Consider the following 57,671-nt stretch of genomic DNA (forward strand, 5'->3'; position numbering starts at 1 on the left):
CATCGTCGGCATCGACCGCTTCATGAGCGAAGCCCGCGCCCTCACCAGCACCGTCTGTAACATCGTCTCCTGCGTCGCCATCGCCAAGTGGCAGCGTGCGCTCGACACCGAGAAACTCCAATCCGAGCTCAAGACGGGCTACGTGCCCACCGAAGCCGAAAAGCTCCAGCTCACTGAACCGGCACTGGCACACTGACGGTGCCCTTCACGAGTCAGGCTCCAGCCCTCGGCAATAACCTGACCCGCCCACCCGGCGACCTCCGCCGGGTCCACACAAGGCTGCATCGGACACCCGGCCCTGCATATCCATCGCAACAGGTAACCCGACAGTCGGGCGCAGGAACCGGGTCCGGTGCCAACGTGGCGGGAAGCAGACACGCTGCTCCCCGCCACGTCCCCACCCGGACCGGATCAAACGGAACCAAAAACAAACCAGGGAACCCATGACACCCCCCTTGCAACAGACCACTCCGGACGAACTCACACAGGCACCGAGCGGCGCTCCGACGACAGAAATGGAGCGCATACCGGACTGGAACAAACTCACCCGCGCAGACGAAGTCGCAATCCGCCGCCACGATGGATCACTTTCCTCGGGACGGATCGACATGCTCTCCATGGACCGAAAGGTCTTCTGGATCATCCAGAATAACGGCAAAGGGCGCACGATGATCGAGAAGGACGAAGACACCACCGTATTCCGTCGCACATCGGGCCGCCGTAACGAAGGGCACACAGGGTCTTACCGGATATGAAGATTCATCAGTTCAGCTTGGCACGATGCAGCAGCAGTATCTCGTGCGGCATAACCCAAGCTGCCCGGTGCGGCAGCACCTAGCTCCTGGAGATGACTTTCAGACCGTCCGGGCGCGTCTTCCTCGTGGGTGAGACATGCCGATACAAGGTCTGGCGTGTGATGCCGAGTTCTTTGCAGAGCTCGCTGATTTTGGTGCCTGGCTACCCATGGACGCTGCGGCAACCCGCCCTCGGCCTTGAGCCGAACCCACGCGCGCCAGGGGACTCTCTATTTCAGGCGCGTCCCCTGGCAGGCAAGCTGGGTCGCAGTCGTCCACCCGTTGCGTTGATTGGGTGGGTCTGAAACCATCCGGCGGTTGGGTAGCCATGGTCAGGCGAGGGTGGTGAGCCTGAGCGAAGCGATCTTTGCGGTTCCTCCGGTGGTGTACAGCGACACGCCGGTGCTGGAGGGGTCTGGGAAGACCAGTTCGGTGAGGGTGACTTCTCCGTCTTGGGCGAAGATCTCCACAGAGCAGTGATCAACGAAAATGCGCAGGTTATACGCTCCATCCACGGCACGCAGGGGCGCGGTGTCGATCGATGCAAAGGCGCTGTGGAACGCCGTGTTGCCCGAGACCGTTCGATCCACGAGCAGTCTGCCGTCACCCGGACAGATGCCGATCCTTATACCTTCGTTGCCGTTGCCGCGGATCACGAGGCCAAATTCATCTGCGGAACCGGGCACAAACGTTACCTCGATGAGTTGCACGGCGCCCCCGCCTGCCACGGAACGGATGCCATCGACGTCGAGCTCCGTGTAGGCAACTGTGCGGGTAAGCGCTGCGGGGTCAATCAGTGCCTGCTGGGTGAGGTGCGGTGCCCCTTCAGAGGTGACCAGCGAGACCTCGCGTACAAGCGACATGGGGCTTCGCCACGGGGAGGTTGGAATGTCGTTGCCGTACTGCCAGTTGTTCATCCAGGCCATCATGAGCCGGCGACCGTCCGGAACGTTGCTGAAGGAAACGGCAGCGTAGTAGTCCCGGCCCCAGTCGAGCCAAAGATACTCGGCCATGTGCGCCGGATCCTGGTCGCCTTCAGTGACCGTGGTTTCGGACCTGAACGTCACGCCGTCGAAGTCTCCCACGAAGTACTGTCCCGCAGATCCTCCGTTCGGCCCGCCGGGATTGAGGTTAACCGTCAGCACCCATCTGATCAGGTCCTCGTTCCCGTCAAGTGGCAGAGGAAACAGGTCAGGACATTCCCAGACTCCGCCAGTAGCGTTGGCGGGCCCGAAACTGCTGAGGTAGTCCCAGCTCTTCAGGTCATCGGAACGGTACATCACGACCGTGAAATCCAGTGCCTCGACAGCGACCATTACCCAATAGGCGCCGGCCGGGCCGTTGTAGGGGAACACCTTCGGGTCGCGGAAGTTCGCGGAATTGCGGTTCAGGACCGGGTTTCCGTGGTACTTGGACCAGGTGTAGCCGCCGTCCGTGCTCCATGCGAGTGACTGGGCCTGGATCCCAGCGTGCTGTGAGTTCTCCTTGTAGGCACTTGTGTAGATGGCGACCAGGGGTGCAGCAGTTCCGTCGCCGAGTCCGCTGGTGTTGTGCTGGTCGTAAACGACGCTGCCGGAGAAGATGTCCTCGTATTCGTCGCAGGCAATAGCGACGGGTTGCTCTGTCCACGTGATGAGGTTCGTGGAGGTGGCGTGCCCCCACGACATGTTTCCCCAGACATTCCCAAAGGGGTTGTTCTGGTAGTAGAGGTGGTAATTACCCTCGTAGTAGATGAGGCCGTTGGGGTCATTGAGCCAGGTGTCCTTGCTGGCGTAATGCATCGCCGGCCGGAAAGCCTCACGTGTGGGCGCGGTTACCGCGGTCATGAATCAAAGTCTCATTTCATTTCGTCTTCCTGAGGAAGGCTGGGTGCGGCCATCCAGCCGGCGAACGGCGCGGGGCGCTGTTCGGCGGCTGGACGGATGCTGGTGTTATCAGTTGCTCTTGTATAGGTCGTACGTCCGCTTCGCGGCGGGATGCACCGGCCATGAGCTGGATGTCTTAGGTGGTAGAGCGATGGGGAAATGACTCCAAAGGCGGGAGAGCTCGGATCCTGAGTTAGGGGAAGAGGTTCCGAGCTCCTCCAAAGATCTCAGCCATGGTCCAGGCATCGAAGGAGAGCAGACTCACGGTACCCTCGGCGGCCAGGCTCACGTGCTCGCCGGCCAGGGTCGGGTAAACGCGGGCGGTGAGCGGCTTACCGTTGGCGAAAATTTCGACGGCGGATCGGTCCACCAGGACGCGCAGGTGCACCCGGCCGTCGGGCATCGGGAGCGGTCCGGACTTGTCGTCGACATCAACGGTTGGATCGAGGCTGCTCTGAGTCCGGTCGAGGCGGAGTGTGCCTTGGCCGTCGCCTTCAGTGGTCCGGCACAGCTCGATCACTGTTTCCTCCTTGGATTTACCGGAGACGCCACCGTCAGCCGATCCCAGCAAGCCCAGTCGCAGCACAGCACCAGGCTCGAGCTGCACATCCAGTTCGAGGTCCAGTTGGTTGCCGGACACGCCGGTAGCCACAGGTGCCCCGGTACCCACCAGCTCCTGTCCGGGCAGGCCCACATGGTCCCGGCGCAACTTTTCGATTTCAGGCACGGGCGCGAACACCAGGGTTCCGTCGTCGGCCACGGTTGTGACGCGCGGCAAACTCATGACGCCCGACCACCCGGCCTCGATCATCGCGGCGTCGCTGCGGCCCTCCTGAAGCCAACCAAACATGATGCGTCGGCCGGACTGATCCTGGAATGACTGCGGCGCATAGAAGAACCGTCCACCGTAGTCGAGCCGATGCAGCCCGGTGGGCTCGAAGGAGTTTTCCGAATAGCGGCCGGTCCAGTACAGCGGGTGGCGGGTGTCGCCGTTGTCCCATGCGGAAAAGACCAGCACGTCGGGCGCGTCGCCAGAAGTAGGAACCGTACCCAACGAGGCCCCGCTTGCCCGAAACAGGTCCACGCATTCCCACATGGTCCCGGTCCAGTCGGTATCGGCAGGATCGCCCTGGGAGGCGTCACCGATGAACAGCGGCCCCACGTATTCCCAGGAGCGCAGATCCTCCGACTCGTACAGGAACGCCGTGCCGCCGCGCCCACGAATGCCCGAACCTACCAGTTGCCGCCACTTTTTGCCCTCGCGCCAGACGCAGTGATCGCGATACGCCGTGATCTCCACCCCGGCCGGCGGGGCTGCGATGACCGGGTTCTGAGGAATTTTGCTCCAGCTCAGGAGGTCTGCGGATCCGACGGCAACGCAGGGCAACTCGTGCTCGCCCAGCCGTCCCGAGTACACCAAGGTGGGTGTTCCGCCGTCGTTCACCAACACCCCCGACCAGCAGCCGTCGGCGTCCGGACCTGCCGAAGGTTCCAGCGCCACCGGCTGGTCCGTCCAGTGGACGAGGTCGGTGCTGGTCGCATGGCCCCACTGGATGCGGTGGTGGAAGGCGCCTTCGGGGTTGTACTGGTAGAAGAGGTGATAGGTGCCGTTCCATTGGCTCACGCCGTTGGGGTCGTTCAGCCAACCGGCCGGGGACACGAAATGGAAGCGCGGCCGAAGGGGGTCCGCATCGGCGCGGGCAATCAGTTCGTCCTGGGGGACGGTGCCGAGCGGGTGCGTCGATTCTGTCATGCGGAAGCCTTGTTGTCGGTAGCTTCAGTTGCCAGCGCGTGACCGCCGGCTCCAGCCTGCGGGCGGTAGAGGTGGCAGCGCACCCAGTGGCGGTTTTCGGGGTCGCCCACACTGTGGCGAACGGGTTCCTCGGCCGAGCAGGCCTGGTTTGGGTCGCTGTCGAAAGCGCAGCTGGTCGAAGCCATCACAGCCTGCCGCAGCTCGGCCCGGCGGACGGGATCGTAGGAGCCCGCCCTGGCGGGATCCGGGACGGCTGAGACCAGCAGTTGCGTATACGGGTGGGCCGGGCTGGCCAGGAGGTCCAAGGACTCGCCCTCTTCAACGAGCTCACCGGCGAACATGACCGCCGTCCGGTCCGCGAGGTATCGGGCCGAAGCGAGGTCGTGTGTGATGTAGAGCATGGAGATTCCCTGCTCATCGCGGAGTTTGCGCATCAGGTTCAGCACGCCGATCCGGACCGAAACATCCAGCATGGAGGTGGGTTCGTCGGCGAGGATGACCCGTGGTTCCACGGCAAGGGCCCGGGCGATCGCGACTCGCTGGCGCTGCCCGCCGGAGAGCTCGTGCGGGTAGGAGTTCAACATGTCGGCCTGCAGGCCCACGGTGGTCATAAGCTCCTCGAGTCGCTGCTGTGTCTCTGTCTCGGAGCTGCCGCCCTTCCGGTGGATCACTAGCGACCTCCGCAGGAAATGCTCCACTCTGTGGGCAGGATTCAGCGAGCCGAAGGGATCCTGGAAGACCATCTGCAGTTGGGAGCGGAAGGCGCGCGATGCCTGGAAGCGGTCACGCTTGAGGACGTCGACGCCGCCAAGCAGGATCTCGCCGGAGCTCGGACGTTCCAGCCGGGCAACGCAGCGGGCCAGGGTGCTCTTACCCGACCCAGACTCTCCCACGAGGGCCACGATTTCTCCGCGGCCAATGGTCAGGTCTACGCCGTGCAGGGCCCGGACGGACTCCCGGGAGAACAAACCACCTATTGGGAAAGACTTTCCTAGTCCGCGGACCTCGAGGGCCGTAGCTTCTGTGTCGGCGGAGGGGCGCTGGGATGACAGCACAGCGTGGCTCATCGTGCGGCTCCTTCCATGATGGCGGTGTCATCAGCCGCTGAAGCGTCGGCACCAAACGGAGCCACGAAATGGCCGGGTGCTGCTTCGGTGAGGTCGGGGATGTTCCGGAACTTCACGCCGTCGGGCAGTCCGGTCAGCGGAACCCGCGGACCGGTCAGCGGCGGGAACGCACCCATCAGCGCCTGCGTGTAGGGGTGGCGAGGGTTGGCGTAGACGTCCTGGGCTTTCGCGGTCTCCACGATCCGGCCTCCGTACATCACGGCCATGCGGTGCGACAGTTCCACCATGAGGGACATGTCGTGGGTGATGAAGAGGACGGAGAATCCCAGTTCGCGTTGGAGTTCCTTGATTTGGGCCATGATTTCCTGCTGCACCACCACGTCCAGGGCGGTGGTGGGTTCGTCGAGGATCAAGAGGGACGGCTTGAGCGCCACGGCCATCGCGATCACCGCACGCTGGCGCATGCCGCCCGAAAGCTGGTGCGGGTAGGACTTGAGGCGAGCGGGGTCGATCCTGACAAGTTCCAGCAGCTGGCCCGCGCGTCGGAGGGATTCCTTGCGGGAGTAGCCGGCGTGTGTGGTGAAGATGTCCACGATCTGCTCGCCGATGGTGAGCACCGGATTCAGCGAGTTCATGGCCGATTGGAAGACCATAGCCACATCCTGCCAGCGGAAACGCCGCAGTTCCTCAGGGCTCATGGCCAGGACGTCCTTGCCGCCGAAGGAGACGCTGCCGGCGGCGATTTTTGCGGGGTCCTTGAGCAGCCGCATGATCGAGTTGGCGATGGTCGACTTGCCGCAGCCGGACTCGCCCGCCAGCCCGAAGACCTCACCGGTGCCGATGCTGAAGGAAACACGGTCGACGGCGGTGGTGGAGCGGGTGTCGCCGATGTACTTGACGCTGAGGTTCTTGACGTCGAGAACGGGCTCGTGGGAGCCGAAGGAAACTTGGGAGACTGTCACTTGGCGGCGCTCCTTTCGGTATTCTTTGGGGTTTTGATCTTCCGCAGCCGCGGATTAGTGACCTCGTCCACGGCGTAGTTGATGAGCGCCAGTGCGAACGCGACCAGCGCGATGCAGACACCCGAGGGAACAAAGACCCACCAGCTGCCGGTCAGTAGGGCGCCCTCGTTGCCGGCCCAGAAGAGGTTGTTGCCCCAGGAAACGGTGCTCACGTCACCCAGGCCAAGGAACTCCAGGCCTGCCTGGGCGCCGATGCCGTAAATCACGCAGGCAAGTAGCGTGCTCATCACGTTCGATGCCATGTTGGGCAGGATTTCGCGGAACATGATCCGGCCGGCCCGTTCGCCGGACACCACGGCCGCGGCCACAAAATCTTTTGAACGGATGGACAACGCCTGGGATCGCAATACACGTGCCGACCCAGCCCAGCCGGTGACCACGAGCACCAGGATCACGGTTCCCAAACCCGGCGGCAGGAAAGCTGCCAGGATGACAAGGAGCGGGAGTCCGGGCAGGAGCAGGAAGACGTTGGTCACCAGGGACAGTGCTTCGTCAATGAACTTGCCAAAGTACGCCGATGCCAGGCCCACCAAAATGCCGATGAAGGTGGATGCGAAGCCCACAGTCAGCCCGACGAACAGGGAACTGCGGGAACCATGGACAGTCAGGGCAAGCACGTCCTGACCTTTGGCTGTGGTGCCGAGCCAGTGCTCGGGAGACGGTTCCAGCGAGGCCATCGCGGTGATCCGCGACGGCTCTCCGGGGAACAGAACGGGGGCCAGTAACGCAAGCGCGATGAACACGAGCATCACGATCATGCCCACCAGGGCCTTCTTGTTGGTGATAAGTCCGTGGACGAAACTGCGGTTGGGCTTGCGGGCAGCTGTGGGCTCAGTGGGCTGCTTGAGAATTGTGGTTGTCATGATGGGTCCCTCAGTTGCTGCGCACACGCGGGTCGAGGCGGACGTAGAGGATGTCCACCAGGAAGTTCGCCAGCAGCACGGCGGCGGTGATGGTCAGGAACAGGCCCTGCATAAGCGGGTAGTCGAGGCCTTGGACGGCGTTGAGGAGTTGGTAGCCGACGCCGGGATACGCGAACACCACCTCGGTGAGCATTGCACCACCCACCACGAAGCCCAGGCTCATGCCGAAGCTCGTGACCGAAGGGAGCATGGCGTTCCTTGCCGCGTAGCGGAGCATGATGCGGCCCGGCCGGAGACCCTTGGCCTGGGCCATGGTGATGTAGTCCTCCGAGTTCGTGGCGATCATGGTGTTCCGCATGCCCAGCATCCAGCCACCGATGGACACCAGGACGATCGTCAACGCCGGGAGCAAAAGGTGAGCACCGACGTCGCCGATGAACTCCCAGGTGAACGCGGGCTCCAGTCCATCCGTGAAAGCGTGGCGGATCGGGAACCAGCCCAACACCACGCCGAACAGGTACAGGGCTCCCATGGCCAGCCAGAAGTACGGGAAGGATCCAATGAAGATCAGGAGCGGCGGCAGGGCGGAGTCGATCGCGCCGCCGCGTCGCCAGGCGGCCAGGATGCCGAGGAGATTGCCGATGATGGCGGCGAACACCAGGGCGGTTCCGCCCAGCAAAAGGGTCCAGCCGATCTGGCTGGCGATGACTTCGGTGACCGGGGTGGGGAAACGCGAGATGGAGACACCCATCTGGCCGGTCAGGATGTTGTGCATGTAGTCGACGTACTGTTCCCAGAGCGGCCGCGTATCCACGCCGAGCATCTTGCGCAGGGCTTCGATCTGTTCGGGCTGCATCTTGCCCTGGGTACGGGCGAACATGCGTGAGACGGGGTCTCCCGGCATGAAACGCGGGAGCAGGAAGTTCAGGGTGATGGAGGCCCAGAAGGCGATCAGGTAAAAACCCAGGCGGCGCAGGATGAAGCGCACGATTGCTCCGTTCGGGAAAGGCGGGGTCCGGGACGACAGTGGTCCCGGGCGGGAAAGATGAAAAGGTTCTCGGCCGGTGGGAACCGGAATATGGCAACTGCAGCCACCGGCCGAGAAGTGGCGCCGGCTACTTGCGCGGTTCCAGAGTGGTCAGGACAAGGACCGTGGTGGGGGAGCGGTCAGAGAGCGTTGCGTAGGGGTTGTCCTGAGTGGGCCATCCCGTGAAGTGAACGTCCGTGTAGTCGCCCCATTCGGGGCCAGAGAACAGCGGAACCGTCGGGGCCACCGCGTTGTATTCCGCCTGAAGCTGGTTCGCGATCTGCTTCTGTGCGGCTTCGTCGCCAGCAGCAGCGAACTGCTGCAGGAGATCATCGGCCTTTGGATCGCCGAAACGGTGGTAGTTCTCGGTGGCCTTGGCGCCCACCGGCTTGACGGTGGATGTGCCCATGGTGGAGCTGAAGTACTTGAACGGGCTGGGGTCGTTCGCGCTCCAGACGATGCCGGTGTCGAACGTTCCCTGCTCGTAGCCGGAGACGACGGAGGCCCAGTCAGGGGAGTCCACCTTGGCGGTCACGCCGATGGCCTGGAGGTTCTGGGAGATCACGTTGGCCACGGAGAGCCAGTCGGAGGAGCTGGCGCCCACGGAGATCTTGAACTCGAAAGGCTTGCCGTCCTTGAGGGTGCGCTTGCCGTCCGCGCCCTTGGCGTAACCGGCGCCGTCGAGCATCTTGTTCGCTTCGTCGACATTCAGCTTGGTCCAAGTGCAGTTGTTCGCCACATCGGCGTTCTTCCAGCTCGCGTAGTTGCCGGAGAGGCCTGTGCAGTCGGCCGGAGTGGCGTACCCGCTCATGCCGATCTTGGTGACCTGGTCACGGTCAACCGCCATGCTCAGGGCCTTGCGCACCGTCGCGTCATTGAACGGCGCCTTGCTGGTGTTCAACTGCCAGTTGATCATGGCGCCGGTCGGCGGGAACCAGAAGTGGCGGTGGTCCTTGTCCTTGGCGATGAAGGTCTTCTCGATGTTCGGGATGAACTGGGTGGACCAGTCCACATCGCCGTTGACGCTGGCCAGGTTGGCGGCATCGTTTCCGGACATCGCCAGCATCTTGATGCCGGCGATCTTCTGCTTGTCAGGCTGCCAGTAGTTCGGGTTCTTCTTCAGCACGAAGGACTGGGACTGGAAGCTGTCCACCTGGGTGTAAGGGCCGGTTCCCACGGGGTTGGCGTTGGTGTCCTTCGCCGGATCGGCGATGGATGACCAGATGTGCTTGGGGAGGATGGGGAGCTGCCCGATCTCATAGAGCGCGGGGGACCAGGGCTTGTTGAAGGTGAATGTCACCTTGTCGGTGCCCGCCGGAGTGACGGAATCCAGGTACTCGAAGCCGCCCTTGAGCTTCTTCTGCAGCTGGAAGGTGTAGGCCACGTCATCGGCGACGAAAGGCTGCCCGTCGGACCACTTCACGCCGTCACGCAGGGTGAAGGTGACGGACTTGCCGTCCTTGGCAGCGTCCCAGGAGGCGCCCAGCCAGGGGGCGGTGTTGCCTTTGGCCGGGTTGAAGACCAGTAGGGGTTCGTAGATGGCCTGCTGGACCATGGGGTTCACAGTGGGGGCGAAGGGGTTGAAGTTACGGTCGAAGGTGCTCATGTCCTCACGCGGGATGGTCAGGAAGGCGCTCGCGTTGGCTCCGGCGTCGGTGCCGGCGGACTTGTTGACGGTGGCAGCGCAGCCGGTCAGCAGCATTGCACCCACAGCCAGTCCGGCCGCTGCAATGCGGGCAGACCTCAAGAGTCGGGGTTGTGTCATGATGGGTATCTCTTTCCTATCTTCATCAGCAAGGTGAAGGGGTGGGTAAGGGTTTGCTCTTCGAAACTTGATTTCGCGGTCAGACCGAAGAGCGTTCTAGCAGCGGACAGTCGACCAATTGCTGGTCGGCAGTGATCGGCTGTCCTGCTGTGAGAGCTGCGAGCGTCTGGACTCCCAGTGCGCCCATTTTTTCGAAGGGCAACGCAACCGTGGTCAGTTTTGGCCTGAGGTAGGCCGCAATCAGTTCCTGGTTGTCGAAGCCGATCACGGCGATGTCCCCGGGGATGGTCAGTCCCCGTTCCTTGATGGCGTCATAAGCGCCCATCGCCATGCGGTCATTGAGGCAGAACAGTGCGGTCGGCCTGTCCTGCTGGGGGTAACGATCCAGGATTTGGCACGCCGCCTCGTAGCCTCCATCCGCCGTCGCATGCCCGGACACCACCAGCTCCGGATCCAGTTCGAGCCCGGCGCCGGCGAGTGCTTCGCGGGCACCCTCCAAACGCCCGACGGCCGCGGGAATGTGCGGGTCCAGGTTGATGACTCCGATCCTGCTGTGGCCGGCCCGGAGCAAACGATCGACGGCAACCCTGCCGCCCCCGCGCTCGTCCGGGACGATCGAGGGCAGCTTCCCGTCCGCGTCGAAACAATTGATCAGGACAGTGGGAACCTCGTGGGCGCTTTCCGGAACATGTACCCCGCGGTGGTATGTTGCCGCGTACAAAAGTCCTTCCACTCGTTGTTCCAGCAGCTTTTCCGTTGCTGCATCTTCCAGGCCTTGGTTGGGTCCTACGGCATCGGCCTGGTCGGAAGGCGCGATGAGCAGGAACCGGTGGTCAAGCCAGGCTTGATCCTGGGCGCCCTTGATGATGTCCACCGCAAACGGGGCCGTCACGATCTCGGTGACGAGTCCGTACCAATCACTGCGTTGGGAAGCCAGTGCGCGCGCTCCGGCATTCGGGCGGTAACCCAATGCCTGGACGGCGTCGTTGATGCGGATGCGCGTTTCCTCAGAAATGCTGGCGTTTTCGCGGTTGTTCAGCACGAACGAGACCGCCGTCCGGGAGACACCGGCGTGCTGGGCGACATCACTCATGGTGACACCCCGCTGCCGCACAGCCGCGGCTTTCTGGGGGGTGGTGGTTTTCGCCATTGAATGCTCCGTGTCTTCGTTGATCCTGCGCGCAGCACCAAGGGTTCGGTCTGAGGTCGTATCGCAATCGTTGGCAAGTAACGCGAGTTACCTTCAGCGGTGTGATTGAGGTTACACGCGTTACCTCGTAGCTGTCAACGGCTTCCACCGGCATGCGGGCAGTTGGTTCACGATCACTTGAGCCAGGCCGGGCGTCGGAGGATTTGACTGTTGACTTGTCCGATGGACAAGCCGTAGGTTCCCTTTTTGACAACGTTGTCTTCGTTCGGTGGATCTGACGCAAGTGCAGCATTTGAGTCGATCAATGCCCCCACACAACTAGCCGAGCGACAACCGGCATTACCTGCCTGTCACTGTCGACACGAAAGGTGAATACGTGCGCCGCACACATTCCGGTCCCGGTCTGACACCCGGACCAAAATCAAAAAAACGTCTCAACGCCCTGATCCTCGCCGCCGCTATGACCGCTGGCAGCGCCCTTCCGCTGTCCGCCCCGGCCCTGGCCGCGGACACCTCCGGGGCGGCCGCTACGGCTTCCGGCGCGGTCGGAACTTCCGCGCCCTACTCCGAGACATACCGACCCCAGTTCCACTTCAGCCCGGCGACGAACTGGATGAACGACCCGAACGGCCTGGTCTACTACCAAGGCGAATACCACATGTTCTTCCAGTACAACCCCTCGGGGGACACCTGGGGCAACATGTCCTGGGGCCACGCCGTCAGCACGGACTTGGTGCACTGGACGCAGCTCCCGCTCGCCATTCCGCAGGACGACAAAAACATGATCTTCTCGGGCAGTGCTGTCATCGATAAAGACAACACGACGGGCTTTGGCCAGCCGGGCAACCCCGCCATGGTGGCAATCTATACTGCCGCCGACAAGGCTACCGGGAAGCAGTCCCAAGCACTCGCCTACAGCACGGACAAAGGCCGGACGTTCACCAAATACAATTCCGGGAACCCGGTGCTGGACATCGGGTCAAACAATTTCAGGGACCCGAAAGTTTTCTGGTACGAGGCCGGACACGAGTGGCTGATGTCAGCCGTGTTGTCCGACCAGCACAAGGTGACTTTTTACAGTTCTCCAGACCTGAAAACCTGGAAGCATCTGAGCGATTTCGGGCCTGCAGGCGCCACAGGCGGCGCCTGGGAATGTCCTGACCTGTTCCCCCTGCCGGATCCCGCCAACCCCGGCAAACAGAAGTGGGTACTGACGGTCAACCTCAACCCGGGCGGGATCGCCGGAGGTTCGGGCGTCCAATATTTCACGGGAAGTTTCGACGGCACCAAGTTCACCTCGGATGACAAACCCTATGTCCCCCCGGCCGGGACATCTTTGGGAAACTTCGATAACGGTACTTACGATGGCTGGCAAACCACCGGGACAGCCTTCGGCACTGTCCCGGCCACAGGAAGCCTGCCGGGCCAGTCCAGCGTTACAGGCTTTGAAGGAACCGGCTTCGTCAACGGCTTCAACGGCGGTGACGGCCCCACCGGAACACTCAGTTCCCAGACCTTCACCGTCAACAAATCCCACCTGAACTTCCTCGTCGGCGGCGGCAACCACCCTTACGCCGCCGACACCGTCCCGTTCGGCACCCTGCCGGCCGGGACCGTGTTCAACGACTTCTCCGGGGCCACCTACGGGGCCGGCTGGACCGCCACCGGTTCCTTCGCCAGCTCCGGGCCCTCGACCGAGAGCCTGCCCAACCAGCTCGGCCCGAAGGTGCTGGACACCTACGCGCCCCAAGGCGAGATCGGCACCGGCACCATCATCTCCCCGACGTTCACGGTCAACAGCCCGTATATCGACCTGCAGGTCGCTGGCGGCAACCACCCCTGGGGCCAGTCGAACCCGACCGCGGTCAACCTGATCGTCGGCGGCAAGGTCGTCGCCACCACCACGGGCCCCAACAGCGCTGACCTGACGTGGACGAATTGGGACATGAGCAAGTACCAGGGCCAGCAGGCCCAGATCCAGGTCGTGGACCAGAACGACGGATCCACCGGCTGGGGCCATCTCATGGTGGGCGACATAGTCTTCGCCAGCGCCCCGGCCAAGCCCTGGGACACGCAGACCTCCGTCAATCTCGTCGTCGACGGCAAGGTGGTGCGCTCCGCCACGGGCGCAGACAGCGAGAACCTGGACTGGACGTCGTGGGACCTGAGCGACCTCATCGGCAAGCAGGCGCAGATCCAGGTCGTCGACCACAACACCGGCGGCTGGGGACACATCCTGGCCGACGACTTCACCCTCTCAGACACGGTGGCACAATCCGCAGTCCAACGCGCTCACTGGGTCGACTACGGCAAGGACAACTACGCGGGTGTCACCTTCAATGACGCCCCTGGCGGCAAGCGGATCATGATCGGCTGGATGAACAACTGGGACTACGGCCAATCCATTCCCACCTCATCGTGGCGCAGCGCCATGACCGTCCCGCGGGAGCTGTCCCTCCAAACCGTCGACGGCGCACCCCGCCTGGTGCAGACACCGGTCAACCAACTCAACCAGCTCACTACTGGGCCGTCCGTCCACAAGGAGAACATGTCCGTCCCTGCCGGAAGCACCGTCCTGCCGGCCACAGGGAAGGCGCTCGACATTACGGCGTCCTTCACTGCCGGTACTGCAAGCTCCTACGGACTGAAAGTCCGCACCGGGTCCGGCCAGGAAACACTCATCGGCTATGACAACAAATCCGGACAGGTCTACATCGATCGGACCAAGTCCGGCGCCGTGGGATTCAACCCCAGCTTCCCCGGAGTCCAGACCGCGCCGCTGACGACAAGCGGAGGAACGGTCAAACTCCGGATCCTGGTTGACTGGTCCTCGGTCGAAGTCTTCGCGGACGACGGGAAAATCGTCCTGACAGACCAGATCTTCCCGGACCCGTCCAGCCAAGGCATCGAAGCTTTCGCCAACGGAGGAAATGCTGTTCTCACTTCTCTGGACGTCAAGCAGATGAAGTCGGCCTGGCAATAACCGGACGCCCCATCGCATTGATCAGACCGCGGTGCCCGCAACTTTCACCGTTGCGGGCGCCGTACCCATCCGACCTTGAATCATGCACGTACCGGGGCAAGCATGCTGGGCCAGGAGAGCAGCCAGCTGACCGTCATCCTGAGGAGCCAGGCTCTGTTCGTTCCGGCCTGTGCGCGCTTTTCGGCCTTGGCCAGGCCCTAAGCCATTGGATGGAGCCAGGTCAGGACCGAGCCGTCGCCTTCGATGTGCCCGGCAAGTTCAGCGTTGAATTTCCGGCCGTATTCCGCCCCGATGTGTTCCTCGAATGCCGCTTCGTCGCGGTAGACCTCGAACACGAAGTATTCCCGCGGGTTGGTTTCGCGGGTGTAGGGCAGGAACATGACGTTCCCTGGTTCCCGGCGGACGTGGCCGGTGAGCTCTGCCATCATTTCGGCCACCCTGGCTTCGCTGCCTTCCCTGACGGTGAATTCCGCGTACAGTGTTTTGGTCATGTCCGGTCCTTTGCTTGGTGGGTTCGGCTGTCTTGCAGAGTTGGTTGTTAGTTCAGCGGCCGGATCTCACCGGAGCCTCTGGGGATCAGTTCCGACGGGACGATGTAGGTTTTCGGGGCGCCGTCGTAACCATCGATTCTGGCAAGGATCCGCTCCGCCGCGGTCTTGCCGATGCGCTCGGGGTGCTGGGCAACGACGGTGATCCCGGGCTCCATCATGTCGGCCAGGGCGAAGTCGTCAAATCCGATCAGTGCAACGCTGTGGTGCAACCCGAGGGACTTCAGCGCGCGCATGGCACCGAAGGTGACCAGGTTCTGGCTGGAGAAGATCGCCGTGGGAGGATTCTCCGAGGTGAGCAACTCGATCGCCGCCCGAAGGGCGGTCTCCTCGTCGTGAAGTCCGTTGCGCACCGGGATGGTCGAGGTCGCAATCCCGGACCTGCCGATTTCCTCCAGGAACCCCGTGCGGCGTCTCGTTGCCGTCTGGATGTCCGTCCGGTCGCCGAGGTAGGCCAGTCTGGTGTGGCCGTGCCGGATGAGGTGCGCGGCCGCCTTCGCGGCGCCCACCTCGTTGTCCGTGACTACCGCGTCAGCGTCGATGCCCACCGGCTCGCGGTCGATGAACACCATGGGCAGGGACCGTGAGTGCTCCGGGATGACGTAGGCCTGGCTTCTGGCGATCGGGGTCAGGACAAGTCCGTCCACCCGGCGGCCCAGGAAAGCGGAAATCAGCTTTTTCTCCCGCTCCGGATCGTCATCCAAGCTTGAGGCGAAAACGGCGATTCCCCGTTCAGCCAGTGCGTCTTCCAGCGCCCGGTGGATCTCTCCGCTGAAGGGGTTGGACACACTGGGCAGCAACAACCCGATGGACTGGGTCTTGCGACCGGACCGTTTCAGGCTGCCCGCGGTCATATCGAGGTGATACTGCAGCTGTTCCGTGGCCCTGAGCACCCGCTGACGGGTCTCCTCCGAAACCCCGGGTTCGTTGTTCACGACTCTCGAGACCGTCTTGATCCCCACTCCTGCGAGATCCGCGACGTTTTTCATCGTCGGAGGCCTCCGACCGGAATCGGATTGGTAACGATTAGACACCGTTGTCAACGAACTGCTCCTCATCATCGATTAACACTTGACTCCACAGTGTGAGCTTGGTTACATGATACATGACATCGTTGTCTAGCGCCGGAAGGGCGCCACAAACACAGGAGTTTCAATGTTGAGTTCCAAAGCCCCGAGGTCGGCCGCGACCCGCCTTCTTGCCGCCGGCGCAGTCCTGACCCTCGGCGCACTTAGCTTGACCGCCTGCGGAGGCAGTTCCTCCAGCTCGTCGTCCAGCGGAGGCGCCGCAGGAAAGATCGGCGTCTCGCTGATCGTCAAGACCACCTCCAACCCGTACTTCGTCGCCATGGAAGACGGTGCGAAGAAAGCCGCCGAGGGCGGAAACATTGACCTGAAGCTTGCGGCCGGCAAGTCCGACGGCGACGAGGACACCCAGATCCAGGCCATCGAAAACGCCATCTCCAAGGGCGACAAGGGCATCCTGATTACCCCGAACGGTCCGGCCGTCGTCGATGCGATCAAGAAGGCCCGCGACGCGGGGTTGTATGTGATCGCCCTGGACACCCCGCCGGACCCGGCCAGTGCCGTAGACATCACCTTCGCGACTGACAACTTCGCCGCGGGCAAGCAGATCGGTCAGTGGACCGCGGCGCAGCTCGATGGCAAGAAGGCCACCATCGCTCTGGTCGACCTGTTCAGCGACAAGGTCGTCTCGGTCGACTACAACCGCGACCAGGGGTTCCTGACCGGCCTGGGCATCGACACCGCGGACAAGACCAAGAACGGCGATGAGGCCAAGACCGGCAAGTACACCGGCGGCAAGGGCGGGGACTACGAGATCGTCGGCAACCAGGCATCCCAGGGCGCCGAAGACGGCGGCCGCACGGCGATGGAAACCCTGTTGTCGAAGAACCCGAACATCAACGTCGTCTACACGATCAATGAGCCGGCCGCAGCCGGAGCCTATGAGGCGCTGAAGGCCGCAGGCAAGGAAAAGGGCGTGCTGGTCGTCTCCATCGACGGCGGCTGCACCGGCGTGAACAACGTCAAGGCCGGCATCATCGGCGCCACCGCGCAGCAGTACCCCGTGAAGATGGCCCAGCTGGGCGTTCAGGCCATCCAGGACTTGGCCACCTCAGGCAAGAAGCCCACGGTCTCCGCGGGCCTGGACTTCTTCAACACCGGTTCCGCACTCGTCACGGACAAGGCAGTTTCGGGACTGCAGAGCATCGATACCACGGCTGCGTCCCAGATCTGCTGGGGCAAGTAAAGCCTCCCCTCTGCGGGGAGCCGTGCCAGAAGCGTCTCCCCGCAGCACACCCAGCACGACAACAGTTATAGAACATTGAAGTTCAGGAGCTATCAAGTGACCCAGCAACAGACCGCCGGCCCGCCGAGCGCAGGGCATGCTGACCTGGCCGAGGAATTCCTCGACCGCCAGACCCCTCTCAGCAGAATCCGCAACATTCTCCACCGCTACCCGGCCCTCAGCCCCGCCATTGTCCTGCTGATCGCGGTGGTAGTCTTCGGGATCCTCAATGAGCGCTTCCTGCGGGTGGAGAACCTGTCTCTCATCACGCAGCAGGTCGCTGTGGTGGGCACCCTCGCGATCGCCCAGACCCTGATCATCCTGACCGCCGGCATTGACCTCTCGGTCGGGGCGGTCATGATCCTGTCCTCGATGGTGATCGCCCAGCTTGCTGTCAGCAACGGCATCCCCGGGCCGCTCGCCCTCATTGCAGGTCTCGCCGTCGGTCTGGCTGCCGGGGCTCTCAACGGCTTCCTGGTGACCAGGTTCCGGCTCCCGCCGTTCATCGTCACCCTCGGAACGCTGAACATTTTCGTCGCCCTGACGCTCCTTTACTCCGGCGGCAGCACGGTGCGCGGATCCGCAATGCCGCCGGTGCTCACCTGGCTGGGAAGCACCTTCCCGATCGGACCCGTCCGCATCTCCACCGGAGTCGTGATGATGATCCTGCTCTACGTCGTCGTCGCCTTCATCCTGGGCAAGACAGCCTGGGGGCGGCACGTCTACGCCGTCGGCGATGACAAGGAAGCGGCACGCCTTGCCGGCATCCCTGTCAGCCGCGTCCTCATGAGCGTCTACCTTGCCGCGGGCGCAGTTCTCGCCGTGGGCGCCTGGATCCAGATCGGCCGCACCAACGCCGCCAGCCCGAACGCCGGGGTCGATCTGAACCTTGACTCCATCACCGCCGTCGTGATCGGCGGAACCAGCCTCTTCGGCGGACGCGGCTCCATCTGGGGTTCACTGCTTGGCGCATTGATCGTCGGCATCTTCCGCAACGGCCTCTCACTCGCAGGCCTGGACGTCCTCTACCAGACCCTCGCCGTAGGCATCCTGATCATCGTTGCCGTGTCTATCGACCAGTGGATCCGAAAGGTCAAGTCATGACCATGACAGAATTTGCAGCCCCGCACACCAACACCCGCGAACCCATCCTCAAAGCCAGGAACCTCGTCAAGACCTTCGGCCGCGTCGTCGGCCTGGACGGTGTCAGCCTGGACCTGTACCCGGGCGAAGTGCTGGCCGTTATCGGCGACAACGGCGCCGGCAAGTCCACGCTCATCAAATGCCTGACGGGCGCCGAAATCCCCGACACCGGGGAACTCTACGTCTCGGGCCAGCAGGTGCACTTCAAACGGCCGCAGGACGCCCGGGTCCACGGCATCGAAACCGTGTACCAGAACCTCGCAGTTTCACCGGCCCTCGATGTCGCCTCGAACCTGTTCCTCGGCCGTGAAGAGCGCCTCCCCGGCCTACTGGGAAGCGTGTTCCGGATGCTCGACACCAAAGGCATGCGCAGGAAGGCCAAGGAAGAGCTGACCCGCCTGGGCATCTCCACCCTGCAAGACGTCACAGTGCCGGTCGAGAACCTTTCCGGTGGCCAGCGCCAGGCCGTCGCCGTTGCCCGCGCAGCGGCCTTTGGGTCAAAGGTGGTGGTTCTTGACGAGCCCACCGCGGCCCTGGGCGTGCGCGAATCGAACCAAGTCCTCCAGCTGGTACGCGACCTGCGCGACCGCGGCCTGCCGGTCATCCTGATCAGCCACAATATGCCACACGTGTTCGATGTGGCAGACCGGATCCACATCCAGCGCCTGGGCAAGTGCGCGGCCACCATCACCCCGCAGTCCCACAGCATGACCGACGCCGTCGCGATCATGACAGGCGCCGCCAAGGCCTGACAGGGCCGATCGGCGCTTCCCGCTCCCTCGGAGCCCCTTCTCCGTCCGCGGACCTGCCAACAGGTCCGCGGACGGATCCATCCCGGGGCTCCCCACCAACGGCAATCCGAAGAAAGAACCACGATGCACAAGCTCCAACCGGCCGCCCCCGCCCACGACCAGATGGACGTCATCGTCATCGGCGAAGCCCTGATCGACATCGTCAACGGCCCCGAAGGATCCATCAGCTATCCAGGCGGGTCCCCGGCAAATGTCGCCTACGGCCTTGGCCGGCTCGGCATCCCGACCGGGCTGCTCACGGCGATCGGCGACGACGAACACGGCACCGCCATCACCAACCACCTCCACAGCGCAGGCGTCCGGCTTCTTCCCGGATCCACTTCCCTTGAACGGACCGCCACCGCCACTGCCACCTTGGCCGCGGATGGCTCAGCCAGCTACGAGTTCGACATCGCCTGGCGGTTGGCACCTGTGGCGCCGGCCATGATCCCGAAGGTTCTCCACACGGGCTCGATCGCCACGTTCCTGGCGCCGGGAGCCGGCACCGTCCGCACCCTCCTCGAGCAATGCCACCACTCATGCCTGGTCACCTACGACCCCAACATCCGACCGGATCTCCTCGGCAGCCACTCCGAGGCACAGTCAGTCTTCGAGGACCTGCTCCCGCTCACGGACGTCGTCAAACTCAGCGACGAAGATGCACACTGGCTGTACCCCGCATCCTCCCCGGACGACGTCCTCTCCCATCTGCTGCAACATGGCGCGCGCCTGGCCGTCATCACCAAGGGCGCCGACGGTGCCCTGCTCGCCACACCCGGCGCCCGGTTCAGCATCCCATCCGTGAAAACCGAGGTCGCCGACACCATCGGGGCAGGCGACGCCTACATGGCCGCACTCATCTTCGGACTACTGACCCGGGGCGACGAAGCATTCGGGCCGGCCGCACTCCAAAACGTCGGACAAACAGCGTCAATGGCCGCAGCAATCACAGTCAGCCGCCCGGGCGCCAACCCGCCGACCTCCAAAGAGCTTCTTACAAGGCTGGCCGAGCCTCTACGACCCTATGCCACCATCTAGTCCGGGTAACCGTCCCCGCCAAACCACGCCCGCCCCGCGAACTTAGGAAGAGTGGAAAGGATCCTCTTCCTGCTGGAAGGCTCCAAGACCCCGATCTGAGGCCGCTCCACGGGACGACGAGGCATACGCAGTCCACCGGCTCGATGTCCAATATTGAGGCGGCCGGTGACGCTGGTTCGGATGGTGGTCAGTAGCCGCAGGGAGCGCTTGTGGCTGCCGATTCCGAACGGGCTTTGGCCGTGCCAGTTTTAAGCGACCCGCGGCATGGCCAACAGGAACGGCCAATCGGACGGCGAAAAATCATCGGTTCCGCTACAAAGCAGCGGCCCGGTCCAGAAGACGGGCCCCGCTGCACGGTCACGGGGCTCCGGAGTCACCGGACTCACGTGTCCTTGTGCAGGAAACGATCTACGACGAGGTCGTACAGAAGTTGGCCGACAAGGTAAACCAGATCCGTCTTGGGGATCCTCTGGACCAACCCCAGTACCCGCGTTCCTGGATTTCACCGCTGTATCCTCCGGTGGCCACCCACGCGGCCCCCTCTGGGAAGGTGTTGGAGGAGTACAGCGCCTCAAACCCGCGTGCTTCCGGGTTGACTGCTTCGGCGTCGTCCCAATTGGCAATGATGACCTGGTTATGAAGCCCTGTTTGTCCGTGTGGACGGAGTGCTCACGGGATATCGGTCCGTCTTCTTGTGCACATAGCTCCCACATTCCAGCGGAAGCTACTTTCGCCTCACTGAGGAGGACTAAAGAAGACGGTCGTTTTATAACACGGGGCTGGGCTGTCCGCTAATGTCGCATAGGTCGAAAGGAACCTCCCGCGTACCACCCGTATAGAGATGCCTTGGAGATAAGGGAAGTCGGCCTTTCACCGCCGCCCGGCCGGAGTGAACCTTGCTTGGTACCAAATCTCAGCAGCGTTGAGTCAGTAGCGTTAAGACGGTTGTTTAGCCATAGTGTGGGCGAGGCGGTAGGAGTCGGTGCCGGTTTCGATAATGGTGACGTTGAAAGTCCGCCCGTCCACATCCTGAACCACCAGAACGGCAGCTGAACCGGGCATCGCGGACCGGCCCTCGTCGTCAGGCATGCAGGACTCGATGGATATGACGCGCTTTGCAAGCGCTTGCGTTAATTGTTGAAATCGCCCTAGTATGGACGCATGACAGTAAGCGTGGAATCGGTCGCGGAAATGGCTGGAGTTTCTGTATCGACGGTCTCTCGTGCCCTGCGCTCCGTCCCTGGCGTGTCCGCCGCGACTCGCAAGCGCGTGCAAGAGGCTGCCGACGAACTAGGCTATTCGGCGTCTCCGGCTGCTTCGCGGCTGGCGACGGGCCGGACCATGACAGTAGGCATCGTGGTACCCATCCTGGCGAAGTGGTTCTTCGGAAAGGTCATCGGTGAAGCCACACATACGCTCAGGGAAGGCGGATTCGATGTGCTCCTTTTCGAACTGGCCACACCTGGGCAGCGGGAGCGGTTCTTTGGTGGCGCGCATCTGCATGGTCGGACTGACGGTGTCATCATCATGGCGCTGCAGCCCACGAAGGACGAGTTGGAATCGCTCACTTCGCAGGGTCAGGCAGTGGCGCTGCTGGGTGCGGAAGCGCAGGGCATCGGTTCGGTATCCGTGGACAACGTCGGCGCCGGGCGGGCTGCCGTGAGGCATCTGCTCAATCTCGGCCACGAACGGATCGCGTTCATCGGCATCCGTGATGAGGAAGGCAGCAACCTCGGCGGTGTACCTCCCTTGCAACGGCTGATGGGCTATCGGGAGGCCCTCTCCGAAGTCGGACTGCCCCGGGACAGCAAGCTTGAACAGTTGGATGAGAACAGCGTCGCGGGGGGTGCCGCTGCCATGTCGCGGCTGCTTGTCGCGGAACAGGTCCCGACAGCGGCTTTTGTCGCCTCCGATGAGATGGCCTTCGGTGTTCTCAAGGTCCTCCGCAAGGCCGGCTTGGACGTTCCACGGGATTTCTCCGTGCTGGGGTTCGACAATCATGAGCTCTGTGACGTCGTGGACCTGACAACCATGGACCACGAAGTAGCCGAACAAGGACAGGACGCCGCCCGGATCCTCCTGGACATCCTGAATGGACGGCCCCCTGCCACCCTCGTGTTTCCGGCACGCCTGGTTGTGCGGGAGACCACCGCACCTCCCCGTGCCCTGCGCTCAACTGCCAGGATCCCGGATTCTCCTCATTCCGCCGGACGCTCCGGCACCCCCTGAAAGGAAACTTCATGCAATACCGCAAACTCGGCACAAGCGGCATGTACGTCAGCGCCATAGCACTGGGCAACTGGGCTACGCATGGCGAAACCGTGGACCAGGACCTCGCCACCGAATGCGTCCGCAAGGCGCTGGATCTGGGCATCACCACTTTCGACACCGCGGACGCCTATGCAGGCACCAAGGCCGAATCCATGCTCGGCGAAGCCCTGAAGGGAGTCCGGCGCGAAGGCGTGGAGCTCATGACCAAGGCGTTCTTCCCCACGGGACCGGGCAAGAACGACCGCGGCCTGTCCCGCAAGCACGTAATGGAATCCATCAACGGTTCGCTGAGGCGTCTGCAGACGGACTACGTGGACGTTTACCAGGCTCACCGCTATGACTACGAAACCCCGCTGGAAGAAACCATGGGGGCCTTCGCGGACATCGTCCGCGCCGGTAAAGCCCACTACATCGGCGTGTCCGAATGGACCGTTGAAGAGATCCGGGCCGGCGCAGCGCTGGCGGCCCAACTGGGCATCGGGCTCGTGTCGAACCAACCGCAGTACAACATGCTGTGGCGCGTGATCGAGCCTGAGGTAGTGCCGGTCTGCGAAGAGCTCGGGATCACCCAGGTGTGCTGGTCACCGCTGGGCCAAGGGGTGTTGAGCGGCAAATACGGCGCTTCCACGGTTCCAGCCGGCAGCCGTTTCAGCGACGATGACGGCGGACTGAAGACCGAGCACAAGTTCATGCAGCCGGAGGTGCTGGAACGCGTGGAGAAGCTCAAGCCGATAGCCCAAGATCTAGGCGTGCCGTTAGCCACCCTGGCCGTGGCCTGGGTGTTGGCCAACCCGAACGTTTCCGCAGCGATTGTCGGCGCCAGCCGCCCCGAACAGCTCGACGACACAGTCAAAGCTGCCGAGCTGGTTCTAGGGCGCGAAACGCTTGAACTGATCGACGATACTCTTGGCGACGTCGTGGAGCGCGACCCTGCGAAGGTTGAGTCTTTCCCGGAGCGGGTTTAGGCCGGAACTGCCACAGCAACGGCGACTGCTGGTCAGGGTGCCTCGTGGTTGACGAGCGAAACACTGCGGGATACGGAGCGGGGGCGGTAATAGCCCTTGTCACCCAAGCGCCGGAAGGCCGCCAGGCCCAGTACCTTTGGTATTCCACAGACCGCGGGCGGTCGTTTCAGGCCGGCGGCCCGGCCCCTGTGCTGCCCAACCCGGGAGTGAATGATTTCCGCGATCCCAAAGTGATCTGGGACGCTGACTGTGACCGGTGGTTCATGGTCAACGCCGAAGGGCAAAAGCTCGGTTTCTACGCCTCACCGGACCTGCGGTCCTGGCAGCGCGTCGGCGAGTTCCAGCGTAACTACTTGGGGGTGCTCGAGTGCCCCGACATCTCTCGTATTACAGCCGACGACGGTACCTCGCACTGGGTCCTCGGTACAAGTGCGAACGGCAAGGGTCGCGGACTGCCCGCGACGTACGCCTACTGGACTGGAGCCTTCGACGGCAGTTCCTTCACGCCCTACCGTCCCGAGCCGGAATGGCTCGATTATGGCTTTGACTTCTACGGAGCAGTGACCTACCCGATCTTCTTCACCACGGCTCGGCTGGCTTTGTCCGTCGATGGCCGCCATCCACCAGTGCCTGAGCGAATCTTGTTATCGTCAACCGAAATTGGAGGGTTCAGGCGGCTTCTTCAAACGACGCCTTTCTGGAGCATGAAGCACGCATAGGGCTGATCTTCCGCGGTCTGCACCACGACGAACGAATCCCGTACCCGCCTGTAAAAGTCGTGTCGCTCCACGGCCCCGTAGACCAGTTCTAGGCCGGTGGACTCGGAAGCCATGCGAAGAAATCGGGTCTGGATTTCAGTCACCGTCGCCGGGTCTCCGTCCGGATGCATGCGCTCAAGCGGATGCTCGACAAAGCTGTCCAACGGAAGAACACTGAGGATCGCCTGTGCTGCCTGCAGCAGACGAGTTCCTCGAATTTGTATCACGGGGCAGCCGCTCGAATAGGCAGGATAGTTTCTGTCGACCAGGGCAAGCCGATCGCCGTGCCCCATTTCATCGAGCATCTTCAAGAGCTCTCCGCTGAGCAGCGGGTTGATGTTTCTTAGCATGGATCTTCTTTCGATCTACGAGAACACGTTGACGACGGCGCTGAACCCTTTTATGCCCGAAAAGCAACTGCGTCATGGGCGGGTCCCCAGGAAATCCGGCCGATATTGGCCCGGGGGCCTGACTCACTGCCGAGCGAAGCGAACGTAACCCGGCAGACCAGCGGGCCTTCTCAGGTAGCGCCTCCCTCCCTCCTCGGCGAACAACATCCCGAAGCTGCCTGAAGTTGCGCCCCGACTTCGGAACGGCGGAGGTTTGGAAAATTGCTGACTATAGACAACAGCGCCGGAAGGCCTCTACGCTATCGATATTGTAAATATTCACTCTATCTAACATTCATTTTGAGTGGAACACAAGGAGGATGTGCGTGAATAAACTCGTCAGGTCACGGAATATTACTCGGGTGCTGGCGCGCGTTGCCGTCGACGCCGCAGTCGGAAAGTCCACGGAGATGGGTGTGTGCGTCAGCATCGCAGTGGTCGACAGCGCCGGACACCTTGTGTGTTTCGAACGAATGGACAGTGCGCCCTTTCAGACGGCGAAAATCGCAGTTGACAAGGCGTACTCTGTCGCCGGTAACGGCATGGCCACGCACGAGTTCTGGGAAGTTGTCCGTCAGGAGGAAGCCCTGCTGCATGGCGTGGCCACGATCGAAGGGGCAACCATTATCGGCGGAGGACTACCTGTCCTGCACGACGGCGAACTGATCGGTGCCGTTGGAATCTCCGGAAAGAGCTCCATGAACCAGGACCGTGAGATCGCCGAAGCTGCCATCAAGGCTGCTGCAGCTTGCCTGGCGCCCTGAAGCTTCGATTTCGCGTAGCTCGAGCACACCTTTCCTCGCAGAACCCCTGCCTCAACGTCCCAATGTAGATGTCCAGCCCCAAGGAGCACTTTATGTCAATTCAGCCAATTCCCGACTTTGCCCTCAACGACGGATCTGCAATTCCCCAGATCGGCCTGGGCATCTTCGGCCCAAACGACGCCTCTGCCGCCGACACCGTGGCTGCGGCACTCAAGCTTGGATACAGGTCATTGGATACGGCCGAGCAGTACCAAAATGAAACCGGCGTGGGCGAAGGAATCCGCCGCTCCGGTGTCCCTCGGGGCGAAATATACGTCACCACCAAGTTGGGCAATGAAAGCCACGGCTATGACGCGGCGCGCCGCGGATTCGAAGGCAGCCTTAAGCGGCTCGGCCTCGACTATGTCGATCTCTTCCTGATCCATTGGCCGATGACGAAGATTGGCAAATACGTCGAGAGCTGGCGGGCACTTGAGCGTCTGCAAGAGGAAGGCCTGGCAAAATCCATCGGCGTCGCAAATTTTCAGATCCACCACCTTGACCGCCTGATGGCTGAATCAAACGTGGTTCCCGCCGTCAACCAAATCGAGCTCCATCCCGGCCTGCACCAAGCGGAGTTGAAGGCATTCAACACCTCGCATTCCATTGCGACGATGGCCTGGTCCCCCTTGGCCGGGAACCCGTTTGCTAACCGCAAGCTGACTGACAGTCCCGTCCTCCGGAAGATCGGCGCGAAATACGGGAAGACCGCGGCCCAAGTGATTATCAGATGGCACCTCGACCAAGGAAATGTGGTCATCCCGAAGACCGTGAGTCCCGACCGAATGATCGAGAACACGCAAGTCTTCGACTTCCAGCTCGAGGAAACCGATCTTGCGGAGATCGCCGCACTTGAGGTGGGGATCCGGAACCCCTACGACCCCGACCTTATGGACTGAGTGCGCCATAACCACTTTGCGTTGGCTCCTGTAGTTTGCAACATCAAATAACAGATTTGATCCGAAGGCTTCCGCTTTTAACAATGTGGCGATAGTGTTACTAACCACATCATGTAACACTCAAAGATGAGGATACAAAAATGATTCAGCGTTCATTGACTGCCAAGCAGTCGAACCGCAAGTGGACCTCCGTTCGAGCAGCGGCCGTCCTGAGTGCAGGTGTGCTTGCACTCTCCGCGTGCGCCGGAGCCCCAGGAAACGCCGGAGGCTCGAAAGAAAATTATTACCTTCCCGAGAACGTCGCCCTTTATGCGCCCGACAATGCGACAGTACTCAAACAGGCTCCGGGGAACCCTGTCCCAGGACCCGTGACCAAGCAGACGCTGACCCTCCCCTATGCAGGAGCGTTGCCCGTCGCCGACGGACCCATTGGAGACCCGGCCAAAACTTACACCTTCTGCTTCTCTCAAGGGCTGGCCAACAACCCCTGGTCTACTGCACAAAAGGAAAGCCTCATGATCGAGGCCGCCAAGCATCCCAATGTCCAGATCAAGTACACAGAAACGAATGATCCGAGCGAACAAGTCGCTGACCTTCAGTCCTGCGTGAGCCAGAAGGTCAGCGGCATCCTGGTATTTCCCCAGTCGGTGGGTCCGTTGACTCCCGCCATCGATGCAGTCTGCAAAGCCGGCATTTTCGTCATCGGCATGGAACGGACGGTCGACACCGACTGCCCTGATTCTTGGGTCTACCTTGACTACAAGCAAGGTGCTATCCAGATTGCCAATACCATCGGCGAGTCGCTGAAGGGTAAAGGCACCGTGGTGGAGACGCAAGGAACGATGGGGTCCTCGCCCCAGATTCTGCGCCACGAAGGTTTCATAGCCACCCTGAAGTCCAAGTATCCGGACATCACGGTGAATGAAACTTCTCCCGGCGACTTCGATCGCACGAAGGCCTATCAGGCTGCACTCAGCTTCCTCCAGTCACCTCAGGGGAAGAAGATCGACGCCTGGTACACCCAATACAGCGAAATGGCGCTGGGTGTTTACGCCGCGATGCAACAGACGGGCCGGACAGACATTCCTCTCTATACGTGGGGGGACGACAAGTCCACCACTGCGGCCATCCAGCGCGGAGAAGTCTCGGCCGCTGTTCCCGCGACGCCCCTGCACGCGGATCTGGCCCTTCGAGTAGCCATTCAGGCCATTGAGAAAAAGGATTACCCCAAGCGCATCATGCTTGAGCAGCCGCTTCTCCTGACCAAAGACAACGCCCCAGCGTACGACAAGACCACCTGGGGATCCGCGGGCTAAGCGCGGTCTGACCGACCTTTCGCCGTCCAGCAACCGCCGATGCAGGAAAGACAACTCTCATGAAGAAATCATGGCTTCCAATTCACGGATCAGCTCCGCTCGGAAAGCATCCCGATTCCGAGGCACGCAACGGCACCTTCGACGGGACAGTCGTGGCCTTGCGCGGAATATCGAAGACCTACCCGGGGGTGCAAGCCCTCACCTCCGTGGACCTGGACATCTTTCCTGGAACCGTCCATGCGATAAGCGGTGAAAACGGGGCCGGTAAGTCAACTCTGTCGAAGGTCATCTGCGGTCTCGAGCAGCCGGACGCGGGGGAGGTATACATCGATAACAAGAGGGTGCATCTCACCTCCCCCCAAGACGCCCGGCTGCTCGGAGTCAGCGCCGTCCCGCAGGAGCTCTCCCTTGTCCCCCACATGTCTGTAGCGGAGAACCTATGCGTTGCTGCCTTCCCGGCGCGCTCCGGGATGGTCTCACGCAACGCTCTGAGGGCCAAGGCGCAGCCTGTGCTGGATTCCCTCGGCCTCTCCATCGATCCGTTCTCAGAGCTGAGCGAGCATTCCCCCGGCATCCAGCAACTAGTCATGATCGGCAGGAGTTTTGTTGGCAAAGCCAGGATCATCATCCTGGACGAGCCAACCGCCGCTCTGACGGAGCCGGAAGTCGCCCACCTTTTCGAGGTTGTGGAAAAGGCCAAGGACGCCGGCACAGCCTTCATCCTGGTCAGCCACCGTCTCCAGGATCTGTCCCGGATTGCCGACACTGTCACGGTGCTTCGGGACGGAGTCAAGATCGTCACCAAGCCGATGAGCGAGATGAGCCACGACGACATTGTCAAGGCCATGGTAGGACGCCCGGTTGAACGGTTCACGCACGAGATTCAAAACCGGGCAGGCATTGATTTCGAGGTCAAATCCGGGCAGATCAAGTTGCCCCCGAGACTTTCGGTGAAGAACCTGTCGAGTCCCGGCAAATTCGAGGACATCAGCTTTGAGTTGAACCCCGGTGAAATCGTGGGCATGGGAGGGCTGCTGGGTGCGGGCCGCAGCGAAGTTGCACGGGCGATCTTCGGCGTTGACAACTACGATTCCGGCACCGTCGAGGTGAATGGGGTGCCGCATCGGATACGTAATCCCCGGGAAGCCTTCCGCGCGGGCATCGTGATGGTTCCTGAAGAAAGGAAAAGCCAGGGGCTGGTACTGGACATGACCATCGAAGAGAACTTCACGCTGTCGCAACCGGAGGTCATCTCCAAAGGCGGGTGGCTCAGCAGGACGCGGTCTGCGCAGCTGGCGCGGGACCTGATCGGCAAGCTCAGCGTGAAGGCGGCCGGAGCCGGCGTGCCTGTAGGGACATTGAGTGGGGGAAACCAGCAAAAAGTGGTCATCGCCAGGTGCTTTCTCAACGACTTTCCGGTCTACATCTTCGACGAACCCACACGGGGGGTCGACGTGAACGCCAAGTTCCAGATTTACCGACTCATCAACGGACTCGCAAAGGGTGGAGCCGGGGTACTCGTTATCTCCTCGGAGCTGTCTGAGCTGCTGGCGATTGCGGACCGGATCCTTGTCATGCGGGACGGCCGTCTTGTGGATGACATCCCGGCCATGGGGGCCACAGAAGAACGCATCCTCTCCTCCGCGATGGTCTAAGTGAGATCCCGGAACCATTCTGATTCTCTGAGAAGGAAACGCACATGAGCACTGAAGTCGCAACGCCGACTCCCCAAAAGCAGAACTTACGTCGGGAATGGACTCCGGCGGCCCTACGCAAAGCCGGAGCGCTCCCGGCACTCGTTGTCGTCTTGATCCTGGGATCGGCCCTTTCACCGTTCTTTATGACCATCGACAACATCCGAAACGTCCTGGGTCTCGCCTCGATAATCGGTCTACTGGCAGTGGGGCAGGGATTCGTGATAATCGCTGGGGGTGCCGGCATTGACCTTTCGATCGGAGCCACCTTAGCCCTGGCGGCCATTGTCGGTGCGAAGATGGCGCCTTACGGCCCGGTCGGAGTCATCCTGGGCGCATTGTTTACAGGGCTGTTCGTGGGCACAATTAATGGGCTAGGAATCGCCTTCGGTCGGTTACAGCCCTTCATCATCACCCTGGGAACCATGACGATCGCCACTGGCGCCGCGTTTTTCCTCTCGGGTTCGAACCCGATCCGGCTGCGGGGCGACAACGCGCTGAAATGGCTCAGCACTGAGGTATTCGGCATACCTGTTCCGGTGATCGTTTTCGTCCTGACCGTTGCGATCGCTCAGATTGTGCTGTCAAAGACTGTTTTCGGGCGTCAAATCTACGTCCTGGGCGGCAACGAGGAAGCGGCCCATTTCGCCGGCATCCCGGTCGTTCGGCACCGCATGACGGTTTACATGATTTCAGGCCTCTGTGCCGGCATGGGAGCCCTTGTCCTGATGTCACGACTGCAGACCGCGGACCCGGCTTACGGCCACGGCTATGAACTTGCAGCCATCGCGGCCGTCGTCGTCGGCGGCGCCCCGCTCACAGGCGGAGTCGGAACCATCCGGGGCGTTGCAGTCGGCGTCCTGATCATCCAGTTCATCACCAACATCCTGGATCTACTCAACGTCAATCCCTACATCCAGGCCATGGTTCAGGGACTCATCCTGATCGCGGTCGTCGCACTCAACAGGCGCGGTTCGGCAACCTCAGTCCAAGCGCTGAAACGGTCTGTGCCGCTGATTTGCGGCCTGGCACTGGGCGCAATCCTCCTCTTCGGGTTACCGCACTGACGCGTTCAGTTCGGCACCCGTTCATTCCAAAAAGGTCACCGCTTCAGAGGTGGCAAGAAAGGTTAGGTAGTCATGATTCCCAGGAAGAAACCTGAGCCGGTCGAAGTATTGATCATCGGTGCAGGCGCCTCCGGCGGCACGGCCGCCAAGGTGTTTACAGAGGCCGGGATCCGTGTGGTCGCACTTGACCGGGGCCCATTCTTGCGAAATGAACAATTCTCCGGTGATGAACTCAAATACCTGAACCGGAACTACGTCTGGCCGGATCCTCAGCTGAAGCCACGCACGTACCGGCCGGACGAGGAAAGCCCGGAGGAAGAAGTCCAGTTCTCCCCGACCCCCCAAGGCGTCGGGGGCGGAACGATTCATTGGGGCGGCATCGTTCCCCGGATGACGGAGGACGACTTCCGCCTCCGTTCGCTGCACGGTGATATTCCCGGCGCGAGTCTGGTCGACTGGCCGATCGAATACGGTGACCTCGAGCCGTACTACACGCGCGTTGAATGGGAGCTCGGCACTTCGGGACTTGCCGGCGCCAACCGATGGGAAGGACCTCGTTCTAAGGGATACCCCACGAAGCCGGTCGAGCTGACGCACTATGGGCGTGTTTTTGCGCAGGCCATGAAAAAGATGGGCCAGAGCACGTTCCCGATTCCGCAGGCAATGGTCACCGAGCCGTATCGAGGCCGCAACCCGCACGTGAATTCGGGCTTCTGGCAGCAGTATGGCGACCCCGTAGGGGCCAAATCTTCAACGGCGAATACGTTCATTCCGGACGCACTTGCCACGGGGTTGCTTGATCTCAGGCCGGACTGCTATGTCCGGGAGATCGTCCTTCACCCGGACGGAACAGCCAAGGGCGTCATTTACACCGACGCCGATGGCAATGAGGTTGAGCAGCTTGCCGACATCGTGATCTGCTGCGCCGGGGCAATTGAAACCACGCGCCTGCTTCAACTATCGAAGTCAGCGACTCATGCCAACGGGCTCGCCAACAGCAGTGGTCTGCTTGGAGCAAACGCCACTTTCCACGAGTACCTCTTCGCGATCGGACTGTTCGACAAGGAGGTGGTTGATCCCCTGTATCCCTGGGCCGGCCACTACATGAACACCATGTCGTTCGATTACTACCAGACTGACTATGACCGCGGTCACATGCTGGGAACGCTCATCTTCGCCTCTATGCTTGGCCATCCCGTCAACTGGACCTTCCCCGGGCGACCCACTTGGGGACAGGCCTCTAAGGACACTGATCGCGATCTGTTCAACCACAGCATGAAGCTCGGTGTCATGGTCCAGGATCTACCCGTCGAATCCAACAGGGTAGACCTTGACCCAAACGTCGTCGATGCCTGGGGGCTGCCAGTCGCCCGGATTACCCACACCCCTCATGCCAACGACTTCGCCCAGGCCAAGTGGCAGGTTGCCAAGAACATGGAAATTCTTGAGGTGGCGGGCGCCAGCAAGATCATCCCCGTTAACCTCGAAAAGATCACAGGAAACTGCTGCCACGAGATGGGTACGGCAAGGATGGGCAACGACCCGTCAAAGTCCGTCGTCGACAAATGGTGCCAGACCCATGACGTGCCGAACCTTTACATCTTCGACGGCAGCTTCTTCCCAACCTCGACCGGCGTTAATCCGACGCTTACCATCATGGCCAACGCCTGGCGGTGCACTGAACGCATCATCCATGTCCGTGGCAAAGGCCGCACAGCGGACTGACGCCACTTTCCCTGATTCAACAGACAACAAGGAGGGTTTCTCCCATGGTCAGCCAATCCCAGGCCCACTGGCCCACAGTGCCAATTTCGGCTCGAGACGTAGACGGGCCCCTGTTTTTTACGGACGATGAGTGGACCCTCGTCCGGGCCGCGACGGCCAGAATCATCCCCACGGATTACGATCCCGGGGCGGCGGAAGCCGACGTCGTACGATTTCTGGACCGATTTCTGTCCGGTGACTTCGTGTATGCCAGCGCCACTGGTGACGGATTCCTGGAAATACGCGGGAAGGAAGCCGAAGCCTGGCAAGCGCGAATCAGGCACAGGCAGTCCGTCTACCGCGAAGGACTAGCGGCCCTGAAGGCGCTCAGTCTGGACAAATACGCCAAGGACTTCCACGAGCTGTCGGATGACGAGCAGGACGCGCTGCTCGTTGAAACCTCCGGGCGGCCAAAGCCGCGGCACGTTCAGTTGCACGATGACGAAATTTTCAACTCAGGGGAGGGCGGCCCGCCCCCGACCAACCAACCGGTCAGCGACGCCGGCCTCGGATTCTTCGACATGCTCGTCGCGCATACGCGTCAGGGCTTCTATGCCGATCCCGTGTATGGAGGGAACAAAGATTTTGTCGGGTGGCGAGTCATCGGGTTCGACGGGCCGAAATCATTGGCGGACACGGTAGCCGGCCGTTACACGACGACTGACTACATGATCATGGGAGCCACCTGGCCGTACCCGCAAAGTCCCAGGGTTCAGCGCTTCGGCCGCTAGGGCGGGCTGAGGCCGGCAAGTTTTCGTTACCGAGCCCAACACAACCATCGCATTTGTTATTTTCTGTTACCAGAATCATCAAGGCTCGGAAACTTCCTGGGTGCATCGAAAAAATGGGGCTATAAACCCTTGACGGGCTCCCAAGTACGTGTGACATAATGATAAATGTCACAAGATGTTAGACATAGCTGTTTATCCAGCCAACGAAGATTGGAGTAAGAAAGTGGAAAAGACCCGCATCATTCTCGATACGGATATCGGAACCTACTACGACGACGCCTTTGCGGTGATGTTCGCGGCTCAGTCGCCGGAGCTGATCGTCGAAGGCGTCACCACCTGCTACGGAGACACGCACCTGCGGGCTCAGATCGCAGTCAAGGTCCTGGAAGCGGCCGGCCGCAGCGACATCCCTGTGTTCAAGGGCATCGGTATGCCGATGCGCGGCCATGCACTGATGTTCGGTTTCGAGGGCGAGGGCATCCTCGAAGAGGGCGAAGAGCCCCAGTACGAAGACCAACACGCGGTTGATTTCATCATCGAAACGATCATGAACAACCCGGGTGAAATCAAGGTCGTCACCCTGGGTACGGTGTCAAACGTCGCCCACGCCATCCTTCGCGAACCGCGGGTCGTGGAGAACATCAAGGAACTCATCATCATGGCGGGCGTTGTTATCCCGATTGTGGATGAGAAGGGCGTCCGTCGCTCGCCTCGCGAGGAGTACAACTTCAACAACGATGCCATCGCTGCTGAAATCGTTCTGAACTCCGGCATGCCGATCACATACGTTCCGTGTGATGTGACGCTCTACACGCCACTGTTGAAAGAGGACGAAGACCGCATCAGGAAAGCCGACACTCCGATTACGGAAATGGCCACCCGGATTCTCGACCTGTGGCCCCCGCAGGAAAAGCTGATCTACACCGCCGTGGGAATTGCAACCGAACACACGGCCCTGTGGCTGCATGATCCGCTCGTGGTCATGCATGCCTTCGATCAGACCTTGCTGAAGCTGTTCCCGCTGCACATCGCCACGGAGTACAACCTGACGCCGATCGAACGTGACATGTACGTTGCGAACGCGAACGGACAGCAGGATCTCTTGCGCACCAACCCCAAGAAGCTGCCACCGAACATGGACGTGGCACTCGAAGTGGACGGTCCCCGGGTCAGCCACTTCTTCGCAGATCGCCTCACTGCACCCCTTGGAAACGGCGTTACGAAGGAACTGGAAACCCAGGGCGCCTCTTCGTAGATTCCGCGTACGGAACATGTGCCACTCCGCCCGAACCCCGGGCGGAGTGGCACATGGCTTTCGGGCAAACTCCCTGAGGTAGTTTCGCCTACTCAAGATCGTTTTCTACGGTAATCCCGTGCCCGCACGAGCAGGTGCCGGCCGCATATTGGTGAAAAGAGCAGGACATGAAACCAGGTCAGGGACCAGCATCCCTTGCGGGGCGCACTCGAACGGCGGCCGCTGAAGGCCGACCCGGTCCGCGGCTCCCCGGACGACGTATGATCTTTGCGCTGACTCTCTTGGTTTCGTGGATCGCGACCTTTTTCCAGGGCAATACAGGTGCAGCCGCTGAGAAGGCCTGCTACGAAACGATCAGAATGGCCCTGCATGATTCCGGTTCGATTGCCTTCAGCGATGCCACTAGATCGGGAGGTGACCCGGTCTGGACGGTCAATGTGACAGCCGATGTGGAAAATTCACTGGGAACTGCAACGCACATCAAATATGTGTGCCGAACGCACCGTGAGCCCGGCAGCACCGAATGGAACGTTGACTCTTTGTCACGGTAAAGCGGCGCCGGCACAGTTGCCTTAAACACGGTCACGGCCTGTCAAAGACAGTGCTCTGATTTCTTCCGGACAATATGCATCGAATTCTCCCCGCCTGGGAGCCGAAACGCAGCAGTCCGGCCTACTGCAAATGGAGCGACCTGTTCCGATCCTCCGCCGGCTTCATCGGGCTGGCAGGTGAACCCAGCCAGCCTCGACCTCGAAGACATCGGGAAAAGTTGCAAGCCATTCCGGGTGATCCTGTCCGCCCAGAGAATCACTCGCGGTGCCCGAAAAGTTGTACTAAGTCGCGCCTATTGGATGTGTCCGCGGTGCCCGGTAGTGGCTGTGTGGGCGAGTTGCTCGTGTCTTCGGCACCAGCGGGACCGTTTCAGGGTGTGGTCGGGGGAGAGCGGCCTGGACCAGACGGGGCGGACGAGCAAGTGCCCTCCAGTAACGACTGGCCGATCAGCTCGCTGAACAAGAACACCAATCTGCGTCGACTTTACTTCCCCGAGTATGGATCTCAGCTGTCCACAGGGCCTCGCGTCGGCCGCGGTCAGGATGGAATGCTCGACGGCGACGAAGGCTATCTTGGGTCCGCGGCGGGCGGCCAAGCGGTGGTCTCTCGCGGCGAGGTAGGTGTTCCTGGACCGTGCGGCCGACATGGCCGCGATGCCCAGGGCCGCCTTGAGGTATTTGCTCAGGGCTTCCCTGGCGTCGCGAAACGGTACCATCGCCTCCTCGATCCGTGCAGTGAGCGCTTCGATGACCCGGGTGTGGGAGTCGATCTGGTCCACGTGCAGCCGGGCCATGAACGCGTGGTGGGGTTTGAACCGCCCGGTGAGCGCGTCAACGAGGCCGGGATATTCGACCGCAACACGCCCCGGGCCATCCCGGCCAGCACATCGGGGTTGCGTTCTCCCTTGATGAGGGCCTCGAGCATGTTCCGGGAAAAGACTCCCCTCCTCGTGCACGGACAGCTTCATGAACCGTTGCAGGGCGCTGAATTGCGCCTCCGTCACAATGGCTCAGTTTCGAGCGCCGCCGATAGGCATCCCGCTCTTGCGGAGAATGTTTATCACACGTGGGTTCCCAGGCCTTGGGCTGTCGGGTAGGAAGACTGGGCGCCGAGTCTCATGACCGAGAACGATCCCGCGGCAACGCCCAACTGGACCGACTCCGACAACGGGCGGCCGACGGCCAAGCACGCAGCGAGTGCGCCCACGAAGGCATCGCCCGCACCGGTGGAATCGATCACGGGGCCAATCGCGGGAGCCGATACGTGGCCCTCATCCTCCTTGTCGAGCCAGTACGCACCTGCCGCGCCCATTGTGATGACCACTGAGGAAGCGGTCTCGCCGAGCTGACGAGCTGCCTCGCGTGAGCTTGCTTCATCGAAGACGGGCCTGGATAGGAGCGCACTGGCCTCGGACTCATTCACCACAAGGGGATCGGCATGGCGAAGGAGACGTTCGTCAATACGCACGTATGGGGCAAGATTCAGCACACACCGCAAACCGGCCCGCTGTGAGGCATCCAAGGTCTCCTGGATAGTAGCCACCGGCACCTCCGCCTGCACCACAACGATTGCCCCGCGGCGAACGTGGTTCAGGGATTCTCGTACGTGGACTTCGGATAGGCCAAGATTCGCTCCGGCAACCACCGAGATGGAATTCTCCCCGTTGGGGAAGACCGAGACAAACGCGGCGCCAGTTCGTCCGCCCGGCAAGATCTGGACCTGGCTGGTATCTATCCCTTCAGCCTTGAGGCTGCTGAGCATGGCCGCTCCCTCGGCATCGTCTCCGATGGCGGCGATGAACCTGACGGAACTCCCCAAGCGTGCCGCGGCCACAGCCTGATTGGCGCCCTTGCCGCCTGATTGGGTGTGGAAATGGTGTGCAAGAACCGTCTGCCCTGGTTCTGGAGGCGCATCCAGCTGGATGATGTAGTCCAGATTTGCCGACCCGACGACGACTACTTCAGTGGACATGCTTCTCCTTGGTGTTCGTGGGGGCCAGTTCTTGATTGATCGAACCGAATGTTTGGTCGGGAACGCGCCCGTGTGCGTCGTTCACCGCGACCAATAGTCCGGGAGTTAGTGAGTCCTTCATCGCAGGAAGGCTGCGGCGACGCCCGCGTCGACCGGGATGTGCAGGCCGGTGGTGTGTGAGAGTTCGTTGCTGGTGAGCACGGCGGCGGCGTTGGCGACGTGTTCGGGGAGGACTTCGCGTTTGAGCAGGGTGCGTTGGGCGTAGTACTTGCCCAGTTCCTGCTCGTCGACGCCGTAGACGGCGGCGCGCTTGGCGCCCCAGCCGCCGGCGAAGATGCCGGAGCCGCGGACGACGCCGTCGGGGTTGATGCCGTTGACGCGGATGCCGTGCTCGCCCAGTTCGGCGGCCAGCAGGCGTACCTGGTGGGCCTGGTCTGCCTTGGTGGCGGAGTAGGCGATGTTGTTCGGGCCGGCGAATACCGAGTTCTTGGAGGAGATGTAGACGATGTCCCCGCCGAGGCCTTGGTCGATCATGGCCTTCGCCGCGGCTTTGGAGACCAGGAACGAGCCTTTGGCCATGACGTTGTGTTGCAGGTCCCAGTCCTTCCCGGTGGTTTCCAGGAGGGGTTTGGAGATGGACAGGCCCGCGTTGTTCACCACCAGGTCCAGGCCGCCGAAGGCCAGGACGGCCGCGTCGATGGCTCCCTGCACCTGGGTTTCGTCGGTGACGTCTGCCTGCACGCCGATGGCGACGTCGTCGCCGCCGAGTTCGGCCGCGACGGCCTGGGCGTTGTCCAGGTTGAGGTCCGCGATGACCACGCAGGCGCCTTCCGCGGCGAGGCGGGTCGCGATCGCCTTGCCGATGCCCGACGCCGCGCCGGTCACCAAAGCGATGCGCGTGGCGTGGGACTTGGGTTTGGGCATCCGGGCGAGTTTGGCTTCCTCGAGGGCCCAGTATTCGATCCGGAACTTCTCGGCTTCCTCGATCGGGGCGTAGGAGGAGATGGCTTCGGCGCCGCGCATCACGTTGATCGCGTTGAGGTAGAACTCGCCGGCGACCCGGGCGGTCTGCTTGTCCTTGCCGTAGGAGAACATTCCGACGCCGGGGACCAGGACGATGGCCGGGTCCGCGCCGCGCAGGGCGGGGCTGTCTTCCTGGGCGTGGCGGTCGTAGTAGGCCTGGTAGTCCTCCCGGTATGCGGCGTGGAGTTCCTTCAGGCGCGCGGTGCTCTCCTGGATGCCGGCGTCGGCGGGCAGGTCCAGGACGAGGGGCTTGACCTTGGTGCGCAGGAAGTGGTCCGGGCAGGAGGTGCCCAGCGCGCCGAGGCGCGGGTGCTCGGTGCCTTCGAGGAATTCCAGGACACGCGGGTCGTCGCTGAAGTGGCCTACTTGGGGTTTGTCGGCCGAGGCGAGGCCGCGGATCACGGGAGCCAGGGCGGCCGCCTTGGCGCGTCGCTCGGGTTCCGGGAGTGCACCGTAGCCGGGGAGTCTGGTACCGAAGGGCTCGGCTTTGCCGTTCCGGGCGATGTAGCGTTCGGCCTGTTCGATGATCCAGAGGGAGTTGGTTTCGGCTTCTGCGCTCGTGGCTCCCCAGGCGGTGATGCCGTGGCCGCCCAGGATCGTGCCGATGGCCTGTGGGTTGGCTTCCTTGATCGCGGCGATGTCCAGTCCGAGCTGGAAGCCGGGGCGGCGCCAGGGAACCCACACGACCTTCTCGCCGAAGACCTTGGAGGTCAGGGCTTCGCCGTCCACCGCGGTCGCGATCGCGATGCCGGAGTCCGGGTGCAGGTGGTCCACGTGCGCGGCGTCCACGAGTCCGTGCATGGCGGTATCGATCGAGGGCGCGGCGCCGCCTTTGCCGTGCAGGCAGTAATCGAAGGCGGCCACCATGTCGTCTTCGCGCTCGACGCCGGGGTAGACGGCCTTGAGTGCCTGCAGCCGGTCCAGCCGCAGCACCGCCAGGTTTTCGGCCTTCAGGGTTCCCAGGTCCCCGCCGGAACCCTTGACCCACAACAGCTCGACGTCCTCCCCGGTGACGGGGTCCTTTTCCGTGCCCTTCGCCGAGGTGTTCCCACCGGCGAAGTTGGTGTTCCTTTTGTCCGCGCCCAGGCGGTTGGAACGGCCGATCAGTTCTTCAACAGCGTGGTTTTCCATGTGACTCATGCTTCCGATCGGACTGGGTGCTGAGGTGCTCAGCGGCTGTTTGGTCAGCGTTACTCTGCTGGCGGGACAACTCGCAGTCCCGCTCATCGGACGGAGGGGTTTGCCGCTGGAAGGGTCAATTTCCCCGCCAGCGGCACCCCACGCCGAGGTGGTGTTGACTTAGAAGTCGTAATTGCCGATGTTGCTCTTGTCGAAGACGATCGGGTCACCCACGTTAACGACGCCGTCTTTCCCAACCGTGTATTTCCCCAACCGCCCGGCCGTGAACGTTTCGCCTTCCTTGCCGCTGATCGTCCCCTTACCGAGCGCGTCGATCGCGTAGGTGGCCAGGTAGCCCATGTCCTTCGGGCTGTACAGTGCAAAGGCTGAGACGGTGCCGTTTTTGATGTAATCCCGCGTCGCATTCGGTGTGCCCAAGCCAGTCAAAGCGACCTTGCCCTTGAATGACGAGTCGGAGATATAGCGTGCCGCGGCCGCGAGGCCCACATTCGTGCAGGCGATGATGCCTTTGAGCTGAGGATGGGACTGCAGCAAGGCGGCGGTCTTGTTGAACGACTCCTGGTCGTCATCATTGCCGTAGACGGTGTCCACCAGCTTCAGGTTCGGGTGGTTTTTGGCCAGCTCGGTCTTCATTCCGGAAATCCAAGCGTTCTGGTTCTTAGCGTTTGCGGATGCACCGAGGATCGCGACCTCTCCGCTCTCGCCGATCTGCTTTACGAGCAAGTCCACCTGAATCTTCGCGATGCTCTCATCAGTCGCCGGGGCTATGAACAAGTCCCTGAACTTAGGCTCAACGTCGGAGTCGAAGGTCACTACTTTTGTTCCGGCCTTCCGTGCCGCAGTCAGGGCCGAGCCGGGAGCAGTGGGGTCACTGGCTGAGAGTACGATTCCGGAAGCCCCCTGTTGGCTGAGGGTGTTGATGAAGCTGACCTGGGCATCTGCTGCCGAAACAGCGGGACCGACCTCAGCAAACGTCCCCTTGAGCTCCTTTGACGCTTCCTCGCTGCCTTTGGCTGCATCCTGGAAGTAGGGATTGCCCAGCGCCTTGGGCAGGAAGCCAATGCTCAGGTCCTTGGCGGTGCTCTCCTGGGAAGAGCCTGACGGTCCGGACGTCTCTCCTGCGCCGCAGCCGGAGGTGACGAGGGCCACGGTGGCGGCGACCGCTGCTAGTGCGGCCAGACGAGAGCCACGTGTCCCTCGGGATGTGAATAGCGACATTTCTTTATTTCCTTTCAATGACGGACAAAAGTGAGATAAGACTGGATCGGACGTTCGCCTACGCATGACGGGCTGGGGTTTTCGATGTCCCCTCCTTGGCGGCCCGGGTAATTTTCCCTTTGAGCCAGGTAAGCAAGCTTGGTGACACGATCGACGCGACCAGCAGTGCGCCGACGATAATGTTGATGACGTCGGAGGTTACGTTGACGAAACGCAGGGCACTTTGAAGCGTGCCGATCAACAGGACCCCCGCGAGCACTCCGTGAAGGGCGCCCTTCCCGCCGAAGATGGAGACGCCGCCGAGAAGTACCGCGGCGATGACGGTCAGCTCCAGTCCCTGTGCGTTGTCACCGCGCGCGCTCCCGTAGCGGAATGTGAAGTAGATGCCTGCAAGTGCCGCGACGAGCCCCGACAGGACAAAGAGGATGAACTTTGTCCGCTGAACCTTCACACCGGAGAAGGCTGCGACTTCCCGGTTTCGCCCGATGGCGAATATCCCGCGTCCGAAGGGCGTGAAATGAAGCAGGAGGACGAAGGCCAGGGCCAGAACGACGACCAGAACCATGACGTAGGGGATACCGCTTTTGCCGAATACGGACGTCGTTAGTGTGGTCCAGTATTCGGGAAAGTTCACAACGGATCTCGTTCCCAGAATGCCGACAGCGATTCCACGAAAAAGCGCCAGCGTCCCGATTGTCACGGCGAGGGAAGGTAGCCCGACGACGGTGACGAGAAAACCGTTGATGGCTCCGCAGACAATGCCGAGCACGAGCGCTGCCAGCGCTGCGAGTTCAATGGGCCAACCGGCGTCGAACAAGGCCCCGAGCGTGACGTTGCTCAGTCCGACAATGCTTGCCACCGAAAGGTCGATTTCCGCTGAGATCAGAATCAAGGCCATCGGCAGGGCAATGAGGAGGATCGGGGTGACATCCAGCAGCAAGTATCCCAAGGTGAGGGGACTGGAGAACTTGCGGATCGACATCGACGCGACGGCAGCCACGATGATCAAGGCGATGACGACGGCGAATTCGCGGGTGAGGAAGAACCGTTTCCACGCCGGAGAACTGTAGTACGGATAGCTTTGGCTCCGGTACGGGGCGGCCTGCAAGGACGTGGATGAGTCAGTCATTTGCGTTGTCCCTGATCTCGATGAGTTTGTGGAATTGGCGAAGGGAGAGAACTCGATCCAGCGCGATGGCGCCGAGGATGAGGGCTCCAACGACCGCCTGCTGCCAAAAATCCTGCACTCCCAGAAGCGGCAGGGCCCGGTTGATGGTCAAAAGGAGCACGGCACCGATCGCGGCTCCAAGCACGCTTCCGCTTCCGCCGAAGATAGCGATTCCGCCGACGACGGCGGCCGCGACAGAGATGAGTTCAAAGCCGGTTCCAGCCTGCGAATCGACCGTCCCATAACGTGCGGCGAACAGGACGCCGGCGAGGCCGGTCAGCGCCCCACATGCAACGAAGGCGTGTATTACCCGTTTCGTGATGCGCAGACCATACAGTGTCGCTGCTGAGGGATCCGAGCCGATGGCGTAAAGCTCGCGGCCCCCACGCGTGGTCTTCATGCACCATCCGACGGCGACGAGCACCAGCGCCGCGATGATGGCCAGTGTGGGAATGTTCAGGAACGAGCTGACACCGAAGCCAAGGAAGTCGCGTGGCATGTCGGACGCGTTGATCGGCTTGCGCCCGACCCACCAGACGTCAACACCCCGGTAAATGTAGAGCGTGCCCAAGGTGACCACGAGCGCGGGCACCTTTGCGTAGGCGATCAGTGCACCGTTGATCAGTCCGAGGAGAGCACCGAGGGCGATTCCGGCAATAATGACGACCGGAATCGGCATCCCAGGGAAATCAATGAAGAGGCGTCCCGTCAGATAGGCGGTGAGCCCGACGACGGAACCGACTGAAAGGTCAATGTTGCGGGTAATGATGACCATCGCCTGTCCGATGGCCAGGAGCACAAAGATTGCCGGAGTGAGGAGGAGGTCCCGGAACCCGTCGGTGCTGACGAGAAACGCGGGGCTTCGAACCGTTGTCGCCACAAGGACTAACAGGAGGGCGAGAACGATGCCCGTTTCTCGGGACTTCAGTAGTGTTTCGATAGCCTGCGCTGCGGGGTTCTTGCGTGCGGGGGAGATGAGGGCCGTCACTGCGTCGGCTCCATCACGTTCGTGGCGGCCAGGACCTGTTGCCTGTCGTGCGTTGCCGCGAACATCACGGTTTCCGCCGTCGCCTCTGCGCGGGGGATCTCTGACGTGATTCTTCCTTCACGCATGACGAGAACACGATCGGCCATGCCGAGTACCTCCGGTAGTTCTGAGGAAATCATGAGGATTGCGAGCCCCTGGCCCGCAAGTTGTGAGAGCATGCGGTGGACCTCCGCTTTGGTTCCCACATCGATGCCGCGGGTGGGCTCGTCGACGATAAGTATCCGAGGCTGAGCCGCGAGCCACTTGGCTAGGACAATCTTTTGCTGGTTGCCGCCCGAGAGCGTTCCTGCTGCCGTCGCCAGGGAATGGGACTTGACCTGCAGGCGCCGGGCCCATCCGTCGGCCGCCAGGTTCTCCGCCTTGGAGGAGAGGAGACCGAAACGAGCGAGACCTCGGCAGATGGACAGCGTCAGATTTCGTGCTACACCGAAGTCCAGGATGAGGCCCTGCTGCCGGCGGTCCTCTGGTACGAGGGCAACACCGAGCTTCATGGCTGCTGCGGTGTTCTTTCTCGGAACACTTTCGCCGTACACCGATACATGGCCCGAATCGTAGTTGTCGACGCCGAAGATGGCTCGGGCGACCTCACTGCGCCCGGCGCCGACGAGGCCAGCGAGGCCAACAATCTCTCCGGCGCGGACGGTGAAGCTGATGTCATGGAACGTTCCAGTGGAGTTCAGGTTGCGGACCTCTAAGGCGACGTCACCGATGGTCGCTTCTTCCTTTGGAAAGAGTGAAGCCACATCCCGTCCGACCATCTTTCGCACGAGCGAAGGGACGTCCGTCTCATCGATCGGATCGGTGGAGATGTACTCACCATCGCGCATCACGGTCACCGTGTCGCAGAGCGCATAAACTTCCTCGAAGCGGTGCGAGATGAACAGCAACGCACGCCCCTCGTCGCGGAGCGCCCTGGCGATGGCAAACAGCCGGTCGACCTCGGCGAGGCTTAGCGCCGCCGTCGGCTCATCCATGACCAGGACTTTCGCATCCAGCGACATCGCCTTGGCAACTTCGATGATTTGTTGATCTGCGATGGACAGCCCCTGAGCGGGCCGGTCAGGATCAATATGCACATCTAGGCGGCTGAATAGCTCCTGCGCGTGCTTTCTCATCGCCGCCCGGTCGATCCGTCCCCAGGACTTCATGGGCTGACGGCCCATGAAGATATTCTCCGTGACGGAAAGATCAGGAAAGAGGGTCGGCTCCTGGTAGATGACGGCGATGCCGGCATTCTTGGATTCGGCAGTGGATCGAAAATCCACCTCGGTTCCGTCGAGGGTGAACGAACCGGCATCCCGGTGGTACAGACCTGCAATGATCTTGACGATTGTTGACTTGCCGGCTCCGTTCTCACCCATCAAGGCATGAATGGAGCCGGCCCTGAGCGTCAGCTCGCCGTTTCGAAGCGCCCGTACCGCCCCGAACGACTTCGAGACTTCGGACAGCTCAAGCACAACATCGCCGACGGTTGACGTGGAAGAGTGACTCGACAAGCGGATCAATCCCTTCCCGTGGGGGTGGCGGTCATCAATGTGTAGGCGCCCTGCGTGGTATCCAGGCGGCTGTACTGAGCGAGCACGGGGATGTCGCTTGTCACCATAAGGGCATAGGGGACTCCTGCGGGGATGCGTAGGCCACCCAGCTTGTCCGGATCGTCGGTCCTGAGGTGGTACGCCCGCTCGGCGGGCAGGAGAACCGGATCCGAAAGACGCGGTTCGTCGTCGGCGAAGTAGGCTGCGAAGGTCACTTCAGCAGCGGAGCTGCCTACGTTTAGCAGGCAGATCGATTCGTGGCTCGTTTGCCCGCAGGAGCTTTCAGAAGGAATGTACGCATCGGGAACGTACCAGCGCGTGTGTCCGTCAGCCTTTGTTGCAGTGGACATCCGGATTCACCAGCCCGCCGGAGTGCCGACACGCTCACTGATGCGCTGCTTACGGTCCTCGGAATCACGGTAGGCACCAAGCGGATCTGCCACCACTCCCTGACGCTCCCTCAGCCTCCGCAGCAGCGGACGAACGTCCGTTTCGTATGCATCGGTCAGGACTTCATTGGCCGTCACGACATCCCCGGCTTCCTGGGCGGCGGAGAGAGCCGCGCGGTCCACGAGCAGGGCTTTCGCGAAGGCGGCCTGCATCGCCGTGACACTGCGTAGCATGGCGGGAATTTTGTCCTCGATCATCGCGCACTGATCAATCTTGTAGAGGACGTTGCGCGCCGTTTCAGCGACGCGCGGGTCTGCATCGTCCTCTCCGCCAACGAGCTCGACCGCAATAAGGAAGAGTTCATAGGGGTTAATGGCGCCGACAAACAGGTCATCATCGGCGTATTTCTTACCGTTAAGGTCAAAGCCGCCCAGGCGGTTCTCGTCAAGCAGGGTTGCGACTATGTGCTCAATATTGACACCGAGGGCATGGTGGCCCAGGTCGACCAGCACCTTCGCACGATCGCCCAACTTCTGGCAGAAGGAGAGCGACTGCCCCCAGTCGGCAATGTCCGTGTGGTAGAAAGCCGGCTCGAAGAGTTTGTATTCGAGCACCATGGTCATGTCCTCGTCGAGCGCAGCGTAGATCTCCTGCAGGCCTTCACGAAGGAAGTGGCGCCGCCGACGGAAATCGGCCTGGCCGGGGTAGTTGGTGCCGTCGGCCAGCCACATGGACATCTGGGTGGAACCAACCGAACGCATGACGTCAACGACTTCGATCGAGTGCTCGATCGCCTTGCGCCGGATCTTGGGGTCGAGGTTCGTCAGCGAGCCGAACTTGTAGTCATCGTCCTGGAACAGGTTCGGACTGATTGAACCGATCACCAGACCTTCCTTTTTGGCGTAGTCAGAGAGTCGGCCATAGTCGTCGACCTGGTCCCAGGGAATGTGTAGGGCAACCGAAGGAGCAACTCCGGTGAGTCTGTGCACGAGCGCGGCGTCATCGATCTTTTCCCAGACGTCGCGCGGTGTCCCCGGGGTGTTGAACACCTTGAACCGTGTTCCGGTGCTCACGTACCCCCAACTCTGGGTCTCAATATGCTGCTGAGCCAGGCGTGTCAAAATTTTCTCGTGCTTATCAGATTCAGACATGGGATCTCCCGATCGATGTAGTAAGGCTGGTTTCGGCTTTTTATTGGCCGTCAGTTGGGTCAGCTGTGGTTCAGAATGAGCCGGGCCGGCTCTGAGTTCACTGGTGTGGGCCGCCGGGACTGAGAAGCTCCTTGCGGCGGAGGTGTTCGTCCGGACGCGAGTCGATGCGCTCTGCGTCTGGTTCGGACAGGTGTGTAGTGTTTCCGATGGAAAGGGCGCCGCCGATGATACGGGCGCATTTCACAGCCATTTCTGTGATCTGCAGAGCCTCCGTGGCAGATTGACCCAAGGCAAACATTCCATGATTGACAAGGTAAAGAGCCTTCGGCGGCCCGCCGAAAGCGGCGATATGGCGCTGAAGTTCGCGGCGTGCGCTGCGGGCCAGTTGGAGCCCCGGGTCGGTGTAGGGAATGAGCAGCTGGCGCTTGCCCAGAACCACCACCTGGTCTGGAAAGAGGGTTCCTGAGACGAGCTCCGTGGCTTGGTCCGAACAGAGCAACGCATTGACGCTGACGGGATGGGTGTGCGCGACAACCGGCGTCTCCCCGTATTCCTGGCAGACAGCGTGCAGCAAAGCCTCAACGGAGGGCCTCTTGTCTTCGGAGTCGACGAGGCTTTCCATCAGTACGCGCGCAACCGTTTCATCATCGGCCGTGTCATCATTCAGGAGGGCCAGAAGCGGGGCCAGCCGGACCTCAACCAAGTCTTGTCGGGTGGCGGTCGCCATGTTTGCCCCTGACGCTTTGACAAACATTGTCTCCGGGGTGGCTCGACCGGAGACGTTTCCTTCAGCAAGGATCACCAGGTCCCGCCCGGGTTCTCCTAGGGTTCGGCAGAGTCTGACAATGTCGTCGGCTATTTTATGGCTCACGACTTTTCCTTTCGCGCGGCTTGGAGGTAGTGCAGTTTTTGCGCGGCTGTCTGCCAGGCAAGCAATGAGGACCTGTCGGAGGCCGGGTTGTACCGCAACGGTTCGGTGCTGGCCCGAACGATCTTGCGGGCGTGGGCGACATTTTCGACGGCACCCGTCGAGATGGCCTGGACCAAGAGATTGCCCATCGACGTGGCTTCGGCGGGACCGGCCAGAACTGCGCGCTGGCTCGCGTCGGCGGTCAGCTGGCACAACAGCGAGTTTCTGGAACCTCCGCCGATCATGTGGATCACCTCGACGGGTTCCCCGCTGATCTCCCGGGCCGCGGTGATCGCTGCGCGGTATGCCAGCGCCAGACTGTCTACGATGCATCTGGTCATTTCGGCATGACTTTCGGGAATCTGCTGACCGCTTTGTTGGCAATAGCCTGCAATTCGTGCGGGAAGGTCGCCAGGCTCCAGGAACACAGGGTCGCCGACGTCGATGACAAATTGATGAGCCGGCACATCCTGGGCTGCCCGGAGGAGATCCGGAATTGTGGAGCGGCTACGATCGTCTCGGTTCCATTGTCGGACACATTCCTCGAGCAGCCACAGACCTGCCAGATTCCTCATGAAAAGTGTTGCGCCGTAGGCGCCTTGCTCATTCGTGAAATCTGCTGATCGTGCCTCCTCGGTCAGTATCGGCCGGTCCAGTTCGAGTCCCACGAGCGACCACGAGCCGCACGAGATGAAGGCGTACGGTTCTTCGGCGGGTAACGCCAGCACGGCCGAAGCGGTGTCATGTTCGGCGACGCGATACACCGTCAGCGGCTCGGCCGCTGAGATGGCGCCGCGGACGGCAGGAAGAATTTCCCCGGCCACGGTCCCGGTATCGCACAACTGTGGCAGGGCCGAGAGCGGGATGCCGGCCCGTGAGGCCAGTTGCGGAGACCATCCACCGGTAGTTACGTCCACGAGTTCGGTGGTCGACGCTATTGAACGCTCCGCGCCGAAAGTGCCTGTGAGACCGTGCACCCACAGATCCGGGATCAGCAGGGCTTTCTCCCCGCCCGCCAGTTCACCGCGCTCGGCAGCGTCCGACAATTGGTAAAGGGTATTGATGGGGAGGGGGTTGACCCCTGTGATGCTGTAACCGACCCGGGCCGGAATCCGCCGACGGAGCCGTTCAACGGTCTCGGACGGAGCTGACCTGTAGTGGCGCGCAGGAGGAAGGTCCTGTCCGCCAGGGCGGACGATGCCGTAGTCGACACCCCAGCTGTCGATGCCTGCGCCACTGGCCGAATGGCCCCGTTCGCGCAGCGACGTAACAGCTGTGCGAAGACCGACGAGCGTCTGTTGAAACAACCGGGTGGTGTCCCACTCCAAAACGCCCGCGATCAGGAGCGGGGCGTTGCTAAATCGTGTTACTTCTTTCAGCTCGATCTGTGTGTCTTCGATGATTCCGTAACAGACCCGTCCACTCGTGGCTCCAAGGTCAACCGCTATAAACGCAGGCATGGATCCTCACTCTCGACACTGAAAGACGGCGATGCACCGAGTGGTACATGTTGTGAAATTTATCAACGAATTTCATCCAACGCAAGGCATTTAAACATGAACTAACAAATGTCGGCTAGGATTACGCTCATAACAAGCGAGGGGAAGACATGACGCTAAGCGGCTCTGCAGCCACTGAAGAACGCCGAGAAATGCTCAGGGTGATTCTTCGCGAGGAAGGCACGGTTGACTTGGTCGCAGCCTCTGAAAAACTCGAAGTGCACCCCATGACCGTTCGCCGCGATCTCGATTTCCTGGAACAGGAAGGGATCGCTCGGCGTGTCCGGGGCGGTGCGGTCTACGTCGGCACCGAGGATTTTCATCAGCGCCAAGGTCGGCATTTTGCTGCAAAACGACGTATCGCCGAGAAGTTAGTGCCCCTGATCAAGTCAAACCAGGCCATCGGTTTCGATGCATCAACGACGGTCTTTCAGCTCGCAAGCGCGCTAAAGGACGTCGAGCAACTCTCGGTCATCACGAACGGACTGGCCACCTTCACGGCCCTTCAACATCGGCCAGGGATACGCGCGTACCTCACCGGAGGGGAATCCGAGGAGCAAAACGCCAGCCTCGTCGGGCCGTTGGCTGTGGCTTCGTTGTCCAGTTTCCTGCTGAATACATGTTTTCTCTCGACGACTTGCATCGACCCGGTCATCGGCACCAGCGAACCCACAATGGCTCAGGTTGAGGTGAAGAAGGCGATGGCGGACGCGTCCCAGTTTGTCGTCATTGCCACGGACTCATCGAAGCTCGGTACGCGGTCCGTCGCTCGTGCCCTTCCAATGACCAGGATCGATCTGCTCGTCACGGAACTCGATCCCAAAGACCCGAAACTGGACCCTTTCCGAGACGTCACTGACATCCTCTGATGCAGGCACAAGGCACTTCCCAAGCGGCAAGGGAATGGACAGCACCAGATGCTCGGTTCCGACATCGTTCGGCAAGCCCAAGAGGAGGCAGTTGCCGAGACTCAGAGAGGGACTGGGGCGGGGAAGGTCACACGCTGATCCCTGTAAGGCAGTGGATCCGTGGCCGGAACGACATGATCACGGCAACTTATAGCCAGTTCAGATTCCTCCACTAGATCAAGCAAGTCGTCCCAGACGCCAGAGGGGATCCTCCACTGCGCAAGGTCCGTGACAAAATCGGCTTGCGACGGGGTGCTGGCGCCGACGATCGTTGAAGTAATCCGTGGATCAAGCGTCGAGAACTGCAGGGCAGCTGCCGCCAAGGGGATGCCATACGCCGCACAGATCAACCGCATCTTATCGCTGCGTTCCAGACGTGCCGGGCTCCTCTCCCAGTCCACGCCCTGGGTAGACCTTCCCGCCCCATCCGGAAGTAATCTGCCGGTGAATGGCGCGGCATTTACGAACGCCACCTCCCGGGAGGTGGCATTCTGGATCAGCGGCTCGGCCGCCCGGTCCAGCAGGCTATACGGAACGTGGCTGATCACCGCGTCGAACGCATCAGTTTGCAGGTACTTCAGTTGGAGATCTATCGGACCGCCCGCAATGCCAAGATGATTGATCAAGCCCTGATCCCGCAACCCAACGAGCGTTGCAAGAGGGCCGCTACGCGCCGTTCCTGATTCAAAGCTGAACTCTTCGGGATTACGCAGCAAGACGAGCGGGAGAAGATCGAGGCCAAGGCGCTGAAGGCTCTCTTCCACGGCGCGCACAATGCCGTCCCCCGAGAAGTCGAGCGCTAAGGCGGGTCCCACGCTACGGGTCAGGACAAATCCATCGGGCAAGCCGCCTGCTTCAGAGATGGCCCGCCCAATACACCGTTCTCCCTCGGCTCCTTGCCAGGATTCACCACTCGCATCGATGAAGTTGAAAGGTCCTTCCAACACCCTCCGGATGGTCTCCAAGGCGGTTTCGAAACCGGGCCCGCAATCGGGCTGTCTAGTGCACACATCCATCGTGCTGATGTCGATGCCCACTGATGACGCCGACAGGCCCGCACGGCCAAGCATTCGTCTTCTCATCTTTACCCTCGTGCAACCCTTCAAACGGTTTTGTGAGCTTTCCCAGCCTCGGCATCTGGAGCCGAGAATTTCTTTTTTACAATCCACGCCTCGTTGGCCGTAAGCGCATGCCGGCACCAGCCACACCTGCCAGTGCCGAAACAGGCGTTGTGGCCGCCCGGCCTTCTCGAGGCACCCCGATAGGCCTCGTCAACCTCTCGCGGCTTGTACCCGCTCGTGAGTAAGCGCGTCGCCGCCGGGAAGGCTGACGAAGGCTTCCTCTTCTATGCCGAGATCCGCGTACACCCTGTGCAGTGCGGCGACCACGGCTCCGACAGCACCCGAGAAGTCGCCCAACTCGGCAGCAGCGAGCCGGGGAGACGCGCGGAGATTCTGCTCCAGAGCCGCCTGGTAGCGGTCAAGTGTCGACGCGAGGGAGTTCGCGATGCCGCCGCCGAGGACGATCGTCTGCGGATCGCATGAAACCGTTGTGGCAGTGAGAACGATCAGAAGAGCTTGATCGAAATGGGCGCGCAATGCCTTCAGCCCGGGGCCCGCATCGCTTGCGAAGAGCTGGCTAGGGGCGGCGAGATCGATGCCCGACTCGGCGGCACGGCGGATGATCCCGGCGCCGGTGACCATGTGCTCAAGGCGAGTCCCAAGGGGGCCGACGGGCAGCTGCCCGAATTCACCGATTAGTCCGTGGTCGCCCTGAAGGATTCGGCCATCGATCGCCAGGCCGGCACCGAGCCCGGAACCGATCGTGACCATTGCAGCGTTGGGCGCGGAACGTGCCGCGCCGAAATGCTGTTCACCGAGGAGCGCATAGTTGGCGTCGTTGTCGAAGCCGACTGGCCTGCCCATGGCATTCTCGACGTCGTCCAGGAACGTTGGCGCCTCGATCTGGGCCAAGTTGGGTGCGTTGGAAATTGTGCGCTTCTGCTGACTCACAGCCCCTGGCAGGCCAACGCAGAGGTGTTCGACCCGATCCCAGACGTCTCCGGCCGATGTGCGCGCCGTGGAGGCCAACCAGTTTGCAAGCTCGCGCGCAGTCGTCGCAGTGGGCGTCGCGATCTCGAGGGCAAGGAGCGGACGAGCAAGCAGGTCGGCGACGACGAGACGGACGTTGGACGCTCCGAGGTCCACGCCGACGACGAAACTGCGATTGGACACCACGTCTAGCTCGACGGCCCGACGTCCGCGAGATTCGGAGATGATCTCGGCAGTCTCGGTGACGATTCCTTCAGCGATCAGCTGGTCGACAGCACGGGTGACTGTCGCCGCGGAGATGCCTGATGCTTCGGCAATCCATTTGCGGCTGGCAGGTCGCGACATCATTAGGGCCGTCAAGACCGCCTTGCGGTTCAGCTCTCTAGTGTCTTGAACCATCGGGGTCTCCTTTTGCAATCAGTGTGAATTCAAAGTTAGCCTAAATCGCCGTGGCGATCCAGCCATCTCGGGGATTGATTTACTGGCCGGTTCATTTGCGATAACACGCGCCGGGCGGGATGCTCCAGCGGAGGCGGCTGCGCGGTTGGCCTTGTCCCGCGTGACTGAAAATCACCCACAGCCCTGATTTTACGGGGCCCAAACGGTCGGGCGATGACGCCGCTCAGACCTCTCGGCAAGAGTCGCGAACGGGGCGAAAGTGCAGGGCGGAGGATGCCCCGCATCTTCGTCTGCAACCCTCCGAGACCTATTCGTTACAATCGGAGGGGTTGACTTTACTTGCGCACTGAAATCAAAATGGATTACGCACAGTCGAAGATGACAGGCCACGGACCAACCGCTACCTGTCACCGGAACTGGCATCCCACCCGGTCACGGAAGGTAGACCCCCATGAGCACAGCACCCACGGTCCGACGGTTCGGCCTTCGTGCCGCCGTCGGCGCACTTGCGATCACGCTCGCCCTCGCTGGCTGCTCCAGCGGAGGCGGCGGCACGGCCGCTTCATCCGGGCCCGCAGCCAAGCCCAGCCTGGAGTTCGCAGGTCCGAACGGCGAAAAGCCCGGTGCGCTCTCGGAGCTTTCGCTGACGAGTAGCGAGCAGGCGAAGGTGAAGGACGGCAAGTACACCGCCGCTTTCGTCTGGCACACGTCCTCGGACTTCGTGACCGCCGTCGAGAAGGGCGCGCGTGAGGAGTTCAAGAACCTCGGGATCGACGTCGTCGCGAGCACGCAGGCCAACTTCAACGCCGCTACCCAGGCCAACAACGTTCAGACAGTCCTCGCGCTGCACCCGAACATCATCGTTACCATCGCGGTCGACCCCACTTCCGCCGCCGAGGCGTTCAAGCCCGCCGTCGACGCGGGAACGAAGCTCGTCATTATGACGACGCCCCCCGCCGGATACCAGGCCGGCAAGGACTTTGTGTCCATCGTGACGGAGAACCTGACCGAGGCAGGGCAAGCCAACGCCGAGATCTTGGGAGACGCCCTCGGCAAGACCGGCGAGGTGGGCTATATCTCGTACAACGCCAACTTCTGGTTCACGAACCAGAGGGACAAGTCGTTCAAGGATTGGCTGGCCTACGAATACCCCGACATGAAGATCGTTGACTCCGAAGGCTTCGCCGATGAGACGGCCACCCAGACGATCGCGGCCGCCATGATCGCGAAGAACCCGAACATCAAGGGCATCTACGTGTCCTGGGCGACGGCTGCGCAGGGCGTCGTGGCCGCGATCAAGGCGGCCGGGCGGAACGACATCCAGGTGGTCACGAACGACCTGGACACCACCCTCGCGGCCTCGATGGCCTCTGGAACGAACGTGGCCGGAATGGTCGGAAACGGATCCCTCGGAATCGGCAAGGGTCTCGCCTTGGCGGGAGCATACGGCGTCCTCGGCAAGACCGCGCCGGCGCTGGTCGCCTCGGACCCGACCAAGGTCACCAAGGCAGACCTCGACAAGGGATGGCTGTCCGACTATGGCACCCAGCCGCCGTCGAGCATCACCGGCGGCTGACCTCGGACCGAACGGGGCGGACGGTCTCGCCCACCGCTCGCCCCGCTCGCCACGCACCCCAAACACCAAGCACCACGAAGGAGACATCGATGTCAGGGCAAGTCACAACCGTTCTCGGTGCGGTTCCGGCCGATGACCTCGGCAGGGTCATGCCACACGAACACCTCCTCTCGCTGACTCCGGGACCCTGGCTCACTGGCGGGCTGCGGGACGACGCCGTCGATAGGGCGGTGGAGGCTCTCGGGTCGCTCCGGGAGCTCGGATTCGGGACCGTCGTCGACCTCAGCCCTTACGGTGTCGTCGGTCGTGACGACAATGGAGACAACGCTGCACTGCTCGCCGAGATCTCGCGCAAGACGGGCATGCACATCGTCTCCGGAACTGCGTTCTACCTCGAGTCCTACTCTCCCGAGTGGGTGCACGACGCCGACGCCGGCGTCCTCGCCGAGCGCCTGATCCGGGATGTGGTCCACGGCATTGGCGACTCGGGCATCCATGCAGGCATCTTCGGCGAACAGGCGACAAGCCTGGGCGAGATCACCGCGTACGAGGAGAAGTGCCTCCGCGCCGTCGCCCGCGCTCAACGCGAGACCGGACTCTCGGTCATGACCCACACCACCCACGGCACGATGGCGTTCGAGCAGCTCGAGATCCTTAACTCCGAAGGCGTTGACCTGGACCGAGTGGTCATCGGCCACCTTGACACCCAGCTGAGCCCCGAATTCGCACGCCGGGTCCTGGATGCCGGTCCCCGCATCGCCATCGACACGATCGGCAAGGAGAACTGGGATTTCTTCCTTGGTCCGGCCCCCGACCCCCGCCCGGATGGCGAGTTCGACAAGCACGCCTTCCACCGGTCCGACGCCGGACGCGCCGACCTTGTCGCGTGGCTGGTGTCGCTCGGATACACCGACCGCATCCTGCTCTCCCAAGACCTCACCGGAGCCGAAGTCTGGATGAATCCGAAAACCCACGGGATCCACGGCTACTCCTACCTCGGCGCCGTCTTCGTTCCCGAGCTCCGCGCACGCGGGGTCTCGGACGTGGACTGCGAACGGCTCCTCACTGCCAACCCCGCCAGCGTGCTGGAGGTGCGGTGAAGGTTCTCCAGCACTCCTCCGTTCCGGTTTCGCGGTTCGTCGTCGGTGTCGACCTTGGCGGAACCAAGGTGCGTGCCGGCATCGCCGGACTCGACGGTCGGGTGCTGTTCCAGATGACCGAACCCACCGCTCCAGACGCTGGGCCCGATCTCGTTCCACAGTTGTCCGCACTGGTGGCCGCACTGGCCTCGGCTATCGGGTCCGATGTATCGGCAGTCGTCGCCACGGCGATCGGAGGAGCGGGCGTTCCCGACGGCGACTCGGGCCGATTCGAGCGCGCGCCGAATCTCGGCGAGCTCGACGGATTCAGCCTGGCAGCCGACTTGGAGGAGGCGCTGGGGCATCCGGTGGTGCTGGAGAACGATGTCAACATCGCCGCCCTCGGCGAACTGCATGACGGCGTCGGCTTCGAGTACGACAGCTTCGCGTTCGTATCGGTCGGCACCGGCATCGGCGTCGGTCTCATCCTCGACCGTCGGCTGTGGGCCGGAGCGAGCGGCGGTGCCGGGGAGATCGGATACCTGCCGTTCGGGGCCGACCCGATCAACCCCGCCAGCCACCGTCGCGGTCCGCTCGAAGAGGTGGTCGCGGGCGACGCCATCGGCCGTCGCTACTCGGCGTCCTCCGACTCAGCCGCCCCCGAAGCCACTCCCGATGCCGTCGAGGTCTTCGACCGGGCCGGGCGCGGGGACCCCTTTGCGGCCGCCTCGCTCGACGAGGAGGCGAAGTGGATCGCCCATGCCCTCGTCGCGGTCGACGCCGTCGTGAACCCGGGACTCTTCGTCCTCGGCGGGGGAATCGGCACCCGCGTCGAACTCCTTGCGCCCATCCGTGCGTGGATGACGCGCCTCGGCCGGGGCGACCTCAAGGTCGTCATCAGCCGGCTCGGCCCCCGCGCCCCCATCGCCGGCGCCGTGCGCCTGGCCATCGACAAGGCCCTCCAGCCACAGGAAAGAGAAGCATCATGACCATCACGACCCACGTCAAGACAGGGACGGTCAGCGACGTCCTCCGGCACATCGATTGGCGGCAGTATGTCGTCTACATCGGCTTCGTAGTCGTCTTCGCCTACTTCGCCATCACCCAGGCCGGCAACTTCCTCAACACCACGACCCTGGTCAACATCATCACCCAGGCCGCCCCCATCACAGTGATGGCGGTCGGGGCGGTGTTCGTCTTGAGCGTTGGTGAAATCGACCTCTCCATTGGTTCCACCGTCGCACTCGCGTCCCTTGGGTCGGCCGTGACGCTGCAGGCGACCCACCAATGGTGGTTGGCCGCGTTGGCCGGACTCGCCATCGGCGCTGGGGTCGGCGCGATCAACGGGATCTTTATCACTATGGTGCGTCTGCCATCCTTCCTGGTCACTCTGGCCACGATGGGCCTGGTGGCCGGACTTGCCCAGCAGGCGACCAACCTGCAATCGGTTCCGGTCACGAACAGCGCCTTCGGTTGGCTGTTCGGCGGCGGGACGCTTCTCGGGATCCCCATTCTGATCTGGTGGACAGCCGTGATCGTCGCAATCGGCTGGCACGTGCTCCGTCAGCGCTCGTTCGGCGCACACGTGCTCGCAGTGGGCAACAAATCGTCGGCGGCTGCGGTAAGCGGCATCCGAGTGAATCGCGTGAAAATGATTGTCTTCATCGTGAGCGGCATGGCGGCGGCCCTGGCCGGCATCCTCTACGCGGGTCGTCTTGCCGGCGCGACGTACACGCTCGGCAGCTCCGACCTGATGAGCGTGCTCGCCGCGGTCATTGTCGGTGGCACCTCCCTCACCGGAGGCAAGGGCTCCATCATCGGAGCACTTGTCGGCAGCCTGTTCATGAGCATGATCAACTACGGTCTGCTCCTGGGCGGCCTCAACGTGGCACAGCAGTTAATCGTGCGCGGCATCATCATCCTCGCCGCCGTCTCCCTCTCGCTCCGCGCCAAGAAGAACAGTTAGGCCCACCGATGTTCTTAGACCTCCTTCGCCGCCGCAACCCGGCGCTCCTGCAAGCGGCCGCCCGGTTCCACCAGAACGGTCAGATCCCGGCCAACACCTATGTGATCGACCTCGACGCAGTGACCCGAAACGCGGCAGCCATCTCGGCCGAAGCCAGCCGACTCTCCCTGACCCCGTTCGCTATGACGAAACAGATCGGGCGCAACCCGGACGCCTCCCGGGCAATCGCCGCCGGCGGCATCGACAAGGCGGTCGGGGTGGACCTCGAGTGCGCGATCGCCGCTGCGACCGGCGGCCTCCGGACCGGTCATCTGGGGCACCTCGTCCAGATTCCCAAGCATCGCGCCGCCGAGGCGGCCGCACTCGAACCGCTCTACTGGACGGTTTTCTCGGAAACGAAGGCGGCTGAGGCCGGCGCGGCCGCCCTGGCGCACGGCCGGGTCCAAGACGTCCTGTTGCGTATCCAGGCCCCGGGCGATCGGTTCTATCGCGGACACGAGGGCGGGTTCGACGCCACAGACGTCGTGGGCGCTGCCGACCGGATCGACGCCATTGGGGGCGTTCGGTTCGCCGGCATCACCACTTTCCCCGCAACGCTCTTTGACGCCACAACGGGTGCCGCACGTTCCACTCCGAACCTCGCCACGCTCACCACGGCGTTGCGGGCACTGGAACGAGCGGGCCGCCGGGATGTGCAGGTGAACGCACCAGGAACGACCTCCGTTTCCATCCTGGCAACGCTCGCCGAAGCCGGAGCCACCCAGGTGGAACCGGGCCACGGCCTAACGGGCACCACTCCGACCCACGCGGTGCAGGATCTCGTGGAGGAACCCGCCATCGCCTATGTCTCCGAGGTCTCCCACCTCTGGAACGGCGACGCCTACGTCTTCGGCGGTGGCCTCTACATCGACCCGGTGCTCGGCGGCTCGACGACCACAGCGCTCCTTGTGGCGCCGGATACCAACGCGGTCACCGCGCCTGAGCTGCGGGTGGACATGCCGGCAGCCGACGCGATCGACTATTACGCCACCGTTCCTCTCGGCGACCACCGCGCACAACCAGGCGACACCGTGCTGTTCGGGTTCCGCCCCCAAGTGTTCGTCACCCGCGCCCTCACCGCCGGCATTGCGGGCCTATCCACCGGAACGCCGACGGTCGCCGGTATCTGGTCTTCCGACGGCTCAGCACCCCTCACCATCTCCGACACACTCGCTGCACCCAGGAGGACAGCATGATCATCGCAGACCCCACATCCACGCCGAAACCCAACGACGGAACGGTCAAGCCGCTACGGCTCGACGGCATCAGCAAGCACTTCGGCGGCATCGTCGCCATCAAGCGGTTCGACCTCGAGATCGAGCCAGGCGAGATCGTCGCCCTTGTCGGCGACAACGGCGCCGGCAAATCGACGCTCGTCAAGATCATCTCCGGCCTCTACCAGCCCACCGACGGGGAGATCTGGTTGAACGGGGAACGCACCATCTTTCGCGACGCCTCCGATGCGCGCACGAAGGGCGTCGAGGTCGTCTACCAGGATCTCGCACTCGTCGACCTCCAGCCGGTGTACATGAACCTGTTCCTCGGCCGCGAACTGCGCAAGCCGCCGTTCGGCACGCTCGATCGCAAGGGGATGGCAACGCGCACGCAGGCGCTCGTCGACGAGCTGGATGTGCGCATCCCCTCTGCGAAATCGACGCTCAGCGACCTTTCGGGCGGCCAACGACAGGGTATAGCCATCGCTCGCGCCACCCATTGGGCCAGCAGCCTTGTGCTCATGGATGAACCGACGGCGGCCTTGGGGGTGGCCGAGACCGCGAAGGTCGAGGAGACCATCCTCAAACTCAAGGAGCGCGGCGCCGCCGTACTCGTCGTCAGCCACAACATGGAGCAGGTCTTCCGCATCGCCGACCGGGTTACCGTCCTCCGACGTGGGACACAGGTGGGAACCCGGCGCGTCGCCGACACGTCCCACAATGAGCTGATCTCGATGATCACGGGGCTCGCCTCGTGAGCGCGGCGATCATCGACGGGCCCGGGGCACTAATGCGGGCGGAAA

General features: G+C 62.2%; 51 protein-coding genes and 2 pseudogenes (1 of these 53 running past the window's edge). 27 read left to right on the top strand and 26 right to left on the bottom strand.

Annotated elements, in window-relative coordinates:
* A pseudogene (locus ACFVTG_RS11650) lies at nucleotides 1-196 on the top strand (dicarboxylate/amino acid:cation symporter); the annotation flags it as partial.
* Between the two features lie 247 nt (nucleotides 197-443).
* Nucleotides 444-755, top strand: a complete 312-nt coding sequence (locus ACFVTG_RS11655) for a hypothetical protein (RefSeq protein WP_284754980.1) — start codon at nucleotides 444-446, stop codon at nucleotides 753-755.
* A gap of 79 nt (nucleotides 756-834) precedes the next feature.
* Here ACFVTG_RS11655 and ACFVTG_RS11660 read toward each other — a convergent pair whose 3' ends face one another.
* The 9 genes from ACFVTG_RS11660 to ACFVTG_RS11700 form a co-directional block, all read right to left on the bottom strand.
* Entirely contained in the window at nucleotides 835-945 is a 111-nt protein-coding gene (locus tag ACFVTG_RS11660) for a hypothetical protein (protein WP_390280820.1), read from the bottom strand.
* 181 nt (nucleotides 946-1,126) lie between these two features.
* A complete protein-coding gene (locus ACFVTG_RS11665; RefSeq protein ID WP_390280560.1) occupies nucleotides 1,127-2,620 on the bottom strand; it encodes a glycoside hydrolase family 32 protein in 1,494 nt (497 codons plus the stop codon).
* A gap of 232 nt (nucleotides 2,621-2,852) precedes the next feature.
* Complete coding sequence (locus ACFVTG_RS11670; RefSeq protein ID WP_390280562.1) at nucleotides 2,853-4,412, bottom strand: glycoside hydrolase family 32 protein; 1,560 nt, start codon at nucleotides 4,410-4,412, stop codon at nucleotides 2,853-2,855.
* The gene (locus ACFVTG_RS11675) at nucleotides 4,409-5,479 is read right to left on the bottom strand and encodes an ATP-binding cassette domain-containing protein (protein WP_390280564.1); all 1,071 of its coding nucleotides are present in this window, start codon (nucleotides 5,477-5,479) and stop codon (nucleotides 4,409-4,411) included. The genes ACFVTG_RS11670 and ACFVTG_RS11675 overlap by 4 nt, the downstream gene beginning before the upstream one ends.
* Nucleotides 5,476-6,441 (bottom strand): ABC transporter ATP-binding protein, encoded by a 966-nt coding sequence (locus ACFVTG_RS11680; RefSeq protein WP_390280565.1) that lies wholly within the window; start codon nucleotides 6,439-6,441, stop codon nucleotides 5,476-5,478. The genes ACFVTG_RS11675 and ACFVTG_RS11680 overlap by 4 nt, the downstream gene beginning before the upstream one ends.
* Nucleotides 6,438-7,364 (bottom strand): ABC transporter permease, encoded by a 927-nt coding sequence (locus tag ACFVTG_RS11685; RefSeq protein ID WP_345449467.1) that lies wholly within the window; start codon nucleotides 7,362-7,364, stop codon nucleotides 6,438-6,440. Before ACFVTG_RS11685 ends, ACFVTG_RS11680 begins: the two co-directional genes overlap by 4 nt.
* A gap of 10 nt (nucleotides 7,365-7,374) precedes the next feature.
* Nucleotides 7,375-8,352 carry an ABC transporter permease gene (locus ACFVTG_RS11690; protein ID WP_284754985.1) on the bottom strand — a complete coding sequence of 326 codons (978 nt, stop codon included), beginning with the start codon at nucleotides 8,350-8,352 and terminating at the stop codon, nucleotides 7,375-7,377.
* 127 nt (nucleotides 8,353-8,479) lie between these two features.
* Complete coding sequence (locus ACFVTG_RS11695; protein ID WP_390280567.1) at nucleotides 8,480-10,156, bottom strand: ABC transporter substrate-binding protein; 1,677 nt, start codon at nucleotides 10,154-10,156, stop codon at nucleotides 8,480-8,482.
* Nucleotides 10,157-10,235: 79 nt separating this feature from the next.
* Complete coding sequence (locus ACFVTG_RS11700) at nucleotides 10,236-11,306, bottom strand: LacI family DNA-binding transcriptional regulator (RefSeq protein ID WP_059389026.1); 1,071 nt, start codon at nucleotides 11,304-11,306, stop codon at nucleotides 10,236-10,238.
* Between the two features lie 460 nt (nucleotides 11,307-11,766).
* On the opposite strand from ACFVTG_RS11700, the gene ACFVTG_RS11705 reads away from it, so the two are divergent.
* A complete protein-coding gene (locus ACFVTG_RS11705) occupies nucleotides 11,767-14,289 on the top strand; it encodes a GH32 C-terminal domain-containing protein (protein ID WP_390280569.1) in 2,523 nt (840 codons plus the stop codon).
* 197 nt (nucleotides 14,290-14,486) lie between these two features.
* Here the strand turns inward: ACFVTG_RS11705 and ACFVTG_RS11710 are convergent, their stop codons facing one another.
* The gene (locus ACFVTG_RS11710; RefSeq protein ID WP_284754990.1) at nucleotides 14,487-14,780 is read right to left on the bottom strand and encodes a putative quinol monooxygenase; all 294 of its coding nucleotides are present in this window, start codon (nucleotides 14,778-14,780) and stop codon (nucleotides 14,487-14,489) included.
* A 47-nt stretch (nucleotides 14,781-14,827) separates the two neighbouring features.
* Nucleotides 14,828-15,826, bottom strand: a complete 999-nt coding sequence (locus ACFVTG_RS11715) for a LacI family DNA-binding transcriptional regulator (protein ID WP_390280571.1) — start codon at nucleotides 15,824-15,826, stop codon at nucleotides 14,828-14,830.
* A gap of 166 nt (nucleotides 15,827-15,992) precedes the next feature.
* Between ACFVTG_RS11715 and ACFVTG_RS11720 the strand changes: the two genes are divergently transcribed.
* The 5 genes from ACFVTG_RS11720 to ACFVTG_RS11740 all read left to right on the top strand — a co-directional run bounded on the left by ACFVTG_RS11720 (nucleotide 15,993) and on the right by ACFVTG_RS11740 (nucleotide 20,759).
* The gene (locus tag ACFVTG_RS11720; RefSeq protein ID WP_284754992.1) at nucleotides 15,993-17,108 is read left to right on the top strand and encodes a substrate-binding domain-containing protein; all 1,116 of its coding nucleotides are present in this window, start codon (nucleotides 15,993-15,995) and stop codon (nucleotides 17,106-17,108) included.
* A gap of 96 nt (nucleotides 17,109-17,204) precedes the next feature.
* On the top strand, nucleotides 17,205-18,251 hold the full coding sequence (locus ACFVTG_RS11725) for an ABC transporter permease (protein ID WP_234750546.1): 1,047 nt from the start codon (nucleotides 17,205-17,207) through the stop codon (nucleotides 18,249-18,251).
* Nucleotides 18,248-19,042: an ATP-binding cassette domain-containing protein gene (locus ACFVTG_RS11730; RefSeq protein WP_284754994.1), complete on the top strand. Its 795-nt coding sequence runs from the start codon at nucleotides 18,248-18,250 to the stop codon at nucleotides 19,040-19,042. The genes ACFVTG_RS11725 and ACFVTG_RS11730 overlap by 4 nt, the downstream gene beginning before the upstream one ends.
* 123 nt (nucleotides 19,043-19,165) lie before the next feature.
* The gene (locus tag ACFVTG_RS11735) at nucleotides 19,166-20,119 is read left to right on the top strand and encodes a carbohydrate kinase (protein WP_390280574.1); all 954 of its coding nucleotides are present in this window, start codon (nucleotides 19,166-19,168) and stop codon (nucleotides 20,117-20,119) included.
* Nucleotides 20,120-20,513: 394 nt separating this feature from the next.
* Nucleotides 20,514-20,759 (top strand): hypothetical protein, encoded by a 246-nt coding sequence (locus ACFVTG_RS11740; RefSeq protein WP_390280576.1) that lies wholly within the window; start codon nucleotides 20,514-20,516, stop codon nucleotides 20,757-20,759.
* Between the two features lie 296 nt (nucleotides 20,760-21,055).
* Here the strand turns inward: ACFVTG_RS11740 and ACFVTG_RS11745 are convergent, their stop codons facing one another.
* The gene (locus ACFVTG_RS11745; protein WP_390280822.1) at nucleotides 21,056-21,208 is read right to left on the bottom strand and encodes a hypothetical protein; all 153 of its coding nucleotides are present in this window, start codon (nucleotides 21,206-21,208) and stop codon (nucleotides 21,056-21,058) included.
* A 72-nt stretch (nucleotides 21,209-21,280) separates the two neighbouring features.
* Between ACFVTG_RS11745 and ACFVTG_RS11750 the strand changes: the two genes are divergently transcribed.
* From ACFVTG_RS11750 to ACFVTG_RS11760, 3 genes and pseudogenes are all read left to right on the top strand, one after another.
* Nucleotides 21,281-22,348 carry a LacI family DNA-binding transcriptional regulator gene (locus ACFVTG_RS11750; RefSeq protein ID WP_390280578.1) on the top strand — a complete coding sequence of 356 codons (1,068 nt, stop codon included), beginning with the start codon at nucleotides 21,281-21,283 and terminating at the stop codon, nucleotides 22,346-22,348.
* An 11-nt stretch (nucleotides 22,349-22,359) separates the two neighbouring features.
* On the top strand, nucleotides 22,360-23,355 hold the full coding sequence (locus tag ACFVTG_RS11755) for an aldo/keto reductase family protein (protein ID WP_284754999.1): 996 nt from the start codon (nucleotides 22,360-22,362) through the stop codon (nucleotides 23,353-23,355).
* Between the two features lie 23 nt (nucleotides 23,356-23,378).
* Nucleotides 23,379-24,074: pseudogene (locus tag ACFVTG_RS11760) on the top strand (glycoside hydrolase family 32 protein); the annotation flags it as partial.
* On the opposite strand, the gene ACFVTG_RS11765 reads toward ACFVTG_RS11760, so the two are convergent.
* Nucleotides 24,038-24,463, bottom strand: coding sequence for an RbsD/FucU domain-containing protein (locus tag ACFVTG_RS11765; RefSeq protein ID WP_284755001.1), 426 nt, complete (start codon nucleotides 24,461-24,463; stop codon nucleotides 24,038-24,040). The pseudogene ACFVTG_RS11760 and the gene ACFVTG_RS11765 sit on opposite strands and share 37 nt — an antisense overlap.
* A 365-nt stretch (nucleotides 24,464-24,828) precedes the next feature.
* Here ACFVTG_RS11765 and ACFVTG_RS11770 point away from each other — a divergent pair, with 365 nt between their 5' ends.
* The 8 genes from ACFVTG_RS11770 (at nucleotide 24,829) to ACFVTG_RS11805 (ending at nucleotide 34,031) form a co-directional block, all read left to right on the top strand.
* Nucleotides 24,829-25,266: a heme-binding protein gene (locus ACFVTG_RS11770; RefSeq protein WP_390280582.1), complete on the top strand. Its 438-nt coding sequence runs from the start codon at nucleotides 24,829-24,831 to the stop codon at nucleotides 25,264-25,266.
* A gap of 92 nt (nucleotides 25,267-25,358) precedes the next feature.
* Nucleotides 25,359-26,204 carry an aldo/keto reductase gene (locus tag ACFVTG_RS11775; RefSeq protein ID WP_390280584.1) on the top strand — a complete coding sequence of 282 codons (846 nt, stop codon included), beginning with the start codon at nucleotides 25,359-25,361 and terminating at the stop codon, nucleotides 26,202-26,204.
* Between the two features lie 368 nt (nucleotides 26,205-26,572).
* Nucleotides 26,573-27,520 (top strand): substrate-binding domain-containing protein, encoded by a 948-nt coding sequence (locus ACFVTG_RS11780; RefSeq protein ID WP_284755006.1) that lies wholly within the window; start codon nucleotides 26,573-26,575, stop codon nucleotides 27,518-27,520.
* A gap of 59 nt (nucleotides 27,521-27,579) precedes the next feature.
* On the top strand, nucleotides 27,580-29,175 hold the full coding sequence (locus tag ACFVTG_RS11785; RefSeq protein ID WP_390280586.1) for a sugar ABC transporter ATP-binding protein: 1,596 nt from the start codon (nucleotides 27,580-27,582) through the stop codon (nucleotides 29,173-29,175).
* Nucleotides 29,176-29,219: 44 nt separating this feature from the next.
* Entirely contained in the window at nucleotides 29,220-30,281 is a 1,062-nt protein-coding gene (locus ACFVTG_RS11790; RefSeq protein WP_390280588.1) for an ABC transporter permease, read from the top strand.
* Nucleotides 30,282-30,353: 72 nt separating this feature from the next.
* A complete protein-coding gene (locus ACFVTG_RS11795) occupies nucleotides 30,354-32,006 on the top strand; it encodes a GMC family oxidoreductase (protein ID WP_390280591.1) in 1,653 nt (550 codons plus the stop codon).
* Nucleotides 32,007-32,050: 44 nt separating this feature from the next.
* Nucleotides 32,051-32,776, top strand: a complete 726-nt coding sequence (locus tag ACFVTG_RS11800) for a gluconate 2-dehydrogenase subunit 3 family protein (RefSeq protein ID WP_390280593.1) — start codon at nucleotides 32,051-32,053, stop codon at nucleotides 32,774-32,776.
* 223 nt (nucleotides 32,777-32,999) lie between these two features.
* On the top strand, nucleotides 33,000-34,031 hold the full coding sequence (locus ACFVTG_RS11805) for a nucleoside hydrolase (RefSeq protein WP_284755012.1): 1,032 nt from the start codon (nucleotides 33,000-33,002) through the stop codon (nucleotides 34,029-34,031).
* An 844-nt stretch (nucleotides 34,032-34,875) separates the two neighbouring features.
* Here ACFVTG_RS11805 and ACFVTG_RS11810 read toward each other — a convergent pair.
* The 11 genes from ACFVTG_RS11810 to ACFVTG_RS11860 form a co-directional block, all read right to left on the bottom strand.
* On the bottom strand, nucleotides 34,876-35,376 hold the full coding sequence (locus ACFVTG_RS11810) for a hypothetical protein (RefSeq protein WP_390280595.1): 501 nt from the start codon (nucleotides 35,374-35,376) through the stop codon (nucleotides 34,876-34,878).
* 266 nt (nucleotides 35,377-35,642) lie between these two features.
* Nucleotides 35,643-36,554 carry a ribokinase gene (locus ACFVTG_RS11815; protein WP_284755016.1) on the bottom strand — a complete coding sequence of 304 codons (912 nt, stop codon included), beginning with the start codon at nucleotides 36,552-36,554 and terminating at the stop codon, nucleotides 35,643-35,645.
* 117 nt (nucleotides 36,555-36,671) lie between these two features.
* Entirely contained in the window at nucleotides 36,672-38,708 is a 2,037-nt protein-coding gene (locus tag ACFVTG_RS11820; protein WP_390280597.1) for a bifunctional aldolase/short-chain dehydrogenase, read from the bottom strand.
* Nucleotides 38,709-38,876: 168 nt separating this feature from the next.
* Nucleotides 38,877-39,935: a rhamnose ABC transporter substrate-binding protein gene (rhaS, locus tag ACFVTG_RS11825; protein WP_390280599.1), complete on the bottom strand. Its 1,059-nt coding sequence runs from the start codon at nucleotides 39,933-39,935 to the stop codon at nucleotides 38,877-38,879.
* Nucleotides 39,936-39,993: 58 nt separating this feature from the next.
* Nucleotides 39,994-41,064, bottom strand: a complete 1,071-nt coding sequence (locus ACFVTG_RS11830) for an ABC transporter permease (protein ID WP_284755796.1) — start codon at nucleotides 41,062-41,064, stop codon at nucleotides 39,994-39,996.
* Complete coding sequence (locus ACFVTG_RS11835; protein ID WP_284755798.1) at nucleotides 41,057-42,091, bottom strand: ABC transporter permease; 1,035 nt, start codon at nucleotides 42,089-42,091, stop codon at nucleotides 41,057-41,059. Before ACFVTG_RS11835 ends, ACFVTG_RS11830 begins: the two co-directional genes overlap by 8 nt.
* On the bottom strand, nucleotides 42,088-43,647 hold the full coding sequence (locus ACFVTG_RS11840) for a sugar ABC transporter ATP-binding protein (protein ID WP_390280603.1): 1,560 nt from the start codon (nucleotides 43,645-43,647) through the stop codon (nucleotides 42,088-42,090). The genes ACFVTG_RS11835 and ACFVTG_RS11840 overlap by 4 nt, the downstream gene beginning before the upstream one ends.
* A gap of 5 nt (nucleotides 43,648-43,652) precedes the next feature.
* A complete protein-coding gene (locus ACFVTG_RS11845) occupies nucleotides 43,653-44,036 on the bottom strand; it encodes a sensory rhodopsin transducer (RefSeq protein ID WP_284755802.1) in 384 nt (127 codons plus the stop codon).
* A 6-nt stretch (nucleotides 44,037-44,042) separates the two neighbouring features.
* Nucleotides 44,043-45,227, bottom strand: a complete 1,185-nt coding sequence (gene rhaI / locus ACFVTG_RS11850) for an L-rhamnose isomerase (RefSeq protein ID WP_284755803.1) — start codon at nucleotides 45,225-45,227, stop codon at nucleotides 44,043-44,045.
* Between the two features lie 97 nt (nucleotides 45,228-45,324).
* Nucleotides 45,325-46,098 carry a class II aldolase/adducin family protein gene (locus tag ACFVTG_RS11855; RefSeq protein ID WP_284755805.1) on the bottom strand — a complete coding sequence of 258 codons (774 nt, stop codon included), beginning with the start codon at nucleotides 46,096-46,098 and terminating at the stop codon, nucleotides 45,325-45,327.
* Complete coding sequence (locus tag ACFVTG_RS11860; RefSeq protein WP_390280606.1) at nucleotides 46,095-47,597, bottom strand: rhamnulokinase family protein; 1,503 nt, start codon at nucleotides 47,595-47,597, stop codon at nucleotides 46,095-46,097. The genes ACFVTG_RS11855 and ACFVTG_RS11860 overlap by 4 nt, the downstream gene beginning before the upstream one ends.
* Before the next feature lie 149 nt (nucleotides 47,598-47,746).
* On the opposite strand from ACFVTG_RS11860, the gene ACFVTG_RS11865 reads away from it, so the two are divergent.
* Nucleotides 47,747-48,505, top strand: coding sequence for a DeoR/GlpR family DNA-binding transcription regulator (locus ACFVTG_RS11865; RefSeq protein ID WP_390280609.1), 759 nt, complete (start codon nucleotides 47,747-47,749; stop codon nucleotides 48,503-48,505).
* Nucleotides 48,506-48,606: 101 nt separating this feature from the next.
* Here the strand turns inward: ACFVTG_RS11865 and ACFVTG_RS11870 are convergent, their stop codons facing one another.
* Both ACFVTG_RS11870 and ACFVTG_RS11875 read right to left on the bottom strand, forming a co-directional pair.
* Nucleotides 48,607-49,581, bottom strand: coding sequence for an aldo/keto reductase (locus tag ACFVTG_RS11870; RefSeq protein ID WP_390280611.1), 975 nt, complete (start codon nucleotides 49,579-49,581; stop codon nucleotides 48,607-48,609).
* Between the two features lie 234 nt (nucleotides 49,582-49,815).
* Nucleotides 49,816-50,994, bottom strand: a complete 1,179-nt coding sequence (locus ACFVTG_RS11875) for an ROK family transcriptional regulator (RefSeq protein ID WP_284755810.1) — start codon at nucleotides 50,992-50,994, stop codon at nucleotides 49,816-49,818.
* Between the two features lie 451 nt (nucleotides 50,995-51,445).
* Here ACFVTG_RS11875 and ACFVTG_RS11880 point away from each other — a divergent pair, with 451 nt between their 5' ends.
* The 7 genes from ACFVTG_RS11880 to ACFVTG_RS11910 all read left to right on the top strand — a co-directional run.
* Nucleotides 51,446-52,570: a substrate-binding domain-containing protein gene (locus tag ACFVTG_RS11880; protein ID WP_390280613.1), complete on the top strand. Its 1,125-nt coding sequence runs from the start codon at nucleotides 51,446-51,448 to the stop codon at nucleotides 52,568-52,570.
* An 89-nt stretch (nucleotides 52,571-52,659) separates the two neighbouring features.
* Nucleotides 52,660-53,670: a phosphotriesterase gene (locus ACFVTG_RS11885; RefSeq protein WP_390280615.1), complete on the top strand. Its 1,011-nt coding sequence runs from the start codon at nucleotides 52,660-52,662 to the stop codon at nucleotides 53,668-53,670.
* Nucleotides 53,667-54,638: an ROK family protein gene (locus ACFVTG_RS11890; protein ID WP_390280617.1), complete on the top strand. Its 972-nt coding sequence runs from the start codon at nucleotides 53,667-53,669 to the stop codon at nucleotides 54,636-54,638. The genes ACFVTG_RS11885 and ACFVTG_RS11890 overlap by 4 nt, the downstream gene beginning before the upstream one ends.
* Nucleotides 54,635-55,615 carry an ABC transporter permease gene (locus tag ACFVTG_RS11895; protein ID WP_390280620.1) on the top strand — a complete coding sequence of 327 codons (981 nt, stop codon included), beginning with the start codon at nucleotides 54,635-54,637 and terminating at the stop codon, nucleotides 55,613-55,615. The genes ACFVTG_RS11890 and ACFVTG_RS11895 overlap by 4 nt, the downstream gene beginning before the upstream one ends.
* Nucleotides 55,616-55,623: 8 nt before the next feature.
* Entirely contained in the window at nucleotides 55,624-56,850 is a 1,227-nt protein-coding gene (locus ACFVTG_RS11900) for an alanine racemase (protein WP_284755818.1), read from the top strand.
* On the top strand, nucleotides 56,847-57,626 hold the full coding sequence (locus ACFVTG_RS11905) for an ATP-binding cassette domain-containing protein (protein WP_284755821.1): 780 nt from the start codon (nucleotides 56,847-56,849) through the stop codon (nucleotides 57,624-57,626). Before ACFVTG_RS11900 ends, ACFVTG_RS11905 begins: the two co-directional genes overlap by 4 nt.
* On the top strand, nucleotides 57,623-57,671 hold the 5' portion of the coding sequence (locus ACFVTG_RS11910; protein ID WP_390280622.1) for an SIS domain-containing protein. Its footprint extends 1,007 nt past the window's final position; the window shows 49 of its 1,056 coding nt (coding positions 1-49); its start codon is at nucleotides 57,623-57,625; its stop codon lies off the right edge, out of view. Before ACFVTG_RS11905 ends, ACFVTG_RS11910 begins: the two co-directional genes overlap by 4 nt.

The sequence above is a fragment of the Arthrobacter sp. NPDC058127 genome, from assembly GCF_042884555.1.
Lineage (GTDB): Bacteria > Actinomycetota > Actinomycetes > Actinomycetales > Micrococcaceae > Arthrobacter.

Coding starts and splice junctions, on each gene's coding strand:
- ACFVTG_RS11895 (WP_390280620.1), top strand. CDS start 54,635: ATGACCATCACGACCCACGTCAAGACAGGGACGGTCAGCGACGTCCTC.
- ACFVTG_RS11775 (WP_390280584.1), top strand. CDS start 25,359: ATGTCAATTCAGCCAATTCCCGACTTTGCCCTCAACGACGGATCTGCA.
- ACFVTG_RS11830 (WP_284755796.1), bottom strand. CDS start 41,064: ATGACTGACTCATCCACGTCCTTGCAGGCCGCCCCGTACCGGAGCCAA.
- ACFVTG_RS11715 (WP_390280571.1), bottom strand. CDS start 15,826: ATGAAAAACGTCGCGGATCTCGCAGGAGTGGGGATCAAGACGGTCTCG.
- ACFVTG_RS11815 (WP_284755016.1), bottom strand. CDS start 36,554: ATGTCCACTGAAGTAGTCGTCGTCGGGTCGGCAAATCTGGACTACATC.
- ACFVTG_RS11750 (WP_390280578.1), top strand. CDS start 21,281: ATGACAGTAAGCGTGGAATCGGTCGCGGAAATGGCTGGAGTTTCTGTA.
- ACFVTG_RS11795 (WP_390280591.1), top strand. CDS start 30,354: ATGATTCCCAGGAAGAAACCTGAGCCGGTCGAAGTATTGATCATCGGT.
- ACFVTG_RS11765 (WP_284755001.1), bottom strand. CDS start 24,463: ATGCTAAGAAACATCAACCCGCTGCTCAGCGGAGAGCTCTTGAAGATG.
- ACFVTG_RS11735 (WP_390280574.1), top strand. CDS start 19,166: ATGCACAAGCTCCAACCGGCCGCCCCCGCCCACGACCAGATGGACGTC.
- rhaI (WP_284755803.1), bottom strand. CDS start 45,227: ATGTCTGAATCTGATAAGCACGAGAAAATTTTGACACGCCTGGCTCAG.
- ACFVTG_RS11820 (WP_390280597.1), bottom strand. CDS start 38,708: ATGGAAAACCACGCTGTTGAAGAACTGATCGGCCGTTCCAACCGCCTG.
- ACFVTG_RS11880 (WP_390280613.1), top strand. CDS start 51,446: ATGAGCACAGCACCCACGGTCCGACGGTTCGGCCTTCGTGCCGCCGTC.
- ACFVTG_RS11675 (WP_390280564.1), bottom strand. CDS start 5,479: ATGAGCCACGCTGTGCTGTCATCCCAGCGCCCCTCCGCCGACACAGAA.
- ACFVTG_RS11665 (WP_390280560.1), bottom strand. CDS start 2,620: ATGACCGCGGTAACCGCGCCCACACGTGAGGCTTTCCGGCCGGCGATG.
- rhaS (WP_390280599.1), bottom strand. CDS start 39,935: ATGTCGCTATTCACATCCCGAGGGACACGTGGCTCTCGTCTGGCCGCA.
- ACFVTG_RS11720 (WP_284754992.1), top strand. CDS start 15,993: ATGTTGAGTTCCAAAGCCCCGAGGTCGGCCGCGACCCGCCTTCTTGCC.
- ACFVTG_RS11785 (WP_390280586.1), top strand. CDS start 27,580: ATGAAGAAATCATGGCTTCCAATTCACGGATCAGCTCCGCTCGGAAAG.
- ACFVTG_RS11875 (WP_284755810.1), bottom strand. CDS start 50,994: ATGGTTCAAGACACTAGAGAGCTGAACCGCAAGGCGGTCTTGACGGCC.
- ACFVTG_RS11695 (WP_390280567.1), bottom strand. CDS start 10,156: ATGACACAACCCCGACTCTTGAGGTCTGCCCGCATTGCAGCGGCCGGA.
- ACFVTG_RS11885 (WP_390280615.1), top strand. CDS start 52,660: ATGTCAGGGCAAGTCACAACCGTTCTCGGTGCGGTTCCGGCCGATGAC.
- ACFVTG_RS11655 (WP_284754980.1), top strand. CDS start 444: ATGACACCCCCCTTGCAACAGACCACTCCGGACGAACTCACACAGGCA.
- ACFVTG_RS11900 (WP_284755818.1), top strand. CDS start 55,624: ATGTTCTTAGACCTCCTTCGCCGCCGCAACCCGGCGCTCCTGCAAGCG.
- ACFVTG_RS11700 (WP_059389026.1), bottom strand. CDS start 11,306: ATGGCGAAAACCACCACCCCCCAGAAAGCCGCGGCTGTGCGGCAGCGG.
- ACFVTG_RS11790 (WP_390280588.1), top strand. CDS start 29,220: ATGAGCACTGAAGTCGCAACGCCGACTCCCCAAAAGCAGAACTTACGT.
- ACFVTG_RS11685 (WP_345449467.1), bottom strand. CDS start 7,364: ATGACAACCACAATTCTCAAGCAGCCCACTGAGCCCACAGCTGCCCGC.
- ACFVTG_RS11710 (WP_284754990.1), bottom strand. CDS start 14,780: ATGACCAAAACACTGTACGCGGAATTCACCGTCAGGGAAGGCAGCGAA.
- ACFVTG_RS11800 (WP_390280593.1), top strand. CDS start 32,051: ATGGTCAGCCAATCCCAGGCCCACTGGCCCACAGTGCCAATTTCGGCT.
- ACFVTG_RS11745 (WP_390280822.1), bottom strand. CDS start 21,208: ATGCCTGACGACGAGGGCCGGTCCGCGATGCCCGGTTCAGCTGCCGTT.
- ACFVTG_RS11865 (WP_390280609.1), top strand. CDS start 47,747: ATGACGCTAAGCGGCTCTGCAGCCACTGAAGAACGCCGAGAAATGCTC.
- ACFVTG_RS11905 (WP_284755821.1), top strand. CDS start 56,847: ATGATCATCGCAGACCCCACATCCACGCCGAAACCCAACGACGGAACG.
- ACFVTG_RS11845 (WP_284755802.1), bottom strand. CDS start 44,036: ATGTCCACTGCAACAAAGGCTGACGGACACACGCGCTGGTACGTTCCC.
- ACFVTG_RS11860 (WP_390280606.1), bottom strand. CDS start 47,597: ATGCCTGCGTTTATAGCGGTTGACCTTGGAGCCACGAGTGGACGGGTC.
- ACFVTG_RS11810 (WP_390280595.1), bottom strand. CDS start 35,376: ATGGCCCGGCTGCACGTGGACCAGATCGACTCCCACACCCGGGTCATC.
- ACFVTG_RS11670 (WP_390280562.1), bottom strand. CDS start 4,412: ATGACAGAATCGACGCACCCGCTCGGCACCGTCCCCCAGGACGAACTG.
- ACFVTG_RS11755 (WP_284754999.1), top strand. CDS start 22,360: ATGCAATACCGCAAACTCGGCACAAGCGGCATGTACGTCAGCGCCATA.
- ACFVTG_RS11730 (WP_284754994.1), top strand. CDS start 18,248: ATGACCATGACAGAATTTGCAGCCCCGCACACCAACACCCGCGAACCC.
- ACFVTG_RS11705 (WP_390280569.1), top strand. CDS start 11,767: ATGACCGCTGGCAGCGCCCTTCCGCTGTCCGCCCCGGCCCTGGCCGCG.